Consider the following 40,598-nt stretch of genomic DNA (forward strand, 5'->3'; position numbering starts at 1 on the left):
CTTACCCGTAGATGAAAAATTTACCATTCATTTTAGAAAAAATGGTGGTAAATTTATTTATTGTGATTCTTTTACCGAAGTATCACAGGCCCTTAAAAACATCGTTAAAGAGAATAGTTGGCAAGATTATCCCTTCTTTGTTATGGATCCAAAGCTCGAGAAAAAATTCTCCAAGGAAAACTTGAGCTTTGTAAATACCGCAAACAACAGTGAGGTATTCTTCACGAAATGTGAACATTTGATTGCCCAAAATGGCTCCATTTTAGTATGCTCCAATCAGTTGCATGAAAAAAAATTGCATGAACTACCTGATAATATCATCGTTTTTTCAACTACAAGTCAATTGGTGGAATCCATTGGTGAAGGACTTAAAATCATAAAAAGGAAATACGGTCATAACATACCTGCCAATATTACGACACTCAAACATTTTCAGGCGACCGATGAGAATTCAGATGACTTTCTAACTTACGGAAGCAGCTCTAAAAATCTATATCTTTTATTATTGGAAGATCTATAGCATGAGGGAAATTTTAAGGCGATCGCTTACAGGCGCAGTGTATATATTTTTACTTTTATCCGCTGTCTTTCTTAGTTCCGATGCCTTTGACTTTCTGTTCATGGTTTTTGGTCTTGCCTGTCTCTACGAATACAAACGCTTAATCGGCCTTAAAGGTTATCATATATTCATCGCCTATCTTGCTCTTTGGTGGGCTTTTATCTACTTTGTACATGACATGTTCGTGGTGTACGCGTTGTTATTTCTTACCCTGGTAGTAAATTTTGCCCTCTTATTTTATCTGTTCTCAAAAAAAGAAAAATTATTCAATACCTTTCAAAAGTTTATGATCGGGCTTTTTTATGTAGGGGGAGGATGCATCTTTTTGACGATGATACCATATACCGATGATGACTTTGTAAAATTTTTGATTATGGGTATCTTTATTCTGATCTGGATTAATGATACATTTGCATACTTGGTAGGCAGAGCTTTTGGAAAAAGGAAGCTTTTTCCGCGTGTTTCTCCTAAAAAAACTTGGGAGGGCGCTATTGGAGGTTTAGTTTTTACATTAGCTGCCGCATATTTTATGGCCAAATATGAGCCAATCGTTAATCAAGTACAATGGGTCACCTTGGCTGCCATAATTGTAGTGGCCGGGAGTCTCGGGGATTTGGTGGAATCAAAATTTAAAAGGGACGCAGGCGTCAAAGACAGCGGAGCCATCATGCCCGGACACGGAGGAATGCTAGATCGTTTAGACAGTTTAATATTTGCAGCCCCTTTTGCCTATTTAACACTTAATATTTTTGCCAATGTTTCATAAAGAAGGCCAAAAAATAATATTGCTTACCTTTTTTCTGGTCGCTACCACAGTTTTATTAGCACAATATTATATCGAAACTCCTTGGTTACGTTGGGTATTGCAAACTACTGGCTTGGTGATACTCATTTTAATTCTTCAATTCTTTCGCAACCCAAAGAGAAATCCGATCAAGAGCTTTGATGAAATACTGGCTCCTGTAGACGGTAAGGTGGTTGTTATCGAGGAAGTCGAGGAAACAGAATACTTCAATGATAGACGTAAACAGGTCTCTATTTTTATGTCACCCGTAAATGTGCATGTGACGCGGTATCCCGCGAGTGGAAAGATAAAATACTCTAAATATCATCCAGGGAAGTATTTGGTTGCTTGGCACCCTAAATCAAGCACCGACAATGAACGTACGACTGTTGTTATGCGAACGCCCAAATTCGGAGACATTTTATACCGTCAAGTAGCGGGTGCAATGGCACGGCGAATTGTAAACTATGCCGAAGAAGGTGAAAACGTTCAACAAGGCGAAGACGCCGGGTTTATTAAATTTGGTTCTAGAGTAGACTTATTCTTACCTTTAGACTGTGCGATAACTGTACGATTAAACCAAAAAGTGATTGGCGCAAAGACCTGCATAGCCGCCGCGATCGAGAGAAAAGATCATGAAGATTGAAAAAATAAATACTGATTTTTTAGAGGCTGTCGAGTTTGTAAACAATTATACAAGCCCTTTGCCCGCAGATCTTTTGCTAAAGCTCTACGCCTATTATAAAATAGCCAACAAGAATTTCAACAACCCCGGAAGTAAAACCCCGCTCATAAACGCCTTCAAGGCCAATGCTTTGTTTCAGGCCAAAGATATAAGCCGGGAAGAGGCAATGGAACAATATACCTTGTTGGTAAATAAAGAAATCAGAAAATAGTTCGATTTACCAAACCACGACTTAAGTCAGAAGTAGCTTTTAAGCAACTCGGAACACCTTACCCCCTACTCGTAAAGATCATCTAAGTCCGCTTTAGAGAGGTCATAAAAGAAACTTCCTATCTTTTCGGTTACGTCCTTAAAGAACCGCTCGCCTTTTTCCTTGGTAGATTTATGCGGATTACCCACACCGGTATCCTCACTTATTTTTGACCATTTGCGCTCAGCCCACACCCAACCTTCGGAAAAGGATTTTATTTTATACTTTTTATCCTTTCCATCACCCCATTTCTCCCTAGGAAGTACCAATTCAGGTTTTAAATAAAGTAACATACTGGTTTCCATTTCATCGGCATGATCACCTTTTTCATCAAAATACTTTGTCTTATCCAAAGCATCCGGCCACATGGAAAAGCTAATAAACATCTTTGGAAACTTTAAGCCCAATTCACGTACCAGTGGTTTAAAATTATTACCCCCATGGCTATTAAAAATCAACAATTTATAAACTCCCTGTCGGTTCAAAACCTCAACAACATCTGTCAGAATCGCTAATTGTGTACTCGGATTTAAATTCATATCAAGATAGATATCGGACTGACCTGTATTTACACCAAAGGGGATGGTAGGAAGCACAACAACCTTCCCTCCCCTATCCCATGCAATACGTGCCGATTCTGCCGCAAGATGGTCGGCCTCAATAATATCGGTGCCATAAGGCAAATGATAATTGTGCGCTTCCGTAGCTCCCCATGGAAGAATGGCCAAATCAAATTTTGCATCTTTTAAGGCCTGCCAATTAGTCTCGGCAAGTATGTATGGTCTCATATGTTATGATTTTGTTTTACAAACTTAAGAAGTCGGTTCGTTATGACACCGGCTTGTCACTAATTATTTATTAATATAGGAAATTACATCATGCGGTTTACCATACGGCATAAGCACCCTAGATCAAGTAGCCAATGTAGCGTCAATGGTATTCTTTTCGAAATATGTAAAATATGCCGAACCTAAAATCGTAATCAGAAAATAAAGCAGCACGAGTATGCTTCCCCATGATAAAAACGTATTGACACCAAACCAATCACCATTAAACAAAATCAGTCCGATTCCTAAAAGGCCGCGCCCCATCTCTATCCAAATAGCATATGATTTACGATCCATCAAACTGGTATATCCATAGATGCCCATAAAGACAAAGGCCCCAAAAAGTAGGAGTCCGTCAAATCCGATGGCTGTAAAATTAAAAAACATAAACAGTAGCAGCATAGTAGTGGCCAGCATTTGAAAGATAATGTAGGCCTTAAACATAAAGGAAGAGGGCGTCTTATAACGTTCAAAACCATATACGTCGGTTATCACTGCCACAGGATATTGTTCTTTGACATCTGCTGGCCTCCAGCCGGTCGGCATAAACCAAATTCTTATTTTATCCCAATAGCGCTTGGTACGCCATGCATCTTGAACCAATCTCCATAGGTGTTGAAAATTAATATGAACGGGATTCCAGGTCGCCGCAGGTTTTAACACTCCATACTGTGGAGGCACCGCATCAAGTTCTTCTTGAAATGTACCAAACCAACGATCCCAAATACATAAAATCTGTCCTAAATTCTTATCGATATACTCTGGATTAATGGCATGATGTACGCGATGCTGTGATGGGGTTACAATAATATACTCCAACCACCCCATTTTACCAATATGCTGGGTATGGTACCAAAACTGGGCAAATAAATGGATTGGCGCCAGAACTGCGATTACTTCATTGGGAACACCGACCAATGCCGCAGGGATAAGCAAAATGGGGAAATAACCAATTAAATTAGAAATCGACTGTCGCAATGCACAGGCCAAATTAAACTCTTCACTGCTGTGATGAATTACATGTTGGTTCCAAAAAAAATTGATTTTATGACTAAGCCTATGGTTCCAATACCCCGCAAAATCAATAACGATAAAAGCAACCAACCAAACCCCCCATGTTGCCTTTATGCTAGTCAATGCCAAATGTTCTAGAAGAATCGGGTAAGAAACCAATATAAGCCCCAGGCCTAAAGAATCTTTAATAATATTGGTCAAGCCCGAGCTAATGCTCGATACAGAATCCATGACCTTATGTTTTTGATTTTTTACAAAATGACCATAGGCGATTTCAACAACGAGCAGCAACATAAAAAAGGGAATGGCATATAACAGCGCATTTGCGTAGGTTTCCATTTAGACCTTTAACATTTAAACAATATAACGAAACTCCAATATATTTTATTTGAACGGTCCGATCATAATATGTGCACGAAATGTACCCGGATCCATTAACCAGGGCATTCCTTTCTCATGGGGCTTAGCTGGCAAACCCGTAGACGCATTTGTTGCAAAAGGAGTGTAAATAACATAACGGTATTGGCCATCGCCCAATATGCCGGTTGTCTTATCATAAGCTTCGTCGCTACCATAATAGACATACATCATACTAGGCACGATAGGCATTTGCCATTTACCCGCAGCTACTTCAGCACCCTGAATTTCACGTTTTTCCTTCGTGTTTTTACCTTCGGCCGTAAGCTCCCTACCCCTTTTCATAAAAGGTTCGAGTTCTTTGGAATAACACGCAACACTTACCCCCTCTTTTGCCGGATCGTCGCCAACACAAACAAGGTTATTAGTACCTTCACGCAAGACGACCATCGCACCAGAGGCATCATATCCGTATACCATCGCACCTTCCTTGTCACCCTCCGGAGCGGGTAGCACCGCAGTTTTCACCTGTATGTCCGTAGGCAAAATTTCAAGTTTTCCCTCTTGGCCAAGAATTGGCAAAAAGAACAAAATTAAAAGAACCGCAATTATATTTTTCATCACTTTCTGTTTTTACTAAAGATAACTATTTTATGAATAATTTTTAATCCCCACTACCACTAGAACTTTATCCGACTCTTAAAATGGCAAAATTGATGAAGAAAAAGAGTTCGCCACAACCCATATCCAACATTCAGAATACCGTCAAATGTAAACTTATCGTTGCCACACCTGCCCTTATTACAAATGGTTCAAAAAAAACGCTGATTTGATGTTTTAAAATATTTATTTTGTAACCTTTAAGCGCACAGCACCTTTTTAAACCTCTATTACAACCCATCACATGAGATTATCGCTTCAAGCAAAAATCAACTATCTAGCACTATCTCTTTTTGTTCTTACCGCACTATTTAGCGTGGGCCATCACCAATCAGATGAGCATTACCAAATACTTGAATTTGCCCAATATAAACTTGGACATATTAGTGCAGATGAATTGCCTTGGGAGTTTAATGAAAAAATAAGACCATCGCTACAACCGTGGATAACAGTAGTATTGGTAAAACTCCTCAATACAATAGGCATTTCCGACCCTTTCAGCCTAACCACTCTTTTCAGGTTACTTAGTGGCCTATTGATGTGGTTGATCATAAAAAATTTCAACAAACTACTGGGCGAAACTTATTTTTCCGACCCTAAATGGGTGTTGTTTTTTAGCTGTTGTACTTTCCTTTTATGGTATGTTCCGTACATAAGTGTCCGGTTTTCTTCTGAAAACTATGCAACTATCTGCTTTTTGTTGGGTCTTTATTTCTTGATAAAAAACAACCATCGATTCTGGCTTCTTGCACTTATCGGGGTATGTTTCGGGTTTTCAATATTATTCCGGTATCAATTGGGGGTTGCCATTGTTGGCGTGTTCGCTTGGCTTTTGTTTATAGATAAAAAGCGAATTCAGGAAATTATGGCAATAGCGGGCGCCATGGTGCTCGTTCTTGCATTCGGTACCTATCTTGACTACTTGTTTTATGGCGAATTTGTCATAGCCCCGCTAAACTACTTAAATGTCAATTTAATCGAAGGGAAAGCGGCAGAATTCGGTGTTAAATCGTTTTGGTATTATATGTTGGTTTTTCTTCTGGTGGTTGCCCCGCCCTTGAGCCTTATTCTACCTGTATTCTTTTTTAAGGGAATTAAAAAATTAAAGCACCATGTCTTTATTTGGGGCATCATACCTTTTGTTCTTATCCATTTTCTGATCGGTCATAAAGAATTCAGGTTCTTATACCCGATGAGTTATATTTTTATTTTTATTACGGTATATGGATGTTCTTTATTTCTTAAAGGAAGGAATATAAAAAAGTACCAGCGCAAGTTGGTTAAAGTGGCCGTAGTTCTCAATATGATTTTTCTCGTGCTTATGATATTTCGACCTGCAAAGGGCACTGTTTTGTTCTACAAGTACTTATACGAAAACAGGGAGGCCGGAAACAATATGGTACTTACCACCCAGAAAGATTTTTACAGGCTTATGGGAGATCTGAAAACCACTTTCTACACGCCTACCGATATGCAATCATATGTAGTAGAATCGACTGATGACCTAGAACAGTTTTTAAATACGAAGAATATATCGTCATGCTACTACGTACATTCGGGCTATGCATTTACCAATTCAGTATCGGGATATAACTTTGAGAAAGTGTACTCGGTATATCCAGATTTTATCGGTGAACTTGGTTTTGTGGATACAAAAAAAATCAGAACGAAATGTATCTATCTCGTTTCACGGAAAAAAAAGTAAACTTGAATACTATGATTTCGCCTGTATGACCTTTTCGTTTACTTTGTTGCCATCTACGTCGTAGTGCGTGAAAGTAATAATAGGCAGCTGATTCTCCCGTTTTACGGAGACCGACATAAACCCACCTTTCACCCTTAAAAATTGATGTTCGGGCTGTATATTATCGGGGTCCCAACCTTGGGCATGCTCATCACTAATGGCTCCTGAACTGAATTCCATGAGTCCTGTATCGGTATCTTTTGAAACGTACTGCCAGTGTCGATCCCCATTGATGGAAAAGGTGTTTTTTTGATTCGACAAAAAGTTTCGCAACCAAATACCTTCTGTTTGAAAACTGGCATTCGAATGGTTATCATTTTTTCCTTTTGGCCTATCAGGCCCTACCAAGGGCGTTGGTGAAACGATTATTTTAAAAGTAGCATCGGAAGCTTTCATCGTGTTTATCAGCCATTCCTTTTGCGCACTACCTAAAATGGTCTTCTCGGCACTATCTTCCAATGAATTATTATCTCTAAACTCCCTGACTTCAACCAGCCATATTTGTAGATCCTTTCCCCATCGCAATGTGCGATAGGGTTTCTCTAAAATAGGCACGTGCTCACGCCACAGGCTTAAACCATCTTTAAAGGTTAATTCCCCAAAAGGCGTGCTTTCGTAGTGGGCATCGTCTTTTAGAATATCATGATCGTCTTTTAGCATATATATCGGAACTTGGGTATAAAAATGTTTCAAAGACGGCCATGAATTCATAGCACTCCACTTATGTCTCGCCAAGGGCACAGTAACTGCCATGGGCCCAGGTTTGTCATAATAAACATAATCACCGGTCTGACAATGGAACAATGGATTCAACTTGGCCATGCTGTCATACGTTTTGTATCCGCGAACCCCATCATCATGAGACCAGAAAAACTGACATGTTGACGTAGTAAACAGCACAGGCACTATTGAATTGGCATCGGGCGCAGTTGTAAATGTTGTTTGTACCTGGGTTATTGGCTGCCCCTGCGACTTTCTCCCTTTTAAGATCAAACTATACACCGTATTGGGGCGTAGATCGGTTATCTTTTTTTTAAAAGTGTGGTTTTCATACGATGAAACGTATTGCCAATCTGTATAGGTCGTATCGGTTTTTGAAGTAATCAGAACCGATACCTCGCCAAATGTGCCTCCTACATAACCATCCATCTGGGTTACGGGCATATGCTCATCAAAGTCTATAGGATGTCGAAAAGGAGCTGTCTTCCGTTCATGATGAACAGGCACAGGAATGGAATCTTTACACAATCTGGTCCAAAGAACAATACTTGTGTCGGTAAGTTCTCCAATTTTAAAACCGTTGGTAAAAAATACCTGTTCATTGGTCTGTGGAAATACGCTTTGAAAGAATAGCAAAGTTGCTACATATAAAAAGTGCCTCATTTTGAAAAGTTGTGGGATTCTGAAATTGATTCCATCAAAAATAAGGCATATTAAGCGGTAATCAACACTAGATTCTGCCGAATCTAATCGCCAACAAATACTATTAAAGCGGTTTACGACCAGAAATGATATTATAAAGTACTACGATTATCGCTATTATGATTAAAATGTGCAATAGACTACTAGTTCCAATGCCTGGAACAACATTCAACATGCCCAAAAGCCATACTACAATACAAATAACTGCCACGAGCCATAGAAGACCTCTCATAATATATCAAATTAAAAGTTCATTCAATACTACCTATAAAAACGGTGAAAGATTAACGCTATACGTTTAAAAAAGGTCGTGATTGCCCTAAAAACCGTGGAATACAATATTGTGTTCGGTTTTTTAAAAATGACTATCGGCTTTCATTATATGTTTTAATATCAACGGTAGATGAGAATCAATAATTCTAAATTTTCTATTTATCAATAAATATTTATTGATAATCAATAAATATTTATTATTTTGCAATACATAAATAATTTTCATTGGCATGAAAACATCTGGTCAACCAAAAAGTAGCATTTTTATTAATTTTCTAACCATTCTTTTTAGAATAGGCTTTTTTCTTTTGGCCTTTTCATTATTGATTTGGGTTATATATAACATTTTTATCTTTCTCACCGACAGCCCAACCACTCATATGGATTTTCCGGTGATGTTTTCTCTTACCGAACAAGGGTTATTTAATAACCCGGGCACAAACGGATTATCAAAATTCTATATGCAAGCTATGGGAATGATTCGGGCCGACGACTTACCAAAAGGTTTCCTAGCCATATACAGTATCACTACCCTATTGGCAAACATCTGTATGCTTTTATCAATGCGCCAAGTACTTCTAATTTTAGAGTCTGCAAAAACTAGAACTTTTTTAATCATCGAAAATGCTATTCGTTTGCGATGGATCGGTCTATTGGGTATCGCAATTTTCTTATTGGAAAAGACCGGAACATTAATTTCTGCATCTTTTTTTACCGATAAATTGGAAGTTTCGAATCTAGGATTTACAAGTTTCAATCTTTTTTCCTTTTTTGGCATAGAAACGGTATTCAGCTCCCTGTTTCTCTTAGTTATATCTGAAGCGTTTCGCGTGGGTGCACAGTTGAAAAATGAAGCTGACCTAACTATTTAGAACAATTCAAATGCCTATAATCGTAAATCTTGATGTCATGCTCGCAAAACGGAAAATGTCGCTGACCGAACTTTCGGAAAAAGTGGGTATAACCCTTTCGAACCTTTCCATTCTAAAGAGCGGAAAGGCCAAAGCCATTCGTTTTAGCACTTTAGAGGCCATTTGCGAAGTTCTCGGGTGTCAGCCCGCTGATCTTTTAGAATATCAATCCGATGAATAGCTCGTACGAATTGTGCTATATTTTCACCTTGAGATAATTCCAATGCTAGATTATCATCAAGAAAGGCTCGCCAAACTTTTCTCCAAGGTTTCTATTTTAGCTTCGGCATCCGATTGCTTTTTACGTTCAATTTCAATCACTTTCTCCGGGGCATTATTAACAAAACGTTCATTGCTCAATTTCTTTTGCACTGAAACCAAAAAGCCTTTGGTATATTTAAGTTCTTCCTCGATTTTTTTGATTTCGGCTTCCACATCAACGGCTCCGCTAATAGGAACGAAATATTCATTACTCTTGACCCTAAAAGTCAAGGCCCCGTCGACAGCAGCATCAACATATGAAATATCGGATACATTGGTAAGTTTTTTAATGACGACGTCCCAATCTTGAGTTGTTTTCTCACCGTTTAATACGGATAGCTCCAAAGATTCTTTCATGGGAAGGTTTTTCTCTTTTCGGATGGTTCTAATACCCGCAATTACTTCCGAAGTAAAATCAAACTGGGCAATCAAATCAAGATTGACCGCTTCGGTTTTTGGCCACTTGGCAACAATTAAAGCTTCTTCTGGGGTTCGTTCTGCAATATGTTGCCAGACCTCTTCGGTCAAAAACGGCATAAAAGGGTGCAACAACTTCAGGTTCTGTTCGAAAATATGAATAACCGCATCGAAGGTCGTTTTATCAATGGGTTGCTGATACGCCGGTTTGATGATTTCTAAAAGCCATGAGCTATAATCGTCCCAAACAAGCTTATAAATGGCCATAAGGGCATCAGAAATTCGATATTTACCGAAGTGATCTTCAATTTCAACCAGTGTTTGATTAAATTTAGCCGTATACCAGTCTATGCCCAACTTGGATGCTTCTGGCTGTGGTAAGTCTTTTACTTCCCACCCTTTTAACAACCGGAAACCGTTCCATATTTTATTGGCAAAATTCTTCCCTTGTTGGCAAAGGTCTTCATCGAACATCAAATCATTACCTGCAGCAGAACTTAGTAAAAGTCCGACACGAACACCATCCGCCCCATAATTTTCTATTAATTTCAAAGCATCGGGCGAATTCCCCAATGATTTTGACATTTTCCTTCGCTGCTTGTCACGTACGATTCCTGTAAAATAAACATTCTTAAAAGGCCTCTCATCGCGATATTCGTAACCAGCAATAATCATTCGCGCCACCCAAAAGAAAATAATATCGGGTGCTGTGACCAAATCGCTTGTCGGGTAATAATAGTTGACCTCTTCGTTATCAGGTTCCAAAATACCATTGAAAACGCTCATGGGCCATAGCCAAGAAGAGAACCAGGTGTCGACAACATCTTCGTCTTGTCTTAAATCGGAAAGCGTCAACGAATCGTTTTTAGATTTTTCTTTGGCCAAGCGCAATGCGTCTTCCATACCTTCGGCAACTACAAAATCATCTTGACCATCACCAAAATAGTAGGCAGGAATCTGTTGACCCCACCATAATTGGCGTGAAATATTCCAGTCACGAATGTTCTCCATCCAGTGACGATAGGTATTCTCGAATTTTTTAGGAAAGAATTTTACTTCCTCTGTTTCTAAAACGGACTTCAGGGCCGGTTTTACCAAATCTTCCATTTTCAAAAACCATTGATCGGAAAGCCGAGGTTCGATTACCGCTTTGGTACGCTCAGAGGTACCTACTTTATTGGTATAGGTCTCTTTTTTCACCAAAAATTCTTTCTCCTCCAATTCTTTAGAGATTTCCTTGCGAACAACAAACCTGTCCTTTCCTTCATAATGCAAACCAAAACTATTTAAAGATGCATCGGCATTAAAAATATCAATGGTCTCCAAATTGTGCTTTTCACCCAATGCTTTATCATTCACATCGTGTGCAGGCGTAACTTTTAAACATCCGGTACCAAACTCAATATCGACATAATCGTCTTCGATAATGGGAATTACGCGATTGCAAATAGGCACAACAACCTTTTTACCTTTCAAATGTGTATAGCGATCATCGTTCGGGTTGATACAGACCGCAGTATCGCCTAAAATAGTTTCAGGGCGTGTGGTAGCAATGGTAACCGATTCATCAGACCCTTCTATTTTATAGCTCAAATAATAGAGTAGCCCTTGCTTTTCCTCATAAATTACCTCTTCGTCCGACAGGGTAGTCTGTGCCTGGGGGTCCCAGTTTACCATTCTATATCCTCTGTAAATCAACCCCTTATTAAACAAATCAACAAAAACTTTGATTACAGAAGCTGACATGGTGTCATCCATGGTAAAAGCGGTTCGCTTCCAGTCACACGAACAGCCCAACTTTTTAAGTTGTTCTAAAATCACACCGCCATATTCATCGGTCCAGTCCCAAGCATGTTTTAAAAACTCTTCCCTAGAAATATCAGTCTTTTCAATGTTCTGTTCCTTAAGCCTGGCAACTACCTTGGCTTCAGTAGCGATAGAGGCGTGATCGGTACCTGGAACCCAACAGGCGTTCTTTCCCATGAGCCGTGCCCTACGTGTTAACACGTCTTGTAAGGTGTTATTCAGCATGTGCCCCATGTGTAATACTCCTGTCACGTTAGGTGGTGGTATTACGATGGTATAAGGCTCCCGATCATCGGGAGTGGAGTGAAAATAGTTATGCTGCATCCAGTAATTATACCAACGATTTTCTACGTTTTGAGGGTCATATTTTGAAGGGACATCCATTATTTCGGTACGGTTTTTGGTAAATTAAATCTCGGTCATTAAGTTGGCCGAAAAGATATGTTAAAAGTTATTAAAATATGAGGTCTTGACCTTAATTTAAATACGAAACAAAAATAAGTAACGTTAATAGATAACAAAAGAATTTTGGGGGTTCATCTGAAAAGATTTACTTTTGAAATTACCCTAAATTAAAAACAATGAAAAAAATAGTACTCGTATTATTTATTGGAATGCTAGGTATAAGCCTTACCGCACAGGATACGGCAGCAAAAATCGAGTTTAAATCAGAGACGGTAGACTACGGTGAAATCACCAAAGGAAGCGATGGTGTGCGTGTGTTTGAATTTAAAAACACGGGAAATGCCCCCCTTATCGTCAGCAAAGTAAGCTCAAGCTGCGGCTGTACCATTCCTAAGAAGCCCGAAGACCCCATTTTACCTGGTAAAACTGGAGAAATCAAGGTTAAATATGACACCAACAGAGTCGGTCCGATCAGAAAGGCCATTACAGTTATATCCAATGCAGATACGCCCACAAAGGTTTTAAAAATCAAAGGAGAGGTAAAAGCCTCTGGAGGAACAAAATAGAATTAAGTTTATTTAAAAAAAAAGCCCCGAACAATCGGGGCTTTTGTAGTTCTAATAACCGTGCGCTACTTGAACATATGCTTCAGCACAAAAGAGAAAAGTAGGTTGTTTTGACGTCTGGCAATCTGTACCTTTATTTTTTTTCCATCCTTTTCATTCAACATTTGCAAGACTTCCTGTAGCTTATAACGATGTATACTTTTGCCGTTTACAGCAAGAATGATATCGCCTGCTTTTAATCCGGCCTCATCTGCCGGGCTGCCGGCCCGAATGCCCGAAACGATAATTTCAGGAACCAAACTGATTCGCGTTCTATTTTCCAGCAGTATCTGAACATCGCCAAATGATTTCCCTTTTTTTTGAACTACGCCACGTGAATCGGCAATGCTTTCCGAAATATACCTGACACCATTGTGCTGTAAATCTATACCACTCATATTATATTGAAAAGGAATGCTGAAATTCTTATTTTTTCGTAGAGATACTTTGTTGTTCGGATAATCGAAAACGAAATTGAACCGCTTTAGCATCTCCCCGCCAATACTACCATTTCTATCTCCAAAACTTTTGACGTTGTTAAAAGATTCTTTATTAGGAAAGGCAGCTTTTGCGTTCTTCAGGGTAAAGCCACCTAGACTAAGACTATTGACCATTGTTCGCTTGCCGAACACATGGCCACTCAATCCCATTCCCAAAAAATCATCGTAATTTTTATCCGGTATGCCCAAGTCCTCATCCTCAAAAAGCCAAATAGCATCACTACTTCCTGTATCTAATAACAACTTTACCGGAACATTACCTGTACCACTCAAATGTACGTTGCCGTTGATATAGGCTTTTTTTCCCTTGACCTCTAAAGCCAAAGTTTTTTCTTGTCTACCTTTTTTATATCGATAAAATCGTGGGTCATGAAATTTGATGATTTTTTTAGCATAATTGATATCCACAATAAAATCATTAAACAAATCATATCCTATTATACCATGAATGGGAATCCCCAAAGCCGGAGAAAAATTCAAACCACGATCCATAACCACATATAAAGGCTGATTGCGATTCACCAATTTTTTAAGTTGGAATACATTTCCGTTTGAACTCAATGCATCAATCGGTTTCCCTTGGCCGAGGCCTTTGATACGTATTTCGGAAACATTATTTATCTGCACGGAATCTTGATTGGAAAGATTGAAAAGAATCGGACTGCCAACGCCAGAATCTAAAATAAAAGAAAGTTCGGTACCGTTTACCGTAACCGGAATTATAATGAGGTTATTTACCAATCGAAATCTTACCTTTTCGTACCGTTGATGGTCGGGCATATGATAACCTTGCGTCAAACCAACAAAGGGAAAAAATAATGTCAAAAAAAACGAATATGTCAAAAACCTATTCAAAACTCTTCACTATTAACAACGTATCCCTATTGAATTTACAGAATATTCAGTTATAGCCCTTGACATTTAACATAAAATCGATAAACCTAAACTTTTTTAGTGGAATAGCCACAAACCGTTGGCCCTCTATCTTAAATAAACCCACGCAATATTGCTTTGTCCGTTTTGATTTCCCATTTTTGTTAAAAATAAGCTGTGTATGCCAACAATTTCAAAAAAAGGGCGGTCTATGCCTTCATCCCCAATCAGAAAATTAGTTCCCTTTGCGGAACATGCAAAAAAAAATGGGGCCAAAGTCATACATCTCAATATTGGGCAACCCGACATCAAGACCCCAAAAGTCGCTTTGGATGCCGTCAAAAACAATACTTTAGAGATAATAGAATATAGCAGAACCGAAGGGTCTGAAGGCTATCGGGAAAAACTAGCCAAATATTACGCTAAAAATGACATTTTCGTCAGTGCCGAAGATATTATAGTGACCACGGGTGGCTCTGAAGCGTTGGCGTTCGCCATGGGCACAATTGCCGATATGGGTGATGAAATCATTATTCCAGAACCTTTTTATGCGAATTATAACGGATTTGCCATAGCTGCCGGCGTTCGTGTAATTCCAGTGGAATCGCGAATTGAAGATAATTTCGCATTGCCCCCAATAGAAGAGTTTGAAAAACTTATAACACCATCGACCCGGGCCATACTTATTTGCAATCCAGGAAACCCAACGGGCTACCTATACTCCAAAGAAGAAATCAAGAAGTTAGCGGTCATCGCAAAAAAACACGATTTGTTCTTGATTGCAGATGAAGTATACCGCGAATTCACTTATGAGGGAAGAGAGCACTACTCTATTTTACAAGAACCAGCACTGGAAAATCATGCCATAATGGTCGATTCTGTTTCCAAAAGATATAGCATGTGCGGGGCCCGAATAGGCTGTTTGGTTACAAAAAACAAAGATGTGATTGCCACATCCATAAAATTTGCACAAGCCCGTTTATCTCCGCCTACCTATGCCCAAATTGCCAGTGAAGCCGCTCTAGAAACACCTCAGTCTTATTTTGACGAGGTAAAAGAGGAATATGTCTCGCGTAGAGATTTTCTAGTTTCGGAATTAGGAAAGATCGAGGGGGTTAAAGTCGCCAAACCCCAAGGCGCTTTTTACTGCATTGCCGAACTACCCGTCAACGACACCGATGATTTTGCACAATGGTTATTGGAAGATTACCGACTGAACGGGGAAACCGTTATGTTGGCCCCGGCCGCCGGATTCTATTCGACCCCTGGCTTAGGCAAAAACCAAGTACGCTTGGCCTACGTTTTAGAAAAGGAAAGTTTGAAACGGGCAGTTGCCATACTAAAGGAAGCCTTAAAGAGTTATATAGGTTGATGAGAATTAACAAAAATGTTTCGCTCAAACCCTATAACACCTTCGGTATTTCGGCAAAGGCTAAATTCTTCTGTGAAATCAATTCGACCGAAGATTTGAAACAGGCTCTAAGGTTGGAGGAATACCCCGAAAAATTCGTTTTAAGCGGAGGCAGTAATATGCTTATCACCAAAGATATCGAAGCATTGGTATTGCATATAAATCTCAAGGGTATCGAAATTGTTTCCGAGGATCAAGACCATGTCGTAATAAAAGTAATGGCTGGTGAAAATTGGCATCAAATGGTTTTATGGGCCCTGGCGAGAGACTATGGCGGTTTGGAGAATATGTCGCTCATCCCAGGAAATACGGGAACGGCACCCATACAAAATATAGGGGCATATGGCGTAGAACTCAAAGATACTTTCGTGAGCTGCGAAGCTATGGGTATTTCAGATCAGAATATTAAAAAATTCAGCAAAGAAGCGTGTCATTTCGGTTACCGTGATTCATTTTTCAAAAATGAAGGCAAAGGAAAATACATTATAACCTCAGTGAACTTACGGCTCACCAAGAGAAACCATAAAAAAAGTACTTCCTACGGAGCTATCGAAACAGAGCTACAAAGCAGGGGAATTAGCGAACCGACCATTCAGGATATCGCTAGTGCAGTAATCGCCATTCGACAACAAAAGCTTCCTGACCCCAACGAAATAGGGAATAGCGGAAGTTTTTTCAAAAATCCGATGGTTTCCCGCTCTGCATTCGATACCTTTATCGCCGACCACCCCAACGCCCCATTTTATAAAGTTTCTGATGACGCCTATAAAATTCCTGCCGGCTGGCTTATCGAACAGTGCGGTTATAAAGGCAAACGTTTTGGTGATGCGGGGGTTCACAAAAATCAAGCTTTGGTACTAGTTAATTACGGCAATGCCTCTGGTCAAGAAATTTTAGCTTTGGCCTATAAAATTATAAATACAGTCTCTGACAAATTCGGCATTCTCATAACACCCGAAGTCAATATCATTAGCTAGTATGTCGCAAAACTCAAATTTATAGAATAAAATAACCCCCTAAGATCTATCTTAAGGGGCTATACCAAACCAAACTAACCAAAATTAAATGCACAATTACCAGTTGTACATTTATTAATTAATAATTTTTAGAATTCGAGACCTATAACAATCAATTTTATAAATTAGCGTTTAGAGGATATACGGTTTAAAAAGAAAATTAGACGCCTTAGCTTCCAGTTTTCTGCAAACCAAACACTATATGAGCACACTTCTTGAAAAGCACATTGTAGAATTACTCAAAGAGCGAAATGAAAAGGCTATTTCCCTTTTGTACGAAAACTATAGCGACACGCTATACGGAGTTGCCTACAAAGTGGTTCGTGATGAAGAACTTGCCCAAGATGTACTTCAGGAAAGTTTTATTAAAATCTGGAAAAAATCGGACTCTTACGATGCCTCGAAGGCTAAATTATTTACCTGGCTTTTTCGCATTACTCGAAATACGGCAATCGATAAATTAAGAAGTGTCAACACAAAAAGCGATAAGGAAATCCAAATGGACGTTTCTGACGTATATAATTTAGGCGTTGAAGGCATTCGGCCGGAATTCATGGATATGCAAGAAAATCTTGAAAAGATAGAATCAAAGTATCAAATAGTACTTGAAGCTCTTTTTTTTCAAGGAATGACCCAGCAAGAAGCTAGTGATGAGCTCGACATACCACTAGGAACCATTAAATCACGATTAAAAATCGGATTAAGGGAACTTAGAAAAATTTATGGTCCGACGATAATTTTGGCCCTCCTACTAAATCTTATGTGATGAAAGATAAAATAAAAGAATTTTTAGATTCTGACTTGCTTGAAAAGTACCTTTTGGATGACACGACTTCTGCGGAAGCTTTTCAAGTAGAACGATACATAGCCATGTATCCCGAAGTAAGAAAAACCTACGAAGAACTTCAAGAAAACTTGGAAGTTTATGCAAAATTGCACGCGCTTACCCCACCAGAGGGATTGAAAGAAACAATTCTTAAAAGAGTAAAGTCGCAAAACCGGAACAGTGGTCGAAAGCGATTCATAAAATACGCCATTGCCGCCAGTTTTACGGCATTCCTATTTGCCGGTGCATCGTACTTCTTCTGGAACCAAAACCAGAGTTTGCAGGAAGAAAACGTTATGGTGAACAATAAGATAAAAAGTCTAGAGGAAGACATGAGGGAGCAACTGATGGATGTTAGAAATCAGTTTATAGTACTCAATAATCCACAGACCAAAAAAATTACGGTAAAAGGGAACAAAAAAGCTAAAGAACTAAAGGCGGTAACCTATGTAAATCCTGTTAAGAAGCTTTCTTATATCAACCTCAGCAAATTACCGAATCTACCCAATGACCAGTGCTATCAGATGTGGGCAGAGGTCAATGGAGAAATGGTTAACCTCGGTATTATAAAAGAAGCTACCAGTCAAGAAAAATTACTGGCATTGCCCTATTCAAAAAATGCCATGGGCTATATTACTATTGAGCCTCAGGGTGGCAACAGTACACCCACTGTAAAAAATATCGTGGCCAATATACCGTATTAAACCACTTCCGACAATTTATATTCTAAAGCCCTGATGATACCATTAGGGCTTTATTTTTCTTATCTTTGTACAAAATTTCCTTATGAAGTTAATATTATTGACAATTGGTCTACTTGCCTTATCATTCGCAGGCATTGCAATAAAAATATGGTCTAAAAAAGGTGGTGAATTTGCCGGTACATGTGCGAGCCAGAGTCCCTTTTTAAATAAAGATGGTGAAGCCTGTGGCATGTGTGGTAAACTTCCAAGTGAACAAGATTGCAAAAAGGACACTACAGCATAAAATTGGATGACACCAATTCATGCCTTGACCTAAATTATTAAGCTATTTCTTTTGGATACGACCGAGAATCTTCAAGCTACGATCAACAAGGCCAAATTGGGGAGTCAAATTGCTTTCAGCAAACTACTGGATACCTTTTGGAACGCGGTATACGGCTTTCAGCTAAAGCGGACAGAAAACGAAAACGATGCTGAAGACATTACTATTCAGACGTTTTCAAAAGCATTTGATAAAATTGACACCTACGATGCCTCTTATGAGTTCAAAACGTGGCTGATCGCCATCTCGAAAAACGTGCATGTCGATTTGATTCGTAAAAGAAAACGGAATGTTCTAGAGTCGGGAGGAAGCAACGAGGCTATCAAAAAAGTGCTCGATGATGCACCATCGGTAGAAGACAGATTGATTATCGAACAGAATCTAGCCACACTTCTACTGCACATCAAAAACCTGAAACCACATTATCAAAAAGTCATTAACCTCAGATACTTTAACGAGTTAAGCTATGCCGCCATTGCACAAGAGCTCAACGAGCCTATAAACAATGTTAAAGTTAAGTTACTGAGAGCAAAAAAATTACTGGCAGAATCTATAAAAAAATAACGGACCTACTTCTGAAATTCATTGTTCGTATATTTGTTCCTGCTATCTTAAAATCATAATATGAGCATTGATACAATAGATCACGTTCAACCCCCTAAAGGAAAACCCAAATGGTTACGGGTAAAACTTCCGACAGGAAAAAAATACACCCAACTCAGAGGGTTGGTAGAGAAATACGACTTACACACCATCTGCACTTCGGGCAGTTGCCCCAATATGGGCGAATGCTGGGGAGAAGGTACCGCCACCTTTATGATTCTAGGTAATGTCTGCACTCGTTCGTGCGGCTTTTGCGGTGTTCAGACCGGAAGACCTGAGACGGTCGACTGGGCAGAACCTGAAAAGGTTGCCCGTTCTATTAAGATTATGGGTATTTCCCATGCAGTGATCACCTCGGTCGACCGTGATGACTTAAAAGATATGGGATCGATAATTTGGGCCGAAACGGTCAAGGCTATACGTCGTATGAACCCCAGCACCACTTTAGAAACTTTAATTCCTGATTTTCAAGGAATCGAAAGACATCTCGATCGTATTATAGCCGTAGCTCCAGAAGTAGTTTCCCATAATATGGAAACCGTAAGACGTTTGACAAGGGAGGTTCGCATACAGGCGAAATACGATAGAAGTTTAGGAGTTTTGAAGTACCTGCGAGACAATGGCATAAACCGTACAAAATCTGGCATCATGCTAGGTCTGGGAGAGCGTGAGGAAGAAGTTATCACGACCATGGAAGATCTTAGAAAGGCAAATGTCGATGTGGTCACCATTGGCCAATACTTACAGCCCTCTAAAAAACACCTGCCCGTAAAAGAATTCATTCTTCCCGAACAGTTTAAAAAATATGAAACTATCGGCCTTGAAATGGGTTTTAGACACGTGGAAAGTGGGGCTTTGGTGCGATCTTCCTACAAAGCCCACAAACATATCCACTAAGCAACTTGCTAAGGGCTTAAGAGTTAGTTTCGGTAGTATTGAACCATACGGCGATAAGCAATTCGTCGTACTTACAATGATGAGCAAAATCGTACAATTTATCCCCCACTTCTTACGGCAATGAAAAGAACATATATAGGCATCAACGGCTTTGGAAGAATAGGTAGAACCCTCTTCAGATTACTGGAAGACCAACCCCACTTGCAAGTGGTTGCCATCAACGATTTGGCAGACTCCAAAACATTGGCGCATTTATTGAAATACGATAGTATTCACGGAACCCTAAATAAAAATGTCGGACATAGCGAAAACACTATTACCGTTGAAAACACGCCTATTGCCCTGACCAATGAAAACAAGCCTGAAAAAATAAAATGGTCTAACCATAACGTCGATATTGTCATTGAATGTACAGGCAAATTCAAAACACGGGCAGATTTACGACAGCATATAAAGAATGGGGCAAAAAAGGTGATTTTATGCGTTCCTCCTGTCGATGATAGTATAAAAATGATAGTTTACGGTATTAACGAAACTACGTTGACCAAAGACGACCATATTATTTCAAATGCTTCGTGCACCACCAACAACGCAGCACCCATGATAAAGGTGATCGACGATCTGTGCGGAATAGAACAAGCCTATATAACCACGATACATTCTTACACCACTGACCAAAGCCTTCACGACCAACCCCACCACGATTTGAGAAGGGCCAGGGCGGCATCGCAGTCCATTGTACCTACAACGACCGGAGCGGCCAAGGCGCTTACCAAGGTGTTCCCGCATCTCTCCAATGTTATAGGGGGCTGTGGTATTCGAGTACCCGTACCCAATGGGTCACTTACTGACATAACCTTTAACGTTAAACGAGAAACCAGTATTCAAGAAATAAATGATACATTTGATAATGTTTCACAAGGGGAGCTCAAAGGCGTCCTTTTTTACACAAAAGACCCCATAGTATCTATCGATGTAAACAATACTTGTTACTCTTGTACGTTTGATTCTCTGATGACCTCCGTAATCGGTAAAATGGTCAAAATTATAGGGTGGTACGATAATGAAATGGGATACAGCAGTAGAATTGTAGATCTCATAAACTTACTGATCAAAAATAAATACGTTTGAGATTTTCCTTTCGACATATAAAATTAGGTTATACTGCCTTGATATTGGTATTTCTTACGGTATCTCAAGGGTCCCTGGCACAAGATACGTTGCCATTACAAGACAGTATTTCCCAAACTAAAGTCGAATTTTATTTCAGTGCGGCAAGAACACTAAAAAACCAAAACAAGGTCGATTTAGCCTTAGAAGCCTTGAACAAAGCCGCAGAAGAAGCTGAAAAAACCGAAGACATTAAATCGCTAATTGATTGTTACCACAAATTTGCCATATTATATCTAAAATTAGATAAAGAGGAGACAACCTTACTTTATTGGGATCGGGCACAGGTGCTATTGAGCGAAGTCGCATATCCGTACGGTGATGCAGTTCATAAATATATCGAGGGCATACTATTATTCAAAAACGGCAAAAATTTTCAGGCCATTTTTATGCTCAATGAAGCGAAGCAATTAAATAATGACAGAAATTTTTTCAACAATCTTCTTTTGGCAGAGGCAAATATCTATTTGAACCTCGAAAAGTATGATAATGCCTCCAAAAACTTCAATTCATTAATTATCAATACCGATCTTTATGAAAAAGACTATTTAGCTACAAGGGCCAATCTTGGCATGTCAGCATTGAATTATAAAATCGGTAAATACAAAGAAAGTGTAGCGAATGCCGAAGAAGCCTTAAAACTTGCACGAGCAAACAATTTTTCCAAAGAAATATTAGAGGCCAATGAGCAACTAAGTAGACTTTATGAAATTTTAGGCAGATACTCCCTATCGCTAGGCAATACGAGAAATCTGCTTGAAATAAAAGACTCCCTGTTTACTATAGAGAAAGTAAAGACCGAGGCGAAAACGGCCGAAAAGATTCAGTTCGAGTTCATGAACGACGAGATTAAACGTCAAGATCAAAAAATAGAAGAGCTTACAACGTCTCAAAACCGATCGGAAATTGCCGCTATACTAACTTCGGCTTTTTTGACAATCATCTCCTTACTGGCTGTATCACTGTACAGAAACAACCAGATTAAGCTCAAAACAAATGATCTGCTGCAGACCAAAAACAACGAGCTTCAATCAGCACGGGATGCCGCCGTTAGCGCCATGGAAGCTAAAACCAACTTTCTTTCGACTGTAAGCCATGAACTCCGAACCCCCTTATACGCAGTTACAGGGCTCACACACTTATTGTTGGAAGAAAACCCCAGCGAAAACCAAAAAGAACACTTAAAGGCACTAAAATTCTCTGGCGATTATCTTTTAAATTTCATTAATGATATTCTCCATATAAATAAAATCGATGCAAATAAACTTGAACCATTGAATATCGATTTTAACTTAAGAAAAGTACTAAATGAGGTAATCGACTCTTTAAAACAAAGTGCCAAGGAAAACAACTCTACGATTATTCTTGATTATGACAAGGAAATTCCATCACACTTATTGAGCGACCCCTTGAAGTTGTCACAAGTATTTATGAATTTGGTGGGTAATGCCCTAAAATTCACTAAAAATGGAGAGGTCAGGGTAAAAGCCCGACTACTGAATAAAGTAGGGGATGATGTTACCCTCTATTTTGAGGTTTCCGACAATGGCATTGGCATTTCAAAAGATCAGCAACAAAGTATTTTTGAAGGGTTCGAACAAGGTTCTATTCAAATCAACAGGGAATATGGCGGTACCGGTCTCGGCCTTACCATCGTAAAAAGCCTATTGGGACTGTTCGAAAGTAAAATACAATTGGAAAGTGAACTTGGGAAAGGAAGCACCTTCTTCTTTGAACTTAAAGTAAAATCTAAAGATGGTATTGTAGATGATGTGCCTTATGAGATAACCCAGGCCGAATATCGGTTTAGCGGCTTGCATTTATTGATTGTCGAAGACAATAAAATCAATCAAGTCATCACTAAGAAAATGTTATCGAAGAAAGACATTACCAGTGATATTGCAAGCAATGGAACTGATGCCATCGAACTTACGAAGAAAAATAAATACGATGCCATTTTAATGGATATTCATATGCCAGGAATAAGTGGTGAGGAAGCAACCATCGAAATTAGAAAGTTCGATACTCAAACACCTATAATAGCCCTTACGGCAATTTCTTTAGACGACAGTCTTGAAAGTTTCTATGCGGCTGGTTGTAATGATGTTGTAACGAAACCTTTTAAGCCCGAAGTATTCTATCATAAAATAGGAGAGAATATTTTTGGCAAAAAAATCAATAGTCCTTCTTCTTAAGGCTACCTAATAAAGTCTGCAAAGTACTTTGCCCATTGTCAAAAAACATATGGGCCACTTGAATATAAAACAAATTTTTCACATGGTTCTTCAATCGTACAAAATCCTTTTCTGTTGTCAGTACAACCTCCTTTGAATTTAAAGTAAGAAGTTCTTTCTGTGTAAAAAAATGATGGTCGGCATAGGCCAAATGTTCAAAAGTGATTTTTTCGGTCTCCAAAAAAGAAATCAACGGTCTTGGGTCGGCAATGCCCGTCACCAAAGTTATCTTTTGATTGTTTAGCTCATCTAATGAAAGATTCTCCATATGCCCTTTAACAATGTTGTCATACACCAAATAACTGAACAAAACGCTTTGCCCTTCCGTAGGCCTTAACTTCTCCTTAATGGTTTGACGCTCATCAATGGAAAGCGCTGGGGGACATTTGGTCACAACAATAACATCTGCCCTTTTGGCCGCCTTTTTACTGTCACGCAGGTTTCCGGTAGGCAGATACCAATCTTCGATATAAATATCATCGTACGCCGTTAGCAATATTGAAAAATCAGGTTTTACTTTTCGGTGCTGAAAAGCGTCATCGAGCAGAATAAGGTCTGGCCCTATTTTATCCTCTAAAACAGAAATCCCATGTCTTCTGTCGGCATCGACCGCTACGGTAATCTCAGGAAATTTAGAATAAATCTGATAGGGCTCATCTCCCAACGCTTCAACAGTTGACTCTGGAACGGCTAAACCAAAACCCCTTGACTTTCTGCGATAGCCCCTACTTAAAACCGCAATTTTATAGGAGTCTTTCAAAGCGGAAATCAATAATTCTACCATGGGTGTTTTTCCAGTACCCCCAACACTTAAGTTTCCGATACAGATGGTGGGGGTATTAAAAGTTTTCGATGAAAATATACCGACGTCGTAAAAATAATTACGGACATACACTACCAATGCATAAATCAATGAAATGGGAAACGCTATTTTTCTTAACAGTTGCACGGGAACGAAAATATAATATTTTATCTTTGTCGACCCTATAAAAGTTTCAAATGATTATTAAGGAGGTTACCCGAATATTGGAAGAATTGGCCCCCTTGGCCTATGCCGAAGACTTTGACAATGTTGGTTTGCTAGTAGGCAATACAAATACAGAGGTCTCTGGTATACTGGTAACCTTGGATACCTTGGAGTCGGTGGTCGACGAGGCCATTGCGAACGACTGTAATCTTATAGTAAGCTTTCATCCGATTATTTTTAGCGGATTAAAGAAACTAACGGGAGCATCCTATGTTGAGCGAATTGTTATAAAGGCCATCCGTCATAACATTGCCATTTATAGCATGCACACCGCCCTAGACAATTGCGCGAAAGGTGTAAATGCAAAAATTTGTGAGGTTTTGGGGCTTACGAATTGTAAAATCCTAATTCCTCGAAAGGGAAGCATTAAAAAGCTGACCACCTATGTACCCAATAGCGACGTCGAAAATCTAAAAGATGCCCTGTTCGAATCAGGTGCCGGAAATATTGGCAACTACAGTCATTGTAGTTTTACGGTCAAAGGAACAGGCAGCTATCGCGCCGGACAAGATGCCAATCCTACCAAGGGAAAAATCGGAGAGACACATCACGAAGAAGAAGTACAAATCAATATTACCTATGCAAAATCGTTGGAGCCTAAAGTACTCCAAACACTTTTTCAAAACCACCCCTATGAAGAAGTCGCTTATGAAGTTGTTACACTAGAAAATACGAATCAAAACTTGGGAATGGGTATGGTCGGTGAACTACCCCAAGCCCTGGACGAATTGGAATTTCTTGAATCCGTAAAGAAAAAGATGGGCGCCTTGGGCGTTCGTCATTCTGAATTATTGGGTAAAAAGGTAAAAAAAATCGCTGTTCTTGGAGGCAGTGGCGCATTCGCCATTTCAGCTGCAAAAGCAGCAGGAGCAGACGTTTTTATAACTTCCGACATCAAATACCATCAATTCTATCAGGCTGAAAGCAAAATGATTATTGCCGATATCGGGCATTATGAGACAGAGCAGTTTACAAAAAACCTTTTAGTTGACTATCTTACGAAAAAAATTCCTAATTTTGCAATCCGTTTATCGGAAAGTAAAACCAATCCAGTCAAGTATTTATAAGTAACATATGGCAAAAAAAGTAGAAGCAACGGTAGAAGACAAATTAAGGGCACTGTACGATTTGCAATTGATAGATTCCCGTGTCGACGAAATCCGTAATGTACGGGGCGAGCTTCCGTTAGAAGTTGAAGATCTTGAAGATGATGTTTTAGGCCTTAAGACAAGGATGGATAAATTAAAGACCGATGTAGAAACCATCAATTTTGAAATTGGCGCAAAAAAGAATCTGATCGAAGAGGCAAAGGCATTGATCAAGAAATATACCGAACAACAAAAGAATGTTCGGAATAGTCGAGAATTCAATTCGATCAGTAAAGAATTGGAGTTTCAAGAACTAGAGATTCAATTGGCCGATAAGAACATAAAAGAGTTCAAGGCTAAAATTGAGCAAAAGAAAGAAACTATTTCAGAGACCAAAGAGCGTCTTTCCGAAAGGGAAGGTCACCTCAAGCACAAGAAAAGTGAATTGAACGCAATTTTGGAAGAAACTGAAAAAGAGGAAAAGGCTTTGTTGGACGAATCGCACAAGTTTCAAGAGCAGATCGAAGAACGATTGGTTAAGGCTTATGCCCGTATTCGTAGTAATGTTAAGAATGGTTTAGCGGTAGTCCCGATTGAAAGAGGTGCTTCCGGAGGTTCTTTCTTTACCATTCCGCCGCAGGTTCAGGTTGAAATTGCCTCCCGCAAAAAAATCATTACCGATGAGCACAGTGGGCGAATTTTGGTAGATCCGGTTCTGGCTGAAGAAGAGCAAGAAAAAATGGCCAAGATGTTTGCCAAACTATAGTTGAACCTAGTACAGAAAGTAAGGCCACCTTTTTAGGTGGCTTTTTTTTTGTTATATTATAGGGTAACGCTAGTTGAAACCAATGATGAAGCTATCCAAATACTTTTTAGTACTGCCCCTCATATACGGTTTTACCCTGAACGCACAAGAATTACAAGATTATAAATGGAAAAACAGACTACTGCTCTTGTTCGACCAATCAAATGAAACACCTGCCCTGATTTCGCAATGGCATCAGTTCACCAACCTAAAAACCGAGTGTAGCGAACGAGATTTAAAACTGCTGATAATCACAAATAACTCGGTATTTCTCGATAATACAACAAAAGCTGATGCGGCATTAGATACCCAGAGTATTCGTGCCCGATTCGGTATCTCAGAACATTTTAAAGGAATAGTTTTAGTCGGTAAGGACGGAGGCAAGAAATTACAAGAAAAATTCGAGGTGAATCCTCTTATGGTTTTTGAGCTAATTGACGGTATGCCCATGCGTCGTGCCGAAATGCGAAACAATTAAGCCTATAACAAACTTAAAATACGCTTCTCAACCTCATCACTATCCCATTTTTCTTCAATATTGGGCATTTGCATCACTTGCCGCATAATTTTTTCCTGCGCATCGCCTTCCGCTAAAGCCTCGGCGTAGGGACGTTCGGAAAACGTAACACGCGAATAGGCCGGTATCCATTTATCCGGATGCTTTTGAGCAAAGTTCTTTTCTATTTTTTTCTGTAATAAAAATTTAGGGTCCGCCGTCTTACTGCTCATTTCAACAAAGTTCCGATAACTTAACTCCGCAATAGCATCGGCATTAGGCTTGCGTTGCTTTTGATAGCATTGAAAAATAGTCGCCCAATCATCTTCGTATTTTTCCATCAGGGCATTTAACTCATAAATATCTTCAAAACCTGCATTCATGCCCTGACCGTAAAAAGGAACTACGGCATGGGCCGAATCGCCAACTAGGGCAACTTTGTCCCAATACGTCCACGGGTAGCATTTCATCGTTACCATGGCGCTTGTCGGATTCCTAAAGAAATCCTCCGTAAGGTTTTCGATATCACCCATTACATTAGGAAAATAGGTGTTAAAAAATGCCTTGGCCTCCTCCGTCGTGTTAATATTTTCAAAAGATACTTCTCCTTCGAAAGGCATGAACAACGTACATGTAAAACTACCGTCTAAGTTCGGCATGGCAATAAACATAAACTTACCCCTAGGCCAAATATGAAATGAGTTCTTGTCCAATTTATGGGAACCATCGGTATTTGGGGTAATTGTCAGTTCTTTATAACCAACATCTATAAAATCTTGTGAATAATCGAATCGACTTCTTCTTTGCATCTTATGGCGTACACGCGAAAAAGCACCGTCACAGCCAAAAATAATATCGTATTTATATTCTTTCCATTTTCCCTTTTCCGTATTTCCCGTAAACAACTTGGCTTCAGGAAGATCAACATCCCAAACTTTTTCCTCGAATTTGAATTTAACACCTGCCTCCTCCGCCAAATCGATCATGGTTCGGTTCAAAACACCGCGTGGAATAGACCATATTGCCTCCCCTTCTTTACCATACTTCTGAAAGTACAGGGGTTTACCAATAACGTGCATAGCCCGTTTATCTAATGGAATCGCTATCTCCTTAACTTTTTCCTCAATACCGATGGCAGCCAAGGTTTTCCAACCCCGATTGCTCATGGCCAGGTTTATAGACCTGCCTGAAAACTCAACGTTTCGAATATCAGGCCTTCGATCAAAGACCGTAATCGTATGCCCCTTTCGTCTTAAGAATATTGCAAGTAACGAACCCACTAGTCCAGAACCAACTATTGCGATTTTTTTTGGCGTTTTTGTCATATGTTGTAAAACGGAATTCTAAAGACTGCCGCACCTTGGTTTTGGGGCAGAAAGAGGGTTACTCGGTAAAAATAGTAAAATTGTTAATGTTATTTTAACAAAAGTAAAAAGTCTGTATGTATTTATAGATCGTAAATAAAATATCCCGCTTAGGCGTCCATATATATCAAAAGTCCTTCACACGTGACGTGCGAAGGACTTTTATTTTATAACTGACTCGTACTAGGCCGTTTGAAGGTTTTTAATATTGGCAGCCATTTTTAGACTAATACCAACGTAGAAACTGTTTTGAACGACTATTCCAAAATACCGTCGACAATACCGTATGCCACAGATTCTTCTGCACCCATCCAATAATCGCGGTTAAAATCTTTCATTACCTTTTCAAAAGGCTGCCCGCAATTATCCGCCAATATTTTAGCCCCTAGTTCTTTGGTCTTGATAATTTCCTTTGCCTGTATTTCGATGTTTGAGGCTTGGCCACTGGCACCCCCACTCGGTTGGTGTATCATCACTCTTGCGTTGGGTTGAATAAACCGTCGACCTTTTTTTCCAACGGACAACAAAATCGAACCCATAGACGCCGCAAGGCCGGAACAAACCGTCGAAACCGGGCTTTTTATTTGTTTTATCGTATCATAGATGGCAAAACCAGAGGTTACGTATCCTCCAGGGCTATTGATGATCAATTGTATTTCTTTGTTGTTTTGCAAATCAAGGTACAATAAACGATCGATGACGTGTTTGGCCGAATCATCGTCTACCTGGCCCCATAAAAACACCTTTCGCTCGTCCAACAACTTCTCCTGAATTGCTTCCTGTACTTTTCCTTTTTTAGAACTCATTGTTTATTTTTTATCCATCTCAAAACTAATCATTTTCTAGCAAAATACTATTCGAATAAATACACGGATTTTTAAAATGGGATATGGAAATCGGTTATCTTTGAATAAAACAGACAAAATGAAGAAGTTTCTTTTCCTAGCAATACTAATCATAGGCACTGCCTCTAGCTTTATAAGCCTTGATAAAGTAATAAAAACACCTCAAGAACCCACCATTTTAGAAAAAGTGGCCAACGCCAATGGCTTTCAAAATTGGAAAAACGTCAAGGAACTTAAATTTACTTTTAATGTTGACCGTGACACCTCACATTTTGAACGTACTTGGATCTGGAAACCAAAAACCAATGACATTACCTCCATAACCAAAGGAAAAACCTTGAACTATAATTGGTCGAATATGGACAGCACCGCCTATAAGGCCAATGCAGGTTTTATAAACGACAAATACTGGTTGTTGACCCCATTTCAATTGGTATGGGACCGTAAAAACATCACCTATGAACATACTGCGAAGGCTAAAGCTCCGATGAGCAAAAAGAATATGCAGAAATTGACCATTACCTATGGTAACGAAGGTGGCTATACGCCCGGCGATGCTTATGATTTCTATTTTGGTGATGATTTTATTCTCAAAGAATGGGTCTACCGCAAATCGAACCAAGCCGAACCTTCAATGATAACATCTTGGGAAGACTATGTGGATAAAGGTGGATTAAAAATTGCCCAAACCCATAAAAAGGGAGACGGAAGTTTTAAACTGTATTTCACCGATATTGAAGTAACGACAAATTAATTCTTTTGCCTACCCAAAAAATAAGTGGCCATCAAAATGACCATGGCACAGCCTAAAAGAACAACAAAGCTCAATTTTAAAGATGCAGCATCGGCCAAAAATCCCAAGATAGGGGGTGCGGCCAAGAATCCGGCGTAACCCGTACCTGCGATAAAAGAAACCCCCTGGGAAGAGTCAATACCTTTTACGGTACCTCCAATTCTAAAAAGTTCGGGAATAATCACCGAAAACCCCAAACCTACCAATGCGAAACCGATAATGGCCAAATAAGTAGCTGTAGAAAGTACGCTCAAATACCCTAAAACTGCAATGGCCGATCCTAAGGCCACAATTTTAATCGATCCGATTTTTTTACTAATGCCATCACCAAGAAACCGCCCTAAGGTCATCGTTATAGAAAAAGCCAAAAAGCCCGTGCCCCACAAAGCCTCGGGAGCCATACTGATTTCCTTTAAATAGAGTCCGCTCCAATCAACGATGGCACCCTCCCCACCCATGGCCACAAACGAAACGACACCTATAATCAATAAAGGTTTGAACAGTTTTAAGCTAAAAGGTTCTTTTTCGACGGGTGCCGCAACAATATGGATGTAATTTTTACGCAAGATTAAATTTACGACCAATACTAGAGCCACAACAATTCCCATGTGAAGTATAGGACTTCCCAGAAATACGATCATAAAACTCCCCAATCCTGCCAATACCCCACCCAAACTAAAAAAACCATGAGCAGCCGACATAAAATTCTGTTTGTCTTCCTTTTCCAGTTCGGTTACCAGGGTGTTCATTGAAATATCGGTAAACCCATTTGCCGCACCCAATATGAAAAGCGCTGCCATTAAGGTATAATAACTTGGTGCCATCAGGGGCAAAAGCGCCGCAAAACTGCTTAAAATCACGCCATACCAAGTAGCCCTACCTACCCCCATTTTATTAATTATCTTTGCAGCAATAGGAAACACGGTAAACACCCCCAAGGAAAGAAAAAAAATGGCAATGCCCAATTGCGACTTGTCAATTTCAAGCCGTTCCTTAACGATAGGGATGTAAATGGCCCAGGTACCGAACCAGATGTTCAAACTGGCAAATACCCATGCAGGGGCCAAATAACGCGGGTTCGATAAGATCAGTCGAAGTGATTTCATTTAAATTGGAAAAGATATAGGTTGATTGTCTAAGGTTTAAGGGGTGCTAATTTTCAAGATACCCTGTTTTAAAATCTGCCCGAATCGAAACATATCTTCATAAGAACAATAAAAAGGCGCGGGAGCCAACCGGATAACATTCGGTTCACGCCAGTCGATAATCACACCTTCTTTCATCAGATAATCAAATAAATCTTTACCACCACCGTGCAAAAGCACCGACAATTGACACCCTCTTTGTTGTGGCGTAATGACCTCAAAAGTGGTATTGACTTCGGCATCGACTTTCTGTAGAATAAATTCCAAATAGCCTACGATACGCTCCCTTTTCTCGATCAAGGCATCCATTCCTACTTCTTCGAACAGTTGTAGCGAGGCCAGATAGGGTGCCAAAGATAATACCGGTGGATTGCTCACTTGCCAGGCATCGGCATTGGGCATCGGCTCAAACTCAGGCTTCATCAAAAAACGGGTTTCCTTTTTGGTGCCCCACCAACCTTCAAACCTAGGAATATTCTTTTTGTTCAAATGGCGTTTATGAACGAAGATTCCAGATGCGTTTCCCGGACCACTATTCATGTATTTATAACTGCACCACGCTGCAAAATCAACATCCCAATCGTGCAGCTTAAGTTCGATATTTCCCGCGGCATGGGCCAAATCCCAACCTACAAGGGCACCCGCCGATTTGCCGGCCTTGGTAATTTTTTCCATATCAAATACCTGACCGCTGTAATAATTGACACCGCCGATCAAGACCAGCGCCAATTCGTCGCCCACTTCCTCAATTTTATCAATCATATCTTGAGTACGCCAGAAATGCTCGCCCTCTCGCTTTTTAATTTCGACAATGGCAACATCGGGCTCAAGACCATGAAAACGCACTTGGCTTTGAAGCATATACTGATCTGAAGGAAAAGCCTTCTCCTCACATATAATTTTAAATCGTTTTGGGGTCGGCCTATAAAAAGAGGTCATCAAAAAATGCAGGTTGACCGTCAATGTGTTCATCACTGAAACCTCTTCTACACGGGCACCGACCACTTTTGCCAAAGGTGCTGCCAATCGTTCATGATAATCCCACCAAGGTTTTTCGGAATGAAAATGCCCCTCTACCGCCAAATCAGCCCAATCGGTCAAAATTTGATCAACATATTGACGGGTAATCTTGGGCTGTAACCCCAGTGAATTGCCCGTAAAATAAATAACATCTTTACCGGCTATTTTAGGAAAATGAAATGCGTCCCGATACTTTCCAAGTTTATCGTGTATATCAAGTTCTCGGGCAAAAGCCAAGGTATTCTCAAATTGCATTGCGTTGTTTTGTTCAAAAATACAACATCGCCAAAGATTTGAATACGGCGCTTTTTAAAAACATATACGATCTGCCCATAATTCTTTATTTTTGAAAAAATTCTACAATGCATTTCCTATCCCCGGCCATAGAAGATTATATCAGAAACCATTCTGAAGGAGAACCGGAATTACTATGCGAGTTGACGCGGGAAACCCATTTAAAAGTAATACAGCCCCGTATGATTACAGGCCATTACCAGGGAAGGGTTTTGAGTATGCTCGCAAAACTGGTCAACCCCAAATATATTTTAGAAATAGGAACCTACACTGGCTATTCGGCACTCTGTTTGGCCGAGGGACTTCAAAAAACCGGAGAACTGCACACTATTGACATTAATGAAGAACTCCATGGTATGCAGCGACGCTATTTTGACAAAAGTGGTTTTGGAAAACAGATCATTCAACATACGGGCAACGCTTTAGATATTGTACCCAACCTACAAATGGTATTCGACCTCGTTTTCATCGATGCCGAAAAAAACGACTACCCTAATTACTTCGAAGCGGTTCTTAAAAAAACCAGACCGGGCAGTGTTATTCTTTCTGACAATGTTCTCTGGTCGGGTAAAGTTGTCGAACCTTTAAAAGCAAAAGATCGGGCCACTAAAACGCTATTGGAATTTAACAAGAAACTTCAAGAAGACCCAAGGGTAGAAACGGTATTACTGCCCATCAGGGATGGCTTAACCTTAAGTAGGGTGCGATAAGCCGCACATACAGACCGAAAAAAAGAAATGCGGAAAACACTCCCACACTGGCCCCTACCAAAATATCTAAAGGATAGTGCACTCCGACATAGATACGACTCGAAGCAAACATAAGGGGCCATAGATAAAAGACCCAGCTCCATTTAAACCGCTTTCTTAAAAAAAGTACCATCAAGGTGGTAATGGAAAAAGAACTTGCCGCATGACCCGAGAAAAAACTGTAGCTCGTCGGGCTCTTTATAATACGGATCAGCGTATTTATTTCCTCGTTATTATTGGGACGTAGCCGGGCCACATAATGTTTGGTGACATCTGTTGCGAAGTTGATAAAAAAAGCGAGGGCCACCACGGTCAAGACAACACAAGTCGCTTCCTTTTTAGGATACTTCAAGAATATGATAATAAAAAAGAAAACAAAAAGCGGAATCCAAGAAGAAATATTGGTTACTGTAGCCCAAAAAAGGTCATAATCTTCAATACCAAGGTTGTTCAAATAAATAAAAGTATCCCTGTCCCATTGAAGGATTTTCTCTAGCATAGAAAATATTATCCGCGCTTTATCGTACCACTAACGTCATCGACGTTTTTCTTTACCGCATCGACACCTTCTTTGAAGTCTTTACCGATACTTGATGAGATATTGTCTTTAACATCATCGATATCTTTCTTGATATCTTTTACGAAACTGGTATCGATACCCTGCTTGTCAGCACTCTTCTGAATTTCTTGCTTGATGTCCTCTGTAGCGTCCTTTAGTTGGCGCATACCTTTCCCCAATCCCTTGGCAATGCCAGGAATCTTATCGGCCCCGAATACCATGACAACTATGAACATGATAAAGAATATTTCGCCTCCACTAATAAATAAAACGTGCATCAAAAACATAGACACAAATATAAACAAGTTTACATAAATAGACCTGTCAAGATGTTAAAACATGACAGGTCTAAATACCTAGCAAAAGATTAAGAACTATTTCCCTTTAATATCGCCCTTGAATTTATCAAAATCGGATTTCTCCTCTTTTTTAGGCCAAGAGTTATTGGTGGTATCGATATCGGCAGTTTCCGCCTTGGGATCCACCATAATACCGGTTAATTCACTTTGCGAAGATAATACCATTTTCACCTCCGCATCATTTTTTCTCCATATTTCAGCAGGATAGGTAATATTTTCACGAGTACCGTCGGCATAGGTATACTCAACGATCAACGGCATGGGTATACCGCCCGGCTTATCGAACGTTACTTCATAGAAGTATTTTGGCTCCTTCACTTTTGCACGTTCATCGGCCGTCATATTATCCATCATAAATTCTTTCAATGGCTGAGAGGTTTCGCTAGGCGTTTTCCCTTTCATATTGGGATCAAAATCTTCACTCCCTTCTTCGACCAAATAAACCAAAGGCAATAAGTCTTTCTCCGTTAGGTTGCGGGCTGCCATATACGTTCGCATTTGTTGGTTCGGTTTATCCGATACATAGTATTTCTTAAGATCTTTAACTCCGATATCGACATAATCGGTCGTATAGAACCAACCCCTCCAATACCAATCTAAATCTACCGCAGAGGCATCTTCCATCGTACGGAAAAAATCTTCAGGGGTCGGGTGCTTGAACATCCAACGTTGTGAATAGGTTTTAAAGGCATGATCAAAAAGCTCCCTTCCCATGACCGTTTCCCGCAAGATATTCAAAGCTGTAGCTGGTTTCCCATACGCATTCGGACCCAATTGGTAAACGTTCTCTGGATTGGACATAATAGGCGCAATCGTCGATTGATCGCCGCTCATATAAGGAACAATTTTTGAAGGATCCCCTCTTCGCGATGGGTATTTATCGTTTGGGGCAATGGCCTCAGGATACAGCTCACCAAATTCTTGCTCTGCCACATACTGCATAAACGTATCGAGACCTTCATCCATCCAACCCCATTGGCGCTCATCTGAATTCACGATCATCGGGAAAAAGTTATGTCCCACTTCATGAATAATCACACTGATCATACCATACTTCACCTGATCGGAATAGGTTCCATCTTCATTAGGCCTGCCATAGTTCCAACAAATCATAGGATACTCCATACCTTGATTTTTGGCATGAACGGAAATTGCTTTCGGGTAAGGGTAGTCAAAGGTGTGAGACGAATACGATTTCAACGTATGCGCAACGGCTTTAGTAGAATATTCTTCCCATAACGGGTTGCCTTCCTTCGGGTACATTGATACGGCCATCACGTCTTTATTACCGACTTTTACAGCCTGCATATCCCAAATAAACTTTCGGGAAGTGGCAAAACCATAGTCCCTTACATTTTCGGCTTTGAACTTCCAAGTTTTCTTCTTTTCCGAAAAACCTTTTTCCGCCGCTTCGGCCTCTTCCTGGGTGACGATGATTACCGGTTTATCGTATGACTTTTTAGCCTGCTCATAGCGTTTCATCATTTCCTTGGAAAAGACATCTTTTCTATTTTGAAGTGTTCCGGTGGCATCTAATACGTGATCCGCAGGTACCGTAATATTTACTTCATAATCGCCAAAAGGAAGTGCAAACTCGCCACTGCCCCAAAATTGATGGTTCTGCCATCCTTCAACATCACTATAAACTGCCATTCTCGGAAAGAACTGTGCAATTACATAAGCCCTGTTTCCGTCTTTTGGAAAAGTCTCATATCCTGATCTGGCACGGTTTACCGTGTGTTCGGGTATATTGTACCACCATTTTAAGGAAAACGACAGCTTCTCCCCGCTCTTCAATGGCTCTGGAATATCGACACGCATCATGGTCTGGTTAATGGTATAGGGTAATGCCCTACCCGAATGGTCTTTTACATAATCAATTACAAAACCACCGTCAAAAGGTGCCGTATAATATTTTTTGGCAAAACTTCCGAGCTGTTCGGCCATTGGTACCGCGCTGCCGTCACGTAATGGGGACTTGGAATCTTTGGCCCTTACATTTTGATCCAACTGCAACCACAAAAACTCTAGGTTATCGGGTGAATTATTGGTATAGGTTATGGTGCCTTCACCATAAATTCTTGCGTTTTTATCATCAAGTTCGATATCCATTTTATAATCGGCCTGCTGTTGGTAATAGTCGGGGCCGGGGGCACCTGAAGCCGAACGATAGGTGTTCGGAGTAGAAAATTCTTCGTAAAGTTGCTTAAATTTGTTCTGATTGTAATGGCCAGGTTCCTTCTCGGGTGCTTTCTCATTCTGGGCGGTTACAACAGCCGCAAATAGAAATAATAGCGATGCTATGCTGTATTTGATTTGATTCATATTTTTCATGAGTTTTTAATCGCGGAAAATTAAAGTTTTTTAAGGAATTTGTTAATATTTGTTACAAGTTTAACATTCCTTTATTATTCTCTTTGATGAGCACAAAGCTTGTTTTCTTTCCTTTTATTTTAAAATGCACCAAATTTTTCTGATCATCGAAAAGATCCATTAAAATTTCGTTGGTAAGCGCTATGGTCTTGATACTCGGGAAATCAATATTCGTGATTTCAAGGTAGCATATCATAATATCGTCTTCATATTCCTTGCCCAGAAAGTCAAACTTTTTGACTTCCCCGTTGATCGTTACCACAAACTTGGTACTTAAATATTTTTCGATGTATTCATCGGTCAGCTCCAATTCTTTATCGGTGTCTAGTTTGGCTTTGAACCCATAACGCTTTTGCAACAAATCTTCAAAATCATCGATAAAAATACGCGTTGTTATTTGTAGGGCATCGTCGGTTTCGGAATACCCGACATTCGTTACGCTGATGTAGAATTTATGGGCAATGGTAAAGGCCATTAATGGGAGTACCAAGACCAATATACCTTGCTTCAATAGGTTTTTTATTCCATTTTTCATCAGCCAAAAATAAGCAATCCTTATGCCAAAAAGAATCTTTTCCTTGGGGTCTATTGCAATTATTTGATTATCAAATATGTGGCCATTATTTAGCATATTAACAATCAACCCACCCTCCTTCTTCTACATCGCTTCGAAAAAGGGAAGGCCTACTTCACATTCCAATAGTTTTTAAAATTAAACCTTGAGCAGCTCCGCTCTTCAATGAAGCCGGGAATGAATTGCGGACAAGCCCTTTGGACGCAGTCTGAAAGAAAGGAGAGTTCAATCCAATTCATTATACTCCCGATAAATTGCACTCCTCTTTCCCAAATATTCCCAAATCTTAATCTGATCATGCGAATCAACAATCCGTTGGAAAACGGAATCCACTTCACAGAAATACATAAAATCAGGAATTTTAGCCTCGGGTATCTTTAGTGCCGTAGTAAAAAGCGAATCGGCATAAAATTCCCGTACCCGCTGGGTACGTTCATACTTTTTATCACGTTTTACATGGCCCTTCAGCATTTTTGTTCGCCCCGAAATACCATTGATAATCGGAAACAAGGGAATAATTCCACCTCCCGTGGTAGCTTCGTGAACTTTTCGTTCCGATTGCGAAATCACTTCCACATCGGCATTGGGCAGGTCTAAGGTCGAACTCGAAACGATCAACCCCGGTTCCATTCGTTTCAAATCCGCCGCCATATCGCCCGTAAGGTTATAGGGCATGACAATAACTTCGTCTAATTGGGTCAGGGCATCTTCTAAAGGCACTTGTAGAAACTTTGAATCAAGAATTTCAGCGGTTACCACGATACTTCTTCGTTTATACTGTACCGCAGAAAAAACAAGGGTATCGTTAAGAAGGGCAGTAATAGAAAAGAAACCGTTGCTATCGGTAATCGCCGCCTTTTTCGAAGTCGTATTCAATACATGGGTGGCCGCCACATCACCATCTTTACTATATACCCGACCTTCTACTCGGTTTGAAAAAAGTGTCTGTGCCGCTACATTCGTAACAAAAAGGCTAAAAACGACAAAAAAGATGTTGACGCTTATCTTAAAAGCTATCGATCGTTTCCGTATGCTTTTGGTATCGTGCAAAATGGGTGAAATTTTATTCGGATAACCGTACTACTACCTCTGCAACAACAGAACTAGATACCAAGTCGCCGAGCAAGAACATGCAAAACCCCCGATGATAACTAATTTTTATCCTTTAACTGTTCGCGGTAAATTTTGCTCTGGGTTACCAGAAAATCGATTAATTCAAACTCATTTTCCTTGGTCAATAATGTTCGCGCCGGCATATGGTGGTCGCAATAGTACAGAAAGGAATCAATTTGGTCTTGCGGCAGTTTAAGATCGACAACAAAAAATTCATCGTCATATACTTGTCGCAGTACCTCGCTCATTTTTAATTTTGGCTTGACCGCTTCTTCATTCTTATTCGACTTCATAAGCGCCTTAAAAATATTCACGAAATTGATACCGTCTTGCATACCTCTTTCGGTTTGTGAAAGGGCAATGTTCTCAACTTCCGAAGAACGATCGATCTCATATTCGAATTCTTTTAACTCTTCGTTCTTTACCCTTAAAAATCGCTCTTGCTGTTCAGGGGTCACGACTACTTCGTCAAGTTCGGTCACTTTTTCGTTCACCTCGACCACCAAACGGTTCTTTTGCATAATTGCGTCGGTAATTCGAACGACCTGCAATTTATAGTTCAATGCCGTAAAAGCAAGTTCATCGCCAACTTTTACATAGATTGCAAATTGTCCTTTATCGTTGGTTATCGTAGCATCTTCGGTATTGATATTAATAACGTTCTCATTGGGTACGCTCACATCGCGATAAAGTACCGTACCGCGTAACAGCCGTCGATCATCATCTTGGGCAATAACAGTAACAATAGCAAAAAAAGCACAGGTGACAAGTAATAGTTTTCTCATTTAGTTTCATTTAAGATGCCCTCTTCATTATGTCGGAAAAACTGTAAAAAATTACAGCTCCACACCTCTATTTCAATGCATTGTCGGTCAGTTATTTAAGCGCTTTCATCCCGTTTGACGGGAAAATTCATCTTTTCTAAACCACAAGACCCAAGGCTTCGTGAATAGCATCCTTTTCCAATGCATAAAGAAAATACAACTTGCCCTCTAAAAAAAGTCGAGGCCAATAAACTTTTGTTAATTTGTTAAAGCGGATGCCTCCTGTAACTCCCTACTACACCGCACTAATAACAGAAATTAGGCCAAACACATCACCAAATAAACGTATACAAATATCCCAGCGCCTCCTCCCGCCATTCAACGGAGATTAGAAGCACTTTAACCCCCGAATTGGTATTTTAACTTATAAAATTAGGGAAGTGCAGAGATAGTTTTATTTTTGTTTATTGTCTGTTTTTGCCCATTTGGTAAACGAACGACCGGCTTACAGCCGCTATTTTAGTTGGATTTGGAACGATGCACTGCAAAACGGACAAGAGAATTTACGACACGAGAACACCCTGCCCCGACTACCCGAACGGGCATAAATTAAAGAATTAGACACAGCACGAAAACCCATTGTATGAGAACATTAGTATTGCCCCTGCTCTTTGTACTCTTTGTTTCCCAGTCTTTGATGGCGCAGATCAAGATCGGTGACAACCCCCAAAACCTCGACCCCGCTTCGGTATTGGAGCTCGAAAGTACCGAGCGCGTTTTGGTCATTACCCGTATCGATTCGCTTCAGATGAATGCCATTGTACCCCAACGTGGGGCATTGGTCTACAACACCGATGCCAATTGTGTGCATTATTTTGATGGCACCGCCTGGCGTAGCCTCTGTGAAACTAGTGAAAATGGGGTCACGGCCAACCCCATTGTCAACGAAACGGCCACGATCGTTATCACTCCCGATGCAGGTAATTTTAATGTAGAAATAGCGCCCAGCAGCATTTCTACAGAGCACATTGCCGATGGAAGCATCAACGGGATCGATTTACAGAACAATTCCATTGGAGGCAACAAATTGGCCAATACCTCGGTAACGCGCCCCAAGCTGTCTGAAAATGCAGTGGGCGTTACAGAACTCGCCACCGACGAAATCGACCTGGCCCTATTTGAAAACGGTACAGGCTTTATTCGCGACAATGAAGTGGTCAGTGGTACCCCAGGCAATGTGATTACCAATAACGCAGGTGCTTTTTATGACGACAGTGCGTTACAGACGGCTATTGCCACCAACACCGCAAATATAGCGGCCGATGGCGATACCAATGCCACCAACGAATTACAGATTTTAGAAATTACGGGCGATCAACTTACCATTTCAGGAAGAAACACCATCACCCTGCCCACAGCAGATGGGTCTGATACCAATATCAATGCTGGTGCCAATATTGTTATCGGCGGAAATGGTACGGCCGGTACGCCTTATGTTATCAGTGCCGACGATGAAGTCGATGGCAGTATCACCAACGAAATTCAAACCTTAAGTTCTCCCGATCTATCGGTAACTATTACCCCGACAGGACCTAACAATACCGATTACTTACTCACGGTACCACCAACATCTGGAGCGGACGGTTCCGAGACCGTGATAGACGCCACCAGTTCCACTGTAGGTGTTACAGGAA

The 40,598-nt window shown here is 40.1% G+C and carries 41 protein-coding genes (1 of these 41 only partly in view); 23 read left to right on the forward strand and 18 right to left on the reverse strand.

Going from position 1 to position 40,598, the window contains the following annotated elements; genetic code table 11:
* The 4 genes in view from AACZ88_RS22460 to AACZ88_RS22475 are tightly spaced (at most 1 nt apart) and all read left to right on the forward strand, a layout consistent with a single transcriptional unit that may run on beyond the window.
* Window positions 1–520: the 3' portion of an LUD domain-containing protein gene (locus AACZ88_RS22460; protein ID WP_339715568.1), read on the forward strand. The gene continues 92 nt to the left of window position 1, outside the view; the window shows 520 of its 612 coding nt (coding positions 93–612); the start codon falls outside the window, past its left edge; its stop codon occupies window positions 518–520.
* Window position 521: 1 nt separating this feature from the next.
* Window positions 522–1,325, forward strand: a complete 804-nt coding sequence (locus AACZ88_RS22465) for a phosphatidate cytidylyltransferase (RefSeq protein ID WP_339715570.1) — start codon at window positions 522–524, stop codon at window positions 1,323–1,325.
* Window positions 1,315–1,989 carry a phosphatidylserine decarboxylase family protein gene (locus AACZ88_RS22470; protein WP_339715572.1) on the forward strand — a complete coding sequence of 225 codons (675 nt, stop codon included), beginning with the start codon at window positions 1,315–1,317 and terminating at the stop codon, window positions 1,987–1,989. Before AACZ88_RS22465 ends, AACZ88_RS22470 begins: the two co-directional genes overlap by 11 nt.
* Window positions 1,979–2,239: an acyl-CoA-binding protein gene (locus tag AACZ88_RS22475; protein WP_339715574.1), complete on the forward strand. Its 261-nt coding sequence runs from the start codon at window positions 1,979–1,981 to the stop codon at window positions 2,237–2,239. The genes AACZ88_RS22470 and AACZ88_RS22475 overlap by 11 nt, the downstream gene beginning before the upstream one ends.
* 65 nt (window positions 2,240–2,304) lie before the next feature.
* On the opposite strand, the gene AACZ88_RS22480 is transcribed toward AACZ88_RS22475, so the two are convergent.
* The 3 genes from AACZ88_RS22480 to AACZ88_RS22490 form a co-directional block, all read right to left on the reverse strand.
* Window positions 2,305–3,066, reverse strand: a complete 762-nt coding sequence (locus tag AACZ88_RS22480) for a creatininase family protein (protein WP_339715576.1) — start codon at window positions 3,064–3,066, stop codon at window positions 2,305–2,307.
* 123 nt (window positions 3,067–3,189) lie between these two features.
* Window positions 3,190–4,458 (reverse strand): sterol desaturase family protein, encoded by a 1,269-nt coding sequence (locus AACZ88_RS22485; RefSeq protein WP_339715578.1) that lies wholly within the window; start codon window positions 4,456–4,458, stop codon window positions 3,190–3,192.
* A gap of 45 nt (window positions 4,459–4,503) precedes the next feature.
* Window positions 4,504–5,097, reverse strand: coding sequence for a hypothetical protein (locus tag AACZ88_RS22490; RefSeq protein WP_339715580.1), 594 nt, complete (start codon window positions 5,095–5,097; stop codon window positions 4,504–4,506).
* Between the two features lie 283 nt (window positions 5,098–5,380).
* Between AACZ88_RS22490 and AACZ88_RS22495 the strand changes: the two genes are divergently transcribed.
* The gene (locus AACZ88_RS22495) at window positions 5,381–6,841 is read left to right on the forward strand and encodes a hypothetical protein (RefSeq protein ID WP_339715582.1); all 1,461 of its coding nucleotides are present in this window, start codon (window positions 5,381–5,383) and stop codon (window positions 6,839–6,841) included.
* A gap of 9 nt (window positions 6,842–6,850) precedes the next feature.
* On the opposite strand, the gene AACZ88_RS22500 is transcribed toward AACZ88_RS22495, so the two are convergent.
* Window positions 6,851–8,263 (reverse strand): alkaline phosphatase D family protein, encoded by a 1,413-nt coding sequence (locus AACZ88_RS22500; protein ID WP_339715585.1) that lies wholly within the window; start codon window positions 8,261–8,263, stop codon window positions 6,851–6,853.
* A 103-nt stretch (window positions 8,264–8,366) separates the two neighbouring features.
* Complete coding sequence (locus AACZ88_RS22505; protein ID WP_339715588.1) at window positions 8,367–8,534, reverse strand: lmo0937 family membrane protein; 168 nt, start codon at window positions 8,532–8,534, stop codon at window positions 8,367–8,369.
* Window positions 8,535–8,805: 271 nt separating this feature from the next.
* Between AACZ88_RS22505 and AACZ88_RS22510 the strand changes: the two genes are divergently transcribed.
* Both AACZ88_RS22510 and AACZ88_RS22515 read left to right on the forward strand, forming a co-directional pair.
* A complete protein-coding gene (locus AACZ88_RS22510) occupies window positions 8,806–9,447 on the forward strand; it encodes a DUF2975 domain-containing protein (protein ID WP_339715590.1) in 642 nt (213 codons plus the stop codon).
* 10 nt (window positions 9,448–9,457) lie between these two features.
* Window positions 9,458–9,667, forward strand: coding sequence for a helix-turn-helix transcriptional regulator (locus AACZ88_RS22515; protein WP_339715593.1), 210 nt, complete (start codon window positions 9,458–9,460; stop codon window positions 9,665–9,667).
* Between the two features lie 56 nt (window positions 9,668–9,723).
* On the opposite strand, the gene AACZ88_RS22520 is transcribed toward AACZ88_RS22515, so the two are convergent.
* Window positions 9,724–12,354, reverse strand: a complete 2,631-nt coding sequence (locus AACZ88_RS22520; RefSeq protein ID WP_339715596.1) for a valine--tRNA ligase — start codon at window positions 12,352–12,354, stop codon at window positions 9,724–9,726.
* Between the two features lie 197 nt (window positions 12,355–12,551).
* Between AACZ88_RS22520 and AACZ88_RS22525 the strand changes: the two genes are divergently transcribed.
* The gene (locus tag AACZ88_RS22525; RefSeq protein ID WP_339715599.1) at window positions 12,552–12,941 is read left to right on the forward strand and encodes a DUF1573 domain-containing protein; all 390 of its coding nucleotides are present in this window, start codon (window positions 12,552–12,554) and stop codon (window positions 12,939–12,941) included.
* A 65-nt stretch (window positions 12,942–13,006) separates the two neighbouring features.
* On the opposite strand, the gene AACZ88_RS22530 is transcribed toward AACZ88_RS22525, so the two are convergent.
* Window positions 13,007–14,305 (reverse strand): aspartyl protease family protein, encoded by a 1,299-nt coding sequence (locus tag AACZ88_RS22530; protein ID WP_339715602.1) that lies wholly within the window; start codon window positions 14,303–14,305, stop codon window positions 13,007–13,009.
* Window positions 14,306–14,534: 229 nt separating this feature from the next.
* On the opposite strand from AACZ88_RS22530, the gene AACZ88_RS22535 reads away from it, so the two are divergent.
* The 9 genes from AACZ88_RS22535 to AACZ88_RS22575 all read left to right on the forward strand — a co-directional run bounded on the left by AACZ88_RS22535 (window position 14,535) and on the right by AACZ88_RS22575 (window position 23,497).
* Window positions 14,535–15,725 carry a pyridoxal phosphate-dependent aminotransferase gene (locus tag AACZ88_RS22535; RefSeq protein WP_339715605.1) on the forward strand — a complete coding sequence of 397 codons (1,191 nt, stop codon included), beginning with the start codon at window positions 14,535–14,537 and terminating at the stop codon, window positions 15,723–15,725.
* Complete coding sequence (murB, locus tag AACZ88_RS22540; protein ID WP_339715608.1) at window positions 15,725–16,741, forward strand: UDP-N-acetylmuramate dehydrogenase; 1,017 nt, start codon at window positions 15,725–15,727, stop codon at window positions 16,739–16,741. Before AACZ88_RS22535 ends, murB begins: the two co-directional genes overlap by 1 nt.
* Before the next feature lie 241 nt (window positions 16,742–16,982).
* The gene (locus tag AACZ88_RS22545; protein WP_339715611.1) at window positions 16,983–17,546 is read left to right on the forward strand and encodes an RNA polymerase sigma factor; all 564 of its coding nucleotides are present in this window, start codon (window positions 16,983–16,985) and stop codon (window positions 17,544–17,546) included.
* A complete protein-coding gene (locus tag AACZ88_RS22550; RefSeq protein ID WP_339715614.1) occupies window positions 17,546–18,310 on the forward strand; it encodes an anti-sigma factor in 765 nt (254 codons plus the stop codon). The genes AACZ88_RS22545 and AACZ88_RS22550 overlap by 1 nt, the downstream gene beginning before the upstream one ends.
* 82 nt (window positions 18,311–18,392) lie before the next feature.
* Window positions 18,393–18,593: a membrane or secreted protein gene (locus tag AACZ88_RS22555; RefSeq protein ID WP_339715617.1), complete on the forward strand. Its 201-nt coding sequence runs from the start codon at window positions 18,393–18,395 to the stop codon at window positions 18,591–18,593.
* Between the two features lie 51 nt (window positions 18,594–18,644).
* Window positions 18,645–19,196, forward strand: a complete 552-nt coding sequence (locus AACZ88_RS22560; protein ID WP_339715620.1) for a sigma-70 family RNA polymerase sigma factor — start codon at window positions 18,645–18,647, stop codon at window positions 19,194–19,196.
* A gap of 60 nt (window positions 19,197–19,256) precedes the next feature.
* The gene (gene lipA, locus AACZ88_RS22565; RefSeq protein WP_339715623.1) at window positions 19,257–20,132 is read left to right on the forward strand and encodes a lipoyl synthase; all 876 of its coding nucleotides are present in this window, start codon (window positions 19,257–19,259) and stop codon (window positions 20,130–20,132) included.
* A gap of 120 nt (window positions 20,133–20,252) precedes the next feature.
* Window positions 20,253–21,263, forward strand: a complete 1,011-nt coding sequence (gap, locus tag AACZ88_RS22570; RefSeq protein ID WP_339715626.1) for a type I glyceraldehyde-3-phosphate dehydrogenase — start codon at window positions 20,253–20,255, stop codon at window positions 21,261–21,263.
* Entirely contained in the window at window positions 21,260–23,497 is a 2,238-nt protein-coding gene (locus AACZ88_RS22575) for an ATP-binding protein (protein WP_339715629.1), read from the forward strand. The genes gap and AACZ88_RS22575 overlap by 4 nt, the downstream gene beginning before the upstream one ends.
* Here AACZ88_RS22575 and lpxK read toward each other — a convergent pair.
* Complete coding sequence (gene lpxK / locus AACZ88_RS22580) at window positions 23,478–24,485, reverse strand: tetraacyldisaccharide 4'-kinase (RefSeq protein ID WP_339715631.1); 1,008 nt, start codon at window positions 24,483–24,485, stop codon at window positions 23,478–23,480. The two genes, AACZ88_RS22575 and lpxK, sit on opposite strands and share 20 nt — an antisense overlap.
* 50 nt (window positions 24,486–24,535) lie before the next feature.
* Between lpxK and AACZ88_RS22585 the strand changes: the two genes are divergently transcribed.
* The 3 genes from AACZ88_RS22585 to AACZ88_RS22595 all read left to right on the forward strand — a co-directional run bounded on the left by AACZ88_RS22585 (window position 24,536) and on the right by AACZ88_RS22595 (window position 26,934).
* Entirely contained in the window at window positions 24,536–25,630 is a 1,095-nt protein-coding gene (locus tag AACZ88_RS22585) for a Nif3-like dinuclear metal center hexameric protein (protein WP_339715633.1), read from the forward strand.
* Between the two features lie 7 nt (window positions 25,631–25,637).
* Window positions 25,638–26,417, forward strand: coding sequence for a C4-type zinc ribbon domain-containing protein (locus AACZ88_RS22590; protein WP_339715636.1), 780 nt, complete (start codon window positions 25,638–25,640; stop codon window positions 26,415–26,417).
* Between the two features lie 82 nt (window positions 26,418–26,499).
* On the forward strand, window positions 26,500–26,934 hold the full coding sequence (locus AACZ88_RS22595) for a DUF4174 domain-containing protein (RefSeq protein ID WP_339715638.1): 435 nt from the start codon (window positions 26,500–26,502) through the stop codon (window positions 26,932–26,934).
* Window positions 26,935–26,936: 2 nt separating this feature from the next.
* On the opposite strand, the gene AACZ88_RS22600 is transcribed toward AACZ88_RS22595, so the two are convergent.
* Together AACZ88_RS22600 and AACZ88_RS22605 are read right to left on the reverse strand one after the other, a co-directional pair.
* A complete protein-coding gene (locus AACZ88_RS22600) occupies window positions 26,937–28,277 on the reverse strand; it encodes an NAD(P)/FAD-dependent oxidoreductase (RefSeq protein ID WP_339715641.1) in 1,341 nt (446 codons plus the stop codon).
* A 296-nt stretch (window positions 28,278–28,573) separates the two neighbouring features.
* Window positions 28,574–29,122 carry an ATP-dependent Clp protease proteolytic subunit gene (locus tag AACZ88_RS22605; RefSeq protein WP_339715644.1) on the reverse strand — a complete coding sequence of 183 codons (549 nt, stop codon included), beginning with the start codon at window positions 29,120–29,122 and terminating at the stop codon, window positions 28,574–28,576.
* Window positions 29,123–29,240: 118 nt separating this feature from the next.
* Here AACZ88_RS22605 and AACZ88_RS22610 point away from each other — a divergent pair, with 118 nt between their 5' ends.
* Window positions 29,241–29,915 carry a hypothetical protein gene (locus tag AACZ88_RS22610; RefSeq protein ID WP_339715647.1) on the forward strand — a complete coding sequence of 225 codons (675 nt, stop codon included), beginning with the start codon at window positions 29,241–29,243 and terminating at the stop codon, window positions 29,913–29,915.
* Here AACZ88_RS22610 and AACZ88_RS22615 read toward each other — a convergent pair.
* Together AACZ88_RS22615 and kynU are read right to left on the reverse strand one after the other, a co-directional pair.
* Window positions 29,912–31,060, reverse strand: a complete 1,149-nt coding sequence (locus AACZ88_RS22615) for an MFS transporter (RefSeq protein WP_339715649.1) — start codon at window positions 31,058–31,060, stop codon at window positions 29,912–29,914. The two genes, AACZ88_RS22610 and AACZ88_RS22615, sit on opposite strands and share 4 nt — an antisense overlap.
* Before the next feature lie 36 nt (window positions 31,061–31,096).
* Window positions 31,097–32,374, reverse strand: a complete 1,278-nt coding sequence (gene kynU / locus AACZ88_RS22620) for a kynureninase (RefSeq protein WP_339715652.1) — start codon at window positions 32,372–32,374, stop codon at window positions 31,097–31,099.
* Window positions 32,375–32,481: 107 nt separating this feature from the next.
* On the opposite strand from kynU, the gene AACZ88_RS22625 reads away from it, so the two are divergent.
* Window positions 32,482–33,123 carry an O-methyltransferase gene (locus AACZ88_RS22625; RefSeq protein ID WP_339715656.1) on the forward strand — a complete coding sequence of 214 codons (642 nt, stop codon included), beginning with the start codon at window positions 32,482–32,484 and terminating at the stop codon, window positions 33,121–33,123.
* On the opposite strand, the gene AACZ88_RS22630 is transcribed toward AACZ88_RS22625, so the two are convergent.
* The 6 genes from AACZ88_RS22630 to AACZ88_RS22655 all read right to left on the reverse strand — a co-directional run bounded on the left by AACZ88_RS22630 (window position 33,089) and on the right by AACZ88_RS22655 (window position 38,925).
* Window positions 33,089–33,661, reverse strand: coding sequence for a phosphatase PAP2 family protein (locus tag AACZ88_RS22630; RefSeq protein ID WP_339715659.1), 573 nt, complete (start codon window positions 33,659–33,661; stop codon window positions 33,089–33,091). The two genes, AACZ88_RS22625 and AACZ88_RS22630, sit on opposite strands and share 35 nt — an antisense overlap.
* 8 nt (window positions 33,662–33,669) lie before the next feature.
* Window positions 33,670–33,999: a twin-arginine translocase TatA/TatE family subunit gene (locus AACZ88_RS22635; RefSeq protein ID WP_339715676.1), complete on the reverse strand. Its 330-nt coding sequence runs from the start codon at window positions 33,997–33,999 to the stop codon at window positions 33,670–33,672.
* A gap of 96 nt (window positions 34,000–34,095) precedes the next feature.
* A complete protein-coding gene (locus AACZ88_RS22640) occupies window positions 34,096–36,405 on the reverse strand; it encodes a M1 family metallopeptidase (protein WP_339715662.1) in 2,310 nt (769 codons plus the stop codon).
* A 61-nt stretch (window positions 36,406–36,466) separates the two neighbouring features.
* Complete coding sequence (locus AACZ88_RS22645; RefSeq protein WP_339715665.1) at window positions 36,467–36,988, reverse strand: DUF6702 family protein; 522 nt, start codon at window positions 36,986–36,988, stop codon at window positions 36,467–36,469.
* Window positions 36,989–37,252: 264 nt separating this feature from the next.
* Window positions 37,253–38,077 carry a carboxypeptidase-like regulatory domain-containing protein gene (locus AACZ88_RS22650; protein WP_339715668.1) on the reverse strand — a complete coding sequence of 275 codons (825 nt, stop codon included), beginning with the start codon at window positions 38,075–38,077 and terminating at the stop codon, window positions 37,253–37,255.
* A 101-nt stretch (window positions 38,078–38,178) separates the two neighbouring features.
* Window positions 38,179–38,925 carry a hypothetical protein gene (locus tag AACZ88_RS22655; protein ID WP_339715670.1) on the reverse strand — a complete coding sequence of 249 codons (747 nt, stop codon included), beginning with the start codon at window positions 38,923–38,925 and terminating at the stop codon, window positions 38,179–38,181.
* Between the two features lie 622 nt (window positions 38,926–39,547).
* Between AACZ88_RS22655 and AACZ88_RS22660 the strand changes: the two genes are divergently transcribed.
* A partial coding sequence (locus tag AACZ88_RS22660) for a hypothetical protein (protein WP_339715673.1) occupies window positions 39,548–40,598 on the forward strand: 1,051 nt, incomplete at its 3' end.

The organism is uncultured Kriegella sp., from assembly GCF_963975415.1.
GTDB lineage: Bacteria > Bacteroidota > Bacteroidia > Flavobacteriales > Flavobacteriaceae > Kriegella.

What these genes read in the sequence shown, in the direction of transcription:
- AACZ88_RS22465 (WP_339715570.1), top strand. Translation starts at nt 522, where the DNA reads ATGAGGGAAATTTTAAGGCGATCGCTTACAGGCGCAGTGTATATATTT.
- AACZ88_RS22470 (WP_339715572.1), top strand. Translation starts at nt 1,315, where the DNA reads ATGTTTCATAAAGAAGGCCAAAAAATAATATTGCTTACCTTTTTTCTG.
- AACZ88_RS22475 (WP_339715574.1), top strand. Translation starts at nt 1,979, where the DNA reads ATGAAGATTGAAAAAATAAATACTGATTTTTTAGAGGCTGTCGAGTTT.
- AACZ88_RS22480 (WP_339715576.1), bottom strand. Translation starts at nt 3,066, where the DNA reads ATGAGACCATACATACTTGCCGAGACTAATTGGCAGGCCTTAAAAGAT.
- AACZ88_RS22485 (WP_339715578.1), bottom strand. Translation starts at nt 4,458, where the DNA reads ATGGAAACCTACGCAAATGCGCTGTTATATGCCATTCCCTTTTTTATG.
- AACZ88_RS22490 (WP_339715580.1), bottom strand. Translation starts at nt 5,097, where the DNA reads ATGAAAAATATAATTGCGGTTCTTTTAATTTTGTTCTTTTTGCCAATT.
- AACZ88_RS22495 (WP_339715582.1), top strand. Translation starts at nt 5,381, where the DNA reads ATGAGATTATCGCTTCAAGCAAAAATCAACTATCTAGCACTATCTCTT.
- AACZ88_RS22500 (WP_339715585.1), bottom strand. Translation starts at nt 8,263, where the DNA reads ATGAGGCACTTTTTATATGTAGCAACTTTGCTATTCTTTCAAAGCGTA.
- AACZ88_RS22505 (WP_339715588.1), bottom strand. Translation starts at nt 8,534, where the DNA reads ATGAGAGGTCTTCTATGGCTCGTGGCAGTTATTTGTATTGTAGTATGG.
- AACZ88_RS22510 (WP_339715590.1), top strand. Translation starts at nt 8,806, where the DNA reads ATGAAAACATCTGGTCAACCAAAAAGTAGCATTTTTATTAATTTTCTA.
- AACZ88_RS22515 (WP_339715593.1), top strand. Translation starts at nt 9,458, where the DNA reads ATGCCTATAATCGTAAATCTTGATGTCATGCTCGCAAAACGGAAAATG.
- AACZ88_RS22520 (WP_339715596.1), bottom strand. Translation starts at nt 12,354, where the DNA reads ATGGATGTCCCTTCAAAATATGACCCTCAAAACGTAGAAAATCGTTGG.
- AACZ88_RS22525 (WP_339715599.1), top strand. Translation starts at nt 12,552, where the DNA reads ATGAAAAAAATAGTACTCGTATTATTTATTGGAATGCTAGGTATAAGC.
- AACZ88_RS22535 (WP_339715605.1), top strand. Translation starts at nt 14,535, where the DNA reads ATGCCAACAATTTCAAAAAAAGGGCGGTCTATGCCTTCATCCCCAATC.
- murB (WP_339715608.1), top strand. Translation starts at nt 15,725, where the DNA reads ATGAGAATTAACAAAAATGTTTCGCTCAAACCCTATAACACCTTCGGT.
- AACZ88_RS22545 (WP_339715611.1), top strand. Translation starts at nt 16,983, where the DNA reads ATGAGCACACTTCTTGAAAAGCACATTGTAGAATTACTCAAAGAGCGA.
- AACZ88_RS22550 (WP_339715614.1), top strand. Translation starts at nt 17,546, where the DNA reads ATGAAAGATAAAATAAAAGAATTTTTAGATTCTGACTTGCTTGAAAAG.
- AACZ88_RS22555 (WP_339715617.1), top strand. Translation starts at nt 18,393, where the DNA reads ATGAAGTTAATATTATTGACAATTGGTCTACTTGCCTTATCATTCGCA.
- lipA (WP_339715623.1), top strand. Translation starts at nt 19,257, where the DNA reads ATGAGCATTGATACAATAGATCACGTTCAACCCCCTAAAGGAAAACCC.
- gap (WP_339715626.1), top strand. Translation starts at nt 20,253, where the DNA reads ATGAAAAGAACATATATAGGCATCAACGGCTTTGGAAGAATAGGTAGA.
- AACZ88_RS22585 (WP_339715633.1), top strand. Translation starts at nt 24,536, where the DNA reads ATGATTATTAAGGAGGTTACCCGAATATTGGAAGAATTGGCCCCCTTG.
- AACZ88_RS22590 (WP_339715636.1), top strand. Translation starts at nt 25,638, where the DNA reads ATGGCAAAAAAAGTAGAAGCAACGGTAGAAGACAAATTAAGGGCACTG.
- AACZ88_RS22595 (WP_339715638.1), top strand. Translation starts at nt 26,500, where the DNA reads ATGATGAAGCTATCCAAATACTTTTTAGTACTGCCCCTCATATACGGT.
- AACZ88_RS22600 (WP_339715641.1), bottom strand. Translation starts at nt 28,277, where the DNA reads ATGACAAAAACGCCAAAAAAAATCGCAATAGTTGGTTCTGGACTAGTG.
- AACZ88_RS22605 (WP_339715644.1), bottom strand. Translation starts at nt 29,122, where the DNA reads ATGAGTTCTAAAAAAGGAAAAGTACAGGAAGCAATTCAGGAGAAGTTG.
- AACZ88_RS22610 (WP_339715647.1), top strand. Translation starts at nt 29,241, where the DNA reads ATGAAGAAGTTTCTTTTCCTAGCAATACTAATCATAGGCACTGCCTCT.
- AACZ88_RS22615 (WP_339715649.1), bottom strand. Translation starts at nt 31,060, where the DNA reads ATGAAATCACTTCGACTGATCTTATCGAACCCGCGTTATTTGGCCCCT.
- kynU (WP_339715652.1), bottom strand. Translation starts at nt 32,374, where the DNA reads ATGCAATTTGAGAATACCTTGGCTTTTGCCCGAGAACTTGATATACAC.
- AACZ88_RS22625 (WP_339715656.1), top strand. Translation starts at nt 32,482, where the DNA reads ATGCATTTCCTATCCCCGGCCATAGAAGATTATATCAGAAACCATTCT.
- AACZ88_RS22630 (WP_339715659.1), bottom strand. Translation starts at nt 33,661, where the DNA reads ATGCTAGAGAAAATCCTTCAATGGGACAGGGATACTTTTATTTATTTG.
- AACZ88_RS22635 (WP_339715676.1), bottom strand. Translation starts at nt 33,999, where the DNA reads ATGCACGTTTTATTTATTAGTGGAGGCGAAATATTCTTTATCATGTTC.
- AACZ88_RS22640 (WP_339715662.1), bottom strand. Translation starts at nt 36,405, where the DNA reads ATGAATCAAATCAAATACAGCATAGCATCGCTATTATTTCTATTTGCG.
- AACZ88_RS22645 (WP_339715665.1), bottom strand. Translation starts at nt 36,988, where the DNA reads ATGAAAAATGGAATAAAAAACCTATTGAAGCAAGGTATATTGGTCTTG.
- AACZ88_RS22655 (WP_339715670.1), bottom strand. Translation starts at nt 38,925, where the DNA reads ATGAGAAAACTATTACTTGTCACCTGTGCTTTTTTTGCTATTGTTACT.